Source organism: Frigoribacterium sp. 9N (assembly GCF_902506305.1).
Classification (GTDB): Bacteria; Actinomycetota; Actinomycetes; order Actinomycetales; family Microbacteriaceae; genus Frigoribacterium.
Window position 1 is genome coordinate 2,088,880 of record NZ_LR733392.1, and the last position, 43,781, is coordinate 2,132,660.

The 43,781-nt window shown below is 70.4% G+C and carries 34 protein-coding genes; 10 read left to right on the plus strand and 24 right to left on the minus strand.

Translation table 11 applies throughout. The annotated features are described in order from the left end of the window. Window positions 1-309: MGMT family protein (locus ARTHRO9V_RS12840; RefSeq protein ID WP_201298944.1), on the plus strand; the 309-nt coding region annotated here is incomplete at its 5' end. Window positions 310-427: 118 nt separating this feature from the next. Here ARTHRO9V_RS12840 and ARTHRO9V_RS12845 read toward each other — a convergent pair. From ARTHRO9V_RS12845 to sucC, 8 genes are all read right to left on the minus strand, one after another. Then, entirely contained in the window at window positions 428-1,216 is a 789-nt protein-coding gene (locus ARTHRO9V_RS12845; protein ID WP_159827746.1) for a GNAT family N-acetyltransferase, read from the minus strand. A 57-nt stretch (window positions 1,217-1,273) separates the two neighbouring features. After that, window positions 1,274-3,199 carry an ABC transporter ATP-binding protein gene (locus ARTHRO9V_RS12850; protein WP_082460047.1) on the minus strand — a complete coding sequence of 642 codons (1,926 nt, stop codon included), beginning with the start codon at window positions 3,197-3,199 and terminating at the stop codon, window positions 1,274-1,276. Further along, window positions 3,196-5,031, minus strand: coding sequence for an ABC transporter ATP-binding protein (locus ARTHRO9V_RS12855; protein ID WP_159827749.1), 1,836 nt, complete (start codon window positions 5,029-5,031; stop codon window positions 3,196-3,198). The genes ARTHRO9V_RS12850 and ARTHRO9V_RS12855 overlap by 4 nt, the downstream gene beginning before the upstream one ends. 429 nt (window positions 5,032-5,460) lie before the next feature. Continuing rightward, entirely contained in the window at window positions 5,461-7,125 is a 1,665-nt protein-coding gene (gene purH, locus ARTHRO9V_RS12860; RefSeq protein WP_159827752.1) for a bifunctional phosphoribosylaminoimidazolecarboxamide formyltransferase/IMP cyclohydrolase, read from the minus strand. Next, window positions 7,122-7,715, minus strand: a complete 594-nt coding sequence (gene purN / locus ARTHRO9V_RS12865) for a phosphoribosylglycinamide formyltransferase (protein WP_054147430.1) — start codon at window positions 7,713-7,715, stop codon at window positions 7,122-7,124. The genes purH and purN overlap by 4 nt, the downstream gene beginning before the upstream one ends. Window positions 7,716-7,782: 67 nt before the next feature. Then, entirely contained in the window at window positions 7,783-9,156 is a 1,374-nt protein-coding gene (locus ARTHRO9V_RS12870) for a DUF6350 family protein (protein WP_236557045.1), read from the minus strand. Between the two features lie 177 nt (window positions 9,157-9,333). Beyond that, window positions 9,334-10,221: a succinate--CoA ligase subunit alpha gene (gene sucD / locus ARTHRO9V_RS12875; protein WP_056043398.1), complete on the minus strand. Its 888-nt coding sequence runs from the start codon at window positions 10,219-10,221 to the stop codon at window positions 9,334-9,336. 15 nt (window positions 10,222-10,236) lie between these two features. Continuing rightward, window positions 10,237-11,400 (minus strand): ADP-forming succinate--CoA ligase subunit beta, encoded by a 1,164-nt coding sequence (gene sucC, locus ARTHRO9V_RS12880; RefSeq protein WP_056043401.1) that lies wholly within the window; start codon window positions 11,398-11,400, stop codon window positions 10,237-10,239. 212 nt (window positions 11,401-11,612) lie between these two features. Between sucC and ARTHRO9V_RS12885 the strand changes: the two genes are divergently transcribed. From ARTHRO9V_RS12885 to ARTHRO9V_RS12895, 3 genes are all read left to right on the plus strand, one after another. Continuing rightward, complete coding sequence (locus tag ARTHRO9V_RS12885) at window positions 11,613-12,023, plus strand: ester cyclase (protein ID WP_056043403.1); 411 nt, start codon at window positions 11,613-11,615, stop codon at window positions 12,021-12,023. Between the two features lie 43 nt (window positions 12,024-12,066). After that, complete coding sequence (locus ARTHRO9V_RS12890; protein ID WP_056043406.1) at window positions 12,067-12,300, plus strand: hypothetical protein; 234 nt, start codon at window positions 12,067-12,069, stop codon at window positions 12,298-12,300. Between the two features lie 155 nt (window positions 12,301-12,455). Beyond that, window positions 12,456-14,396, plus strand: a complete 1,941-nt coding sequence (locus tag ARTHRO9V_RS12895) for a thioester domain-containing protein (RefSeq protein WP_159827755.1) — start codon at window positions 12,456-12,458, stop codon at window positions 14,394-14,396. Between the two features lie 35 nt (window positions 14,397-14,431). Here ARTHRO9V_RS12895 and ARTHRO9V_RS12900 read toward each other — a convergent pair whose 3' ends face one another. The 6 genes from ARTHRO9V_RS12900 to ARTHRO9V_RS12925 form a co-directional block, all read right to left on the minus strand. Continuing rightward, window positions 14,432-18,865: an FtsK/SpoIIIE domain-containing protein gene (locus ARTHRO9V_RS12900; protein ID WP_159827758.1), complete on the minus strand. Its 4,434-nt coding sequence runs from the start codon at window positions 18,863-18,865 to the stop codon at window positions 14,432-14,434. Continuing rightward, window positions 18,862-19,470, minus strand: a complete 609-nt coding sequence (locus tag ARTHRO9V_RS12905; RefSeq protein WP_159827761.1) for a hypothetical protein — start codon at window positions 19,468-19,470, stop codon at window positions 18,862-18,864. Before ARTHRO9V_RS12905 ends, ARTHRO9V_RS12900 begins: the two co-directional genes overlap by 4 nt. Window positions 19,471-19,504: 34 nt before the next feature. Beyond that, window positions 19,505-20,248, minus strand: a complete 744-nt coding sequence (locus tag ARTHRO9V_RS12910) for a hypothetical protein (protein ID WP_159827764.1) — start codon at window positions 20,246-20,248, stop codon at window positions 19,505-19,507. A 583-nt stretch (window positions 20,249-20,831) separates the two neighbouring features. Further along, window positions 20,832-22,097 carry a putative T7SS-secreted protein gene (locus ARTHRO9V_RS12915; RefSeq protein ID WP_236557046.1) on the minus strand — a complete coding sequence of 422 codons (1,266 nt, stop codon included), beginning with the start codon at window positions 22,095-22,097 and terminating at the stop codon, window positions 20,832-20,834. Further along, the gene (locus ARTHRO9V_RS12920; protein ID WP_056043422.1) at window positions 22,094-22,390 is read right to left on the minus strand and encodes a hypothetical protein; all 297 of its coding nucleotides are present in this window, start codon (window positions 22,388-22,390) and stop codon (window positions 22,094-22,096) included. Before ARTHRO9V_RS12920 ends, ARTHRO9V_RS12915 begins: the two co-directional genes overlap by 4 nt. An 80-nt stretch (window positions 22,391-22,470) precedes the next feature. Next, complete coding sequence (locus ARTHRO9V_RS12925) at window positions 22,471-22,764, minus strand: WXG100 family type VII secretion target (protein ID WP_043594286.1); 294 nt, start codon at window positions 22,762-22,764, stop codon at window positions 22,471-22,473. A 102-nt stretch (window positions 22,765-22,866) separates the two neighbouring features. Here ARTHRO9V_RS12925 and ARTHRO9V_RS15900 point away from each other — a divergent pair, with 102 nt between their 5' ends. Beyond that, window positions 22,867-23,712: an FHA domain-containing protein gene (locus tag ARTHRO9V_RS15900; protein WP_255477639.1), complete on the plus strand. Its 846-nt coding sequence runs from the start codon at window positions 22,867-22,869 to the stop codon at window positions 23,710-23,712. Here ARTHRO9V_RS15900 and ARTHRO9V_RS12935 read toward each other — a convergent pair. Further along, complete coding sequence (locus tag ARTHRO9V_RS12935) at window positions 23,709-26,129, minus strand: ATP-dependent helicase (protein WP_159827772.1); 2,421 nt, start codon at window positions 26,127-26,129, stop codon at window positions 23,709-23,711. The genes ARTHRO9V_RS15900 and ARTHRO9V_RS12935 overlap by 4 nt on opposite strands. A gap of 80 nt (window positions 26,130-26,209) precedes the next feature. Beyond that, window positions 26,210-27,202, minus strand: a complete 993-nt coding sequence (locus ARTHRO9V_RS12940) for a glycerophosphodiester phosphodiesterase family protein (RefSeq protein ID WP_159827775.1) — start codon at window positions 27,200-27,202, stop codon at window positions 26,210-26,212. Between the two features lie 304 nt (window positions 27,203-27,506). On the opposite strand from ARTHRO9V_RS12940, the gene ARTHRO9V_RS12945 reads away from it, so the two are divergent. Then, entirely contained in the window at window positions 27,507-28,340 is an 834-nt protein-coding gene (locus ARTHRO9V_RS12945; protein ID WP_159827778.1) for a Bax inhibitor-1/YccA family protein, read from the plus strand. A gap of 398 nt (window positions 28,341-28,738) precedes the next feature. Here ARTHRO9V_RS12945 and guaA read toward each other — a convergent pair whose 3' ends face one another. The 8 genes from guaA to guaB all read right to left on the minus strand — a co-directional run bounded on the left by guaA (window position 28,739) and on the right by guaB (window position 38,658). Further along, complete coding sequence (gene guaA, locus ARTHRO9V_RS12950; RefSeq protein WP_200412454.1) at window positions 28,739-30,292, minus strand: glutamine-hydrolyzing GMP synthase; 1,554 nt, start codon at window positions 30,290-30,292, stop codon at window positions 28,739-28,741. A gap of 92 nt (window positions 30,293-30,384) precedes the next feature. Further along, window positions 30,385-30,825 (minus strand): DUF3817 domain-containing protein, encoded by a 441-nt coding sequence (locus ARTHRO9V_RS12955; RefSeq protein ID WP_043595742.1) that lies wholly within the window; start codon window positions 30,823-30,825, stop codon window positions 30,385-30,387. Window positions 30,826-30,901: 76 nt separating this feature from the next. Further along, on the minus strand, window positions 30,902-31,753 hold the full coding sequence (locus ARTHRO9V_RS12960; RefSeq protein ID WP_056043434.1) for an SURF1 family protein: 852 nt from the start codon (window positions 31,751-31,753) through the stop codon (window positions 30,902-30,904). A gap of 55 nt (window positions 31,754-31,808) precedes the next feature. Next, window positions 31,809-33,329 carry a cation:proton antiporter gene (locus ARTHRO9V_RS12965; protein WP_159827784.1) on the minus strand — a complete coding sequence of 507 codons (1,521 nt, stop codon included), beginning with the start codon at window positions 33,327-33,329 and terminating at the stop codon, window positions 31,809-31,811. A gap of 4 nt (window positions 33,330-33,333) precedes the next feature. Then, window positions 33,334-33,864, minus strand: coding sequence for a cation:proton antiporter regulatory subunit (locus tag ARTHRO9V_RS12970; protein ID WP_043595745.1), 531 nt, complete (start codon window positions 33,862-33,864; stop codon window positions 33,334-33,336). Window positions 33,865-34,065: 201 nt separating this feature from the next. Then, window positions 34,066-35,925: a glycerol-3-phosphate dehydrogenase/oxidase gene (locus tag ARTHRO9V_RS12975; protein WP_159827787.1), complete on the minus strand. Its 1,860-nt coding sequence runs from the start codon at window positions 35,923-35,925 to the stop codon at window positions 34,066-34,068. 61 nt (window positions 35,926-35,986) lie between these two features. Next, the gene (locus ARTHRO9V_RS12980) at window positions 35,987-37,108 is read right to left on the minus strand and encodes a GuaB3 family IMP dehydrogenase-related protein (protein ID WP_056043439.1); all 1,122 of its coding nucleotides are present in this window, start codon (window positions 37,106-37,108) and stop codon (window positions 35,987-35,989) included. A 47-nt stretch (window positions 37,109-37,155) separates the two neighbouring features. Then, complete coding sequence (gene guaB / locus ARTHRO9V_RS12985) at window positions 37,156-38,658, minus strand: IMP dehydrogenase (RefSeq protein WP_123571262.1); 1,503 nt, start codon at window positions 38,656-38,658, stop codon at window positions 37,156-37,158. 359 nt (window positions 38,659-39,017) lie between these two features. Here guaB and ARTHRO9V_RS12990 point away from each other — a divergent pair, with 359 nt between their 5' ends. The 4 genes from ARTHRO9V_RS12990 to ARTHRO9V_RS13005 all read left to right on the plus strand — a co-directional run bounded on the left by ARTHRO9V_RS12990 (window position 39,018) and on the right by ARTHRO9V_RS13005 (window position 43,331). Continuing rightward, window positions 39,018-40,373: a branched-chain amino acid ABC transporter permease gene (locus ARTHRO9V_RS12990; RefSeq protein ID WP_056043445.1), complete on the plus strand. Its 1,356-nt coding sequence runs from the start codon at window positions 39,018-39,020 to the stop codon at window positions 40,371-40,373. Between the two features lie 12 nt (window positions 40,374-40,385). Further along, window positions 40,386-41,369, plus strand: a complete 984-nt coding sequence (locus ARTHRO9V_RS12995) for a branched-chain amino acid ABC transporter permease (RefSeq protein WP_056043448.1) — start codon at window positions 40,386-40,388, stop codon at window positions 41,367-41,369. 43 nt (window positions 41,370-41,412) lie between these two features. Further along, the gene (locus tag ARTHRO9V_RS13000; protein WP_123571475.1) at window positions 41,413-42,528 is read left to right on the plus strand and encodes an ABC transporter ATP-binding protein; all 1,116 of its coding nucleotides are present in this window, start codon (window positions 41,413-41,415) and stop codon (window positions 42,526-42,528) included. 80 nt (window positions 42,529-42,608) lie between these two features. Then, a complete protein-coding gene (locus ARTHRO9V_RS13005) occupies window positions 42,609-43,331 on the plus strand; it encodes an ABC transporter ATP-binding protein (protein ID WP_043595993.1) in 723 nt (240 codons plus the stop codon). Window positions 43,332-43,781: the final 450 nt, after the last annotated feature.

Here is a 43,781-nt window from a genome sequence, read left to right on the forward strand (position 1 = left end):
GGCCCCGACCCCGACGACTTCGTCTCGCAGGTCGTCGCCGTCGTCGAGTCGATCCCGCCGGGCCGCGTGATGACCTACGGGTCGGTCGCCGCCGCCCTCGGGTCGCGGGCCTCCCGTGCCGTCGGCCAGGTGATGGCCTACGCCGGGGCCGACCTGCCCTGGTGGCGGGTGATCCGCGCCTCGGGCCACGCCCCGCGCGACCACGAGCAGCGCGCCCTCGAGCAGTACCGGGTCGAGGGCACGCCTCTGCTGTGGAGCCGGTCGGGCACCTTCCGCGTCGATCTGGAGCGCGCCTCCCACCGCCCCTGACCGGGCCGAGACTCAGGGCCGGGCCGACGGCTCGTGGCCGGAACGGGCGAGTTCGACGACGACGGTCGTCCACGACCGCCCGCCTCCCCCGAAGCCGCCCGCCGTCGCCCGGGTCGCCTCAGCGCGTCCGGTCGTAGGGGGTCGTCGTCGACACGGCGACCAGACCCGACCGCTCGAGGATCGGACGCGAGTCGTCGGTCGAGTCGCTGTGCACGAGGGTCTTGCCCTGCGCGAGGGCGGAACGCGCGCGCGCCGCGGTCAACGCCCGGTAGATGCCCCGGTGGCGGTACGCCTCGAGCGTGGCGCCGCCCCAGATGCCGACGAAGTCCGTGCCGGGGACGGGTTCGAGCCGGCCTCCGCTGACCAACCGGCCGTCGACCTCGGCGACCCAGAGCTCCATGCCGTCGCCACGGACCAACCGGGACAGCAGCGCGTCGGCCATCCGCGCGTCGACCGCCTCGCCGAACGCCTCGTCGACCATCGCACTCATCGCCCGCACGTCCGCCTCGGTGGTGACCCGACGCACCGTCACGCCCTCGGGCACCTCGCCGAGGCCCGCGAGTGCGGCGAGCGGCCCGATCATGATCGACTCGGGCTCGCCGGGTTCGAAACCCGAGGCCATGAGTGCGTCGTGCAGCCCGGGGGCACGGTCGTGCCCCCGGGTCTTCCACTCGACCCGGGTGATCTCGTCGTCGGCGTCGAAGTGCTCGACGGCGGCCGCCACCAGCGCGCGCACCGCGTCGGCGTCCGCGTCGCCGAGGTCGCGGTAGGTGACGAACCCGCGACCACCGGCGAAGGTGACGAGCCGCAACGGACCGTGGCGGGTGACCGCGATCGCGCTCGGCGTCTCGGCATCGGTGCGGAGTTGCTCGTCGTAGGCCTGCAGGTAGCTCGTCGCGTCGGTCATCGAGGCCACGCTAGCCGAGCCCGGACGGCGGGCGGGGCCCGCCGTCCGGGCCCCGCCTCACACGAGCGAGTCGCGCCACGCGGCGTGGAGCTGCGCGAAGCGGCCGGTGCCCGCGATCAGGTCGTCGGGGGTGCCGTCCTCGACGATCTTGCCGTGCTCCATCACGAGCACCCGGTCGGCGATCGCGACCGTCGACAGGCGGTGCGCGATGATGACCGCGGTGCGGTCGGCGAGCAGCGTCTGCAGGGCCTCTTGCACCATGCGCTCGGACGGGATGTCGAGCGACGCGGTCGCCTCGTCGAGGATCAGCACGCTCGGGTTCGCGATGAACGCCCGGGCGAACGACAGCAACTGGCGTTGCCCGGCCGACACCCGGCCGCCGCGCTTGTTCACGTCGGTGTCGTACCCGTCGGGCAGGGCCTCGATGAACTCGTGCGCCCCGACCGCCTTCGCCGCCCGCACGATCTCGTCGCGCGTCGCGTCGGGCTTGCCGAGCGAGATGTTGTCGGCCACCGAACCCGAGAAGAGGTACGCCTCCTGCGTCACCATGACGATGGCGCGGCGGAGGTCCTTAGGGTGCAGGTCGCGCAGGTCGACGCCGTCGAGCGTCACGGCACCGCGCGTCGGGTCGTAGAAGCGCGAGATCAGCTTCGCCAACGTCGACTTGCCGGCCCCCGTCGATCCGACGAGGGCGATGGTCTGCCCCGCCGGCACGTGGAGGTCGAAGCCGGGCAGCACGACCGTGTCGGCGTTGTAGGCGAACTCGACGTCGTCGAAGTGCACCTGCCCCTTGGCGTCCCACAGGTCGACCGGGCGCGTCGGGTCGGGCACGCTCGGCTGCTCCTCGAGCACGCCCGAGATCTTCTCGAGCGCGGCGGACGCCGACTGGTAGCCGTTGTAGAACATGGCCATCTCTTCGGCCGGGTCGAAGAACCGCTTCGCGTAGAGCGCCACCGCCAGCAGGGCACCGATCTCGAGCGAGCCGTCGATCACCCGGAAGCCGCCGAACAGCACGACCGCCGCAAGGGTCGCGTTGCCGATGAGCACCAGGCCCGGGTCGAAGGTGCCGAACAACGTGAACACCTTCGAGTTGGCCTGCCGGTAGTCCTCGACGTGACCGGCGTACTCCTTCTCGTTGCGCGCCTCCTTGCGGAAGGCCTGCACGGCACGCATGCCCGTCATCGTCTCGACGAAGTGCACGATGACGCGGGCGCTCGTGACGCGCGTCGCCCGGAACAGCTTCTGCGAGCGCACCTGGAACCACCGGGTCAACGCCACGAGCGGCACGAGGGCGACGGCGAGGACGAGGCCGCTCTGCGGGTCGAGCGCGACCAGGGCGACGGCGGTGAAGACCATGTACAGCAGGCCCGACACGAGCTGGTTGATGCCCGAGTCGAGCAGCTCGCGGATCGAGTCCAGGTCGCTCGTCTGGCGCGAGATGATGCGGCCCGACGTGTACGTCTCGTGGAACTCGAGGCTGAGCCGCTGCGTGTGCAGGAACAGCCGCTTGCGCAGGTCGAACAGGATCGCCTGGCTGATGCGCGCCGACAGCACCGTGTACTGCGCCATCAGCACCGCACCGATCACGCCGGTCACCAGGTAGGCGACCACGACGAGGATCGCCGGTGCCCAGTCCTGGTCGTCCATCAGGGCCGGCAGGGCGGTGTCGATGCCGATCGCGATCAGGGCCGGCCCCGCGACCTGCGAGGCCGTGCTGATCACGACGACGACGCCCATCAACGCGAGTCGCCAGCGCAGCGGGTGCACGAGCGAGCCGAGGAGGCGCAGCGACCGACGGCGGAGCCTCTTGCTCTCGTCCTTGGTGAAGTTCTCGCGCTCCTCGCCGCGGACGCCCTGCGTCGTCGAACCCTGCTCGGCGCGCTTCTCGGCCGGCGTGCGGCCGTCCAACGCCTCGCGCTCGACGGGGCCGTCGGCGACCGCCGGACGATCGGGACGGTCGTCCTCGAGTGTCGTGTCGGTCATGCGAGCACCTCCTCTCGGGTGGTGGTGGAGTCGTCGTCGAGCGACGAGATGACGTAGCGGTAGTGCTCGTTGCTCGCGATGAGGTCGGAGTGCCGGCCCACCGCGGTGACCGTGCCGTTCTGGAGCAGCGCGACCCGGTCGGCCAGGGTGACCGTCGACGGCCGGTGCGCGACGATCAGGGAGGTCGTGGACGCGAGCACGCGTCGCAGACCGGCCTCGACCCGCGCCTCGGTGTCGACGTCGAGGGCCGACAACGGGTCGTCGAGCACCAGCACGGCCGGGCGTGCGGCGATGGCCCGTGCCAGCGCGAGGCGCTGACGCTGGCCGCCGGACAGGCTGAGGCCCTCTTCACCCACGCGGGTGTCGACGCCCTCGGGCAGCCGCTCGACGAAGTCGGCCTGCGCGATGTCGAGTGCCTCGCGCATCACCCGGTCGGCCTCGTCGGCGTCGGCGGCGAGGTCGGGGCGACCGAGCAGGACGTTGTCACGGACGGACGCGCTGAACAGCGTCGCGTCCTCGAACGCCATGCCGATGTGACGGCGGAGCTCTTCACGGCTGAGGTCTCGGACGTCGACACCGTCGATCAGGACCTGCCCGCCGGTGACGTCGTAGAGCCGGGACACGAGCGACAGGAGCGTCGTCTTGCCCGAACCGGTGAGACCGACGAGGGCCATCGTCTCGCCGGGCTCGACGACGAGGTCGACCCCGTTGACGAGGTCGGAGAACTGGGCCGGTGAGTCCTGGTACCGGAAGTGCGTGCCCCTGAACTCGAGTCGACCGTGGGGCTCGGCGATGGTCGCCGGGTCCTCGGGGTCGGTCACCGTGTTCTCGCTGTCCATCACCTCGAAGTAGCGGTCGACGGCCGTGCGGGTGTCGAAGGTCATCGAGAGGAGGAAGCCGATCGACTCGACCGGCCAGCGCAGCACGGTCGCCGTCGCGAAGAAGGCGAACAGCTGGCCGACGGTCAGCTGGCCGTCGGCGGCCAACCAGACGCCGCCGAGCAGACAGAGCGCGAAGGCGACGTCGGGGACGAGCAGCAGCCAGAGCCACAGCTTCGAGATGGCCTTCGCCTTCTCGATCTCGGTCCCGCGGAGGTCCTCGGCCTGCTTGGCGAACTCGCGCAGCGAGTGCTTGCCGCGACCGAAGGCCTTGAGCACGCGGATTCCGTGGACGCTCTCCTCGACGCTGGTCGCCAGGTCGCCGACCTGGTCCTGGCTGCGGCGGGCGACGACCGAGTAGCGCTTCTCGAACGCGAAGCTGACGAAGAACACGGGCAGCGACGCCACGAGGAAGACGAGGCCGAGCACCCAGCTGTACGAGAACAAGACGACGAAGCCGACGACGATCGTGAGCACGTTGACCACGAGCAGCACGACACCGAACGCGAGCCAGCGGCGGATGAGGCTCAGGTCGCTGACCGACCGGCTGAGCAGCTGACCGCTCTGCCAACGGTCGTGGAACGCCACCGGCAGGTCTTGCAGCTTGGCGTAGAGGGCGTTCCGCATGGTCGCCTCGACGTGCGTGCTCGGAGTGAGCACCAGGCGACGGCGGGCACCGATCAGGATCGCCTCGGCCACTCCGAGGCCCAGCACGACGGCGAACGCGGGCCAGACCTGCGATCGGTCACCGCTCGACAGGGGGCCGTCGACGAGCAGTTGCAGGACGAGGGGGATCAGCAGGGCGACGACGGCGGCGAGAAGGGCCGCGACCATGCCCAGCACGATGCGGGGCAGGGCCGGCTTGACGTAGGGGCGGAGCCGCACGAGCGACTGCACCGTCGAGGGGCGCTTCGCCGGGTCGGGCGGGCGTGCGGACGAGGACTTCTGAGACATGGGTGATCCAAGTGTCGTGATCTGGCACGGGCGACCGAACGGAGCGGTGACCCGTGGTGGAGAAGGTGGTGCGGCGACCGTCCGGGGAGGACGCGCGGTCCCGCGGTCGCGCCCGGAGACGTCGGCGGGCGGTGTGTCGGAGGGGTGCCGGTGGGCGGCGGACCGTCTCGTCTAGACGATCGGCGCCGGGCTCGGAGAGGCCGAGGAGGCGCGACCCACGCGAGCACCGTCGGTGGCCGTGCCCACCGTGGTCAGTGTCGTCGTCGTCATCATGTCCTCCTGAGTGTCGTCATCCGTCCGTGCGGTCGTGTCCGACCGGCTGTGAGCAGCCTTACAGGATATGCGTGCCGTCGACTCCGCCGCAAGACGGAACGGTTCGGAATCGTGGACGACGCGACGCGCGCCTCCGGGGCCCCGGCCGACGGCGACCTAGTGGAAGAAGTGGCGCTCGCCCGTGAAGTACATGGTCACGCCGGCAGCCTTCGCCGCGGCCACGACCTCGTCGTCGCGGATCGACCCGCCGGGCTGGACGACCGCTGCCACGCCGGCGTCGAGCAGCACCTGCAGGCCGTCGGCGAAGGGGAAGAACGCGTCGGACGCCGCGACCGACCCGGCGGCACGCGCACCGGCGCGGTCGACCGCGAGGTGGCACGAGTCGACGCGGTTGACCTGGCCCATGCCCACCCCGACGGACGCGCCGCCCGAGGCGAGCAGGATCGCGTTCGATTTGACGGCGCGCGAGGCCTTCCAGGCGAACTCGAGGTCGGCTCTCGTCGAGGCGTCGGCCTCGTCGCCGGCCACCAGCGTCCAGCCGTCGGACGTGAACGCGTCGAACCGGTCGGCGTCCTGGACGAGCAGGCCACCCGAGATCTGCTTGACCTCGCGCGCGTCGCGGGTGAAGTCGGCGGGCAGGGTCAGCAGGCGGATGTTCTTCTTCGCGCTGAGGATCTCGACGGCCTCGGGGTCGAACGCCGGGGCGATGACGACCTCGGTGAAGATGTCCGCGACGGTCTCGGCCATGGCGCGGGTCACCGGGCGGTTGGCCGCGATGACGCCGCCGAACGCGGAGACGGGATCGCAGGCGTGCGCCCGCTGGTGCGCGTCGGCGATGGCGTCGACGGCGTCGGGCGAGGCCACGGCGATGCCGCACGGGTTGGCGTGCTTGATGATCGCGACGGCGGGCTCGTCGAAGTCGTAGGCGGCGCGCAGGGCCGCGTCCGCGTCGACGTAGTTGTTGTACGACATCTCCTTGCCGTGCAGCTGCGTCGCCTGCGCGATGCCGTGCGCGCCGGGCGTCGCGTAGATCGCGGCGGCCTGGTGGGAGTTCTCGCCGTAGCGGAGGGTGTCCTGCAGCTCGGCCGAGACGGTGACCGTGGGCTCGAAGCCGGCCCGCGCCTCCTGCTCGTCGACGACGGACGAGGAGGCGCCGGTCGCCGCGGCGGACGCGTCGGCCTCGGCGCGCACGCCCACGTGTGCGGCGAAGTACGCCGCGACCGCCGTGTCGTACGCGGCCGTGTGGGCGAAGGCCTCGCCGGCCAGGCGCTGACGCTGGGCCAGGGTCGTGCCCCCCAGCGTGAGCGCCTTCTCGATCTGCGGGTAGTTCGTCGGCGAGACGACGATCGCGACGTTGGCGTGGTTCTTCGCGGCGGCCCGGACCATCGCGGGGCCCCCGATGTCGACGTTCTCGATGACGGTCGGCACGTCGGCACCCGAGGCGACGGTCTCGACGAACGGGTAGAGGTTGACGACGACGAGCTCGAACGCGGCGATGTCGAGTTCGGCCAGCTGCGCCTCGTGCGACTCGAGCCGCAGGTCGGCGAGGATGCCGGCGTGCACCGCGGGGTGCAGCGTCTTGACGCGGCCGTCCAGCGACTCGGGGAACCCGGTGACGCTGCTGACCTCGGTGACGGCGTGGCCGGCGTCGCGGATGGTCTGGGCCGTCGAGCCGGTCGACACGATCTCGACGCCGGAGGCCGAGAGGGCGGCGGCCAGGTCGAGCAGGCCGGTCTTGTCGCTGACGCTGATCAGGGCACGACGAACGGTCACGGCGTCACGGTCGCGGTAGAGGCTGGGGTCGATGGCGTGGCCGCTCATGCGGTGGGCTCCTGTTCGAGTGTGGTCGTTCCGTTGGCGATGTCGAGCACGGTCTGGACGAGCAGTTCGCGCTCGACGACCTTGATGCGGTCGTGCAGCGACGACTCGTCGTCGCCGGGCAGGACGGGGATGCGACGCTGGGCGAGGATCGGGCCGCTGTCGACGCCCTCGTCGACGACGATGACGCTCGCGCCCGTCTGCTCGACGCCCGCCGCGAGCGCGTCGCGCACGCCGTGCGCGCCGGGGAACTCGGGCAGGTAGGCGGGGTGCGTGTTGATGAGGTTCGGCGCGAGGGCGGCGACGACCCGTGGCGGCACGAGCCGCATGAAACCGCTGAGCACCACGAGGTCGGGCTGCCACTGCTCGATCTGGGCCAACAGCTCGTCACCCCAGGCGGCACGGTCGGCGAAGTTCGAGAAGGCGACCGAGAAGGTCGGCACCCCGAAGTGCTCGGCGTGCTCGAAGCCGTCGGCCTCGCGGTCGGCGCCGACGGCGACCACCCGGGCGGGGTACTCGGCGTCGCTCGCGGCCTCGAGCAGAGCCCGGAGGTTCGAGCCGCCACCGGAGATGAGCACCACGAGCTTCAGCACCCGGCAAGCCTAGCGGCCCGGGCACGCGCACCGGGGGGGGCGGTCGGCGGTCCGTCGGACGACGGCGTCAGCGCGTGATGCCCTCGATGCGCTCGGTGTCGTCGCCGTCGCGCCGCAGGGTGGTCACGGGCACAGGGCCCGTCGGCGTGGTGTCGTCGACGACCGGGTCGTCGTGCCGCTTCGCACCGGAGCCGTCCGGCGTCGTCTCGGCTCGATCACCCGCGAACCTCGGTGGCGTCACGACCATCGCGAGCACGCCGGCGACGGCGAACTCGAGCGCCGCGAACCCGCCGACCAGCAGCGGGTCGGGTCCGACGTCGGTCAGGCGTCCGGGCCCGGCCGAGCCGGAGGCCGCCCAGGCGAGCAGGCCGAGCAGCGCTCCCCCGACGACCCCGCCGACGACCGCGACGACGATGCGACGGACCAGGTCGTCGACCCCGTACCCGGCGAGCATCCGTTGCAGCCGCGGCCTCAGGAGGGTCGCGCAGACGTACGCGGCGACGACCGGGACCAGCAGCCCGACGAAACCGAACGTCAGGTCGGCGGTGGGCAGCGCGCCGAGGAAGGGGATCGCGGGCATCGGGCCGACGGCGGTGCCCAGGGGCGAGATCGACGACCCGGTGCCGATGGCGAAGCCGGGGCCGACCAGCCACGACGCCGCCCACACGACGACGTCGGGGAGCAGGGCGAGTTGACCGAGCGTCAACGCGAGCCCTCCGAGGAACCCACCGTGCGCGCCTTCGTACAGGGTGATGATCTGGGCGTAGTTCGTCACGATCAGCACCGAGACGATCAGGGCCGACACGGCCAGGACGGCGGATGCGGCCACGGTCCCGAGCCGCAGTCCGGCGGCCGCGATGCCGGTCACCTGTCGGGGCAGTCGCGACAGGAGGCCGATCACGGCACCGGTCACGGGGTCGGCGGCCTCACCCCGACGCCGGCGCGTGACCTCCGCCATGGCCACGACAGGCACGGCGTACACGAGCGCGGGCAGGAGCGTGCCCTGCCACAACGACGGGCGTGCGAGCTCGTGCTGCGCGGAGGCCGCCAGGGCGAGGGACAGCAGGGCGAAGGTGCCGATGGTCACGAGCACGCCCGTCAGGCGGTGCGCGGTCTCGGCCGCGGCGCGGCCGGCGCGGATGCCCATCAGCACCGTGAGCAGGGCGAAGCCGAGCGCGGCCAGCGAGATGACGATGGGGGCGTCCGCCCCGGGGATGCCGGTCGCCGCGGCCGCGTCGGCGCTGAGCTGGACGGTCAGGTCGGCGCCGTGCCCGACGAGCCACGAATCGACGGCTGCGCGCCAGAAGACGACCCAGTCGATCTGCAGGCCGTACTGGAACGCCCAGAGCGAGGTCAGCACGACGAGGGGGATGCCGACGCCGATGGCCACGACGAGCAGGGCTTCGAGCGCGGAGAAGAGAGCGGTGACTGGGCGGTTCATCGCGAGCGACTGTACCGGTGCCGACCGGGGCCGGCCTGCTGCCCCGCCGCCCGCGACGACGACGCCGCTCCGCACCCGACGGCCCGCCCGCACGACGACGGGCGTGTCCGTCGTGGCCGGCGTCCGAGGACGACCAGCCGTGACGAACACGCCCGTCGAGGAGGCGCGGGTCGGCCCCTACAGGGAGGCGTAGACCTCGCGGAGCAGCGCCGCGGTCTCGCTCGGCGTCTTGCCGACCTTGACGCCGGCGGCTTCGAGCGCCTCTTTCTTCGCCTGGGCGGTGCCGGCCGAGCCGGACACGATCGCACCGGCGTGGCCCATCGTCTTGCCCTCGGGGGCGGTGAAGCCCGCGACGTAGCCGACGACGGGTTTGGTGACGTGTGCCTTGATGTAGTCGGCGGCACGCTCTTCGGCGTCGCCGCCGATCTCGCCGATCATGACGATCGCCTTGGTGTCGGGGTCGGCCTCGAACGCCTCGAGGGCGTCGATGTGCGTCGTGCCGATGACCGGGTCGCCACCGATGCCGATGGCGGTCGAGAAGCCGAGGTCGCGCAGCTCGAACATCATCTGGTAGGTCAGGGTGCCCGACTTCGAGACCAGGCCGATGGGCCCCGAGCCCGAGATCGAGGCGGGCGTGATGCCCACCAGCGACTCGCCGGGCGTGATGATGCCGGGGCAGTTCGGGCCGATGATGCGGGTCGTCCCGCCCTTGGCCTTGGCGAGCGCCCAGAACTCGGCGCTGTCCTGCACCGGGATGCCCTCGGTGATGACGACGACGAGCGGCACCTCGGCCTCGATGGCCTCGACGACGGCGTCCTTGGCGAACGCCGGCGGTACGAAGACGATCGAGACGTCCGCGCCGGTCTCGGCGACGGCCTCGGTGACGGTGCCGAAGACGGGGAGCTCGACGTCACCGTGGGTGACGGTCGTGCCGGCCTTGCGGGCGTTGACGCCGCCCACGACCTTCGTGCCCGCCTTGAGCATGAGCGCGGTGTGCTTGGTGCCCTCGCCGCCGGTGATGCCCTGGACGATGACCTTGCTGTCCTTGTTGAGGAAGATCGACATTGTTCTGTGCAGTCCTTACTTCGAAGCCAGCTCGGCGGCCTTGTCGGCAGCCTCGTCCATGGTCGCGACGACGGTGACCAGCGGGTGCGCCGCCTCCGCCAGGATGCGTCGACCCTCGTCGACGTTGTTGCCGTCGAGTCGCACGACGAGCGGCTTGGTGGCCGCGTCGCCGAGGATGCCGAGGGCGGCGACGATGCCGTTGGCGACCGCGTCACAGGCGGTGATGCCACCGAAGACGTTGACGAAGACGCTCTTGACCTGGGCGTCGCCCAGGATCACGTCGAGCCCCGCCGCCATGACCTCGGCGCTCGCTCCGCCGCCGATGTCGAGGAAGTTGGCGGGCTTGACGCCGCCGTGCGCCTCGCCGGCGTACGCGACGACGTCCAGCGTCGACATGACGAGACCTGCACCGTTGCCGATGATGCCGACCTCGCCGTCGAGCTTCACGTAGTTGAGGCCGGCGGCCTTGGCCTTCGCCTCGAGCGGGTCGGCCGCGTCGGCGTCCTCGAGCTCGGCGTGGCCGGGGTGACGGAACTCGGCGTTCTCGTCGATGGAGACCTTGCCGTCGAGGGCGACGATGTCGCCCTGCTCGGTGAGCACGAGCGGGTTGACCTCGACGAGGGTCGCGTCCTCGCCCTCGTAGACGGCGTAGAGCTTCACCAGCACGGGGGCGACCTTCTCGACGAGCTCGTCGGGGAACCCGCCGGCCTTCGCGATCTCGGTGGCCTTCGCGAGGTCGATGCCCGCTCGGGGGTCGACCTCGATGCGCGCCAACGCGTCGGGCTTCTCGACGGCGAGCTGCTCGATCTCCATGCCGCCCTCGACGCTGCAGAGCGACAGGTACGAACGGTTGGCACGGTCGAGCAGCACCGAGAAGTAGAACTCGCGGGCGATCTGGGCGCCGCCGGCGATCATGACGCGCTTGACGACGTGGCCCTTGATGTCGAGCCCGAGGATGTCCTTCGCCGCGGCCTCGGCGTCGTCCGGGGTCTTCGCCACCTTGACGCCGCCGGCCTTGCCTCGGCCGCCGACCTTGACCTGGGCCTTCACGACGGTGACGCCACCCAGCTTCTCGGACGCCGCTCGCGCCTCCTCGGGGGTGTCGGCCACGATGCCCGGCAGCACGGGCACGCCGTACTGCTCGAACAGGTCTCTGGCCTGGTACTCGAAAAGATCCACGCTGTTCTTCCAATCCGCATCGCTGCGTCGTCTCACCATGATCCGTCTCGACATCGAGCCATCTCGACATGAAGACATATGGGCCGCGGTCAGCCTAGCGGGCGACCCCAGGGGTACGCCGAGCGTGGCGTCTGCTGTGAGCATCGGGGGCCAGCTGCCGCCTGGGGAGTAGACGAGAGACACCCCGACAGAACCAGAAGACGGAGACACGCATGTCGAAAGAGAAAAACCTCGCCACGCAGGAGCGCCTCGGCGAGATCCTGACCGCCCGTGAGATCGACCGCCTCGGCGAAGGTTTCCACGCCGACGTCGTCGACCACGACCCGGCCCCCGACGCACCCGCCGGCCTCGCCGGCATCCAGGCCTTCTGGACCGAGTTCTTCGCGGCCTTCCCCGACGCCGACCTCGCGGTCGAGACCCTCGTCGCCGACGACGAGAACGTCACCGCCGTCTTCACGATCTCGGGCACGCACACCGGCACGTTCCAGGGCGCGGAACCCACGGGCAAGTCGTTCACCGTGCGCGGCATCCAGGTCGGCCGGTTCGACGAGGACGGCCTGCTCGTCGAGCGCTGGGGCGCCACCGACGAGGCCGGCATGAAGCAGCAGCTCGGTCTGGCCTGAGCCGCTCCCCCACCACCCCGCACCATTCTCGAGAGGACGCATCATGAGCGACACGAACACCCCCGCAGCATCGGGCGAGCAGCCCTACGACCAGGCCGACGAGTTCGCCGAGTCCGAGCAGATCGCGACGAACGACGCCGTGGCCGGCGAGACGGTCTTCCCCGGCGTCGGCGAGGGCAACGACGGCCCCACCGGTGGCGCGCCCCGCGAGGGCTCGCCCGAGTACGCCTCGAACGACCTCGAGGGCGACGAGATCGACCTCGACGAGACCGAGTGACCTCGGTCACCACCGTCTGACGACGCCCCCGCCGCACCTCGCGGCGGGGGCGTCGTCGCGTCACGGCTCCTCCCCCGGCCTGCGTCAGCGGGAACCGTGCACAGGAGGCGCGGTGCCGGCCTCGGCAGCCGGGGTGGCTGCCCGATCGTCGGTGCATGACATCACCAACGAAGGCCCTCGGGCCCCCCAGACGGCGCCTCGCGCTCGCCCTCGCCCTGTTGTTCTCCGTCGCCGTCGGGCTGCTCGGCCACGCTCCGGCCGCCGCCGTGACCGGCACGGGACTCGGCCCGGGCCACCTCTGGCGTGGCGACGACGTCTCGTGGCTCGGCACCTACCGACTCGACGACGGCACCCAGGCGTTCTGCCTCGAAGCCGGCAAGAGCTCGCCCGTCGGCAACCACTACGACACGACCACGGGTGGTGACGTGATCGGCGTCTCGACCGACGACCACGCGCGGCTCGCGTACATCGCCCGCACCTGGGGCGGCACGACCGACGCCGACACGGCCGCCGCGGGACAGCTCGCGGTCTGGACCATCACCGGCCTGAACGGCCACACGCAGCGGTACTACGCCGGCCGTGCCAACGAGCGGTGGCCGATCGTGCTCGAACGCGCGAACCAGATGCTCGCCGAGGCCTCGTCGGCCGCGTCGAAATCCGTCGCGGCATCGATCACCGTCGAACTCTCGGACGACGGCACCGGGCTGATCCGCCCCGACCTCACAGTCGACCGTGTGGCGGGCGGGCCGACGAGCCTCGAACCGACACATGCAGGCACGGTCACCCTGGACGGCGCCGTGTTCGCGGACGGCTCGACCACGGCCGTCGTCCGCAACGGCGAGAGCGTGTCCGTCGTCGCCACCGGTGACGCTGCCCACGTCACCGTGAACGCCTCGGTCGAGTTCGTCGACCTGCCGTACGGACGGGTGACCACGGTGGGGAACAGTCCCGCGGGCTCACAGATGATCCTCTTCTCGGGCGGGGTCGCGGCCTCCGCCTCCGAAGCCGCGAGTGTCGAGCAGCTGTCGCCCCTGCCGTTCCAGCCCACGGTGTCGACCGTCACCAGCGACACCGTGGCCGAGACGGGGACGGTCGTCACCGACCAGGTGACGCTCGGCGTGCGGCCCGGAGACGGGCTCCTGTCCGAGTGGGGGCGATACGACGACGCGGGTAGCTGGCGTCCCGTACCGGTCACGGTGCGGAGCCGCCTGCTCGGGCCCTTCTTCGCTCCCGTGGTCGAGGCCGCCGCGTGGCCGGACGACGCCCCGCTGGTCTGCGAGGTCGCCCTCGAGGTAGTCGACGGTCCTGGCACCTACTCGACGCCGGGCTGCGAGCTGCCCGCCGGCGGTTACTACACGTGGGTCGAGACCATCGATCCTGCGGACACTCCGGTCGAAGCGGGGCGTGACCGGGTGGGTTCCTGGCGCTCTCCCTTCGGCACGGCGACCGAGACGACGTTCGTGCCCTGGACGCCGACCATCTCGACCGTGGTGTCCGACGCCGAGATCGACCCCGGTGCCTGCGTCAGCGACGAACTCACCGTCGTCGACCTCCACCCCGACGTGCCCGGCGGGGTCGACGTCGAGTCGGTGCTCGTCGGACCGTTCGCCGAGGCCCCCGAGGTGGGAAGCGACCTCGGACAGATCGGCCGCCTCGACCCGGACCTGATCGTGGCCCGCGAGACCGTCGCCACCAGCGAGGACGGCACCTACGCCACGCCCTGCGTCACGCTCGAGCGACCCGGCACGTACGTCTTCCTGTTCTCGTCGGAGGGGTCGGCGGCCGCCGAGGACGGCAGCAGGATCGTGCCGGCCTTCGCCGACACCACCGTCTACCGGAGCGAGATGACGACCGTCCGACAACCGGCGCCGGCCGATGCCCCCGCGCCTCCGGCGAGGCTGGCCTTCACCGGTTCGACCGGTGGAGGGCAACCGTTGCTCGTCGCCCTCGGCATCATGGGTACCGGCTTGGTGCTCGTGACGGCGGCAGGTGCGCTGCACCTTCGGAGGCGCCGCCCGGACCGGGGCTCGGAGACGGCCTGCCGTGCGGTCGAGACCGACGCCCTGTCGTCGTTCGGCCTGGGCGAGGCGCGATGAGCCCCCGGGTGCAGGTGCCCAGAAGCGGCCCGGGCTCAACCGGCCCGGTCGAACGGCACCTGCACCCGGACGGCTCGACCGCTGCCGTCGTCCACGAGGGCGAACCCGGGCGTCGGCCGGTCGGCGAGGTCGGACTTCGTCAGCCGGAGCCCCACCTGGTCACCTTCGTTGGGCAGCTGTGGGCTGAGCACGGCGCCGCACCGGTTGTTCCTCACGTCGACCTGCCAGCCGGCCCACCCGGACAACACCTCGCCGGTCGTCCCGGCCACGACGAGTGCGCGACCGGTGTCGGGGCACGACCTGAGGAACTCCGCGAGCCACTCGCCCGCGGGGCAGTCCTTGAGGTGTTCGCCGTCGTCGATGACGAGCACGCGAGGGCCGTCGGCGTCTGCGAAGAAGGGCGCGAGGAGGGCCTCCTCGACGGTCCGGGTGGTGATCACCGCGACCACGCCGGGCAACCCCTCGAGCGCCCGCAGCGGCGATCGCCGTGGGGCGACGACGACCACTCCGATGCGCTGGGCCGTGAGCGACCGGACGACGGCTACCAGGACGGTGCTGCGCCCGCTCTTCGGGGGGCCCGTCACGACATAGCTGCCCGGGCCGTCGGCGAGGTCGGGACCCCACGGAACGAGGTCGTCGCCACCGACGCCGATCAAGGCGAAGACGCTCGCCCGGTCAGCCGCTCCCCGGCGGGACCAGGCGTCGTCGAACGAGATGGGGCCCGCCAGTTCGTCGACGCGGAAGGGCCGACGGGCGGCAGGAACATCACGGTCACGGTGAGCCGCCGACGCCGCCCGCCGTCTCAGCGCCTCGGCCTGCGCCTGCCCCGTGGCCTCGGCATCGATCAAGGCGACCTGCGTCTCGATCGAGGTCTCGGCGGTGAAGCCCCGCCCTGGGGGCAGGACGTCGGGCAGTGCCCGCGCGTTCAGACCGGCGAGGGCGTAGTCGGCCCGGTCGGTCAGGCGCAGGAGCAGCTTGTCGTCGACCAGGGCGGCGAGCCGGCCCGCGACGAGCTGCCGGTCACCCGTGACGAGCACGTGGAGCCCGACCGCGGCACCCTCACGCAAGAGCACCCCCACCTGGTCGACGAGCTTGCCGTGCTCGATCTCGGCGAAGCTGCCCGTGAACCCTTCCCACCGGTCGATCATGACGACCAGGTGCGGCAGGCGGTCCCCCTCGGGAGAGGCTCGTCGCTGCTCGACCACGCCCGCATGACCTCCCGCTGCGAACACCTGTTGCCGCCGGTAGGTCTCGTCGACGAGCTTCGTCAGCAGGCGCCGGACCCGGTCGAGCTGGGTCCGCTGGACGACGGCTCCGACGTGCGGAAGGCTCTCGAGCGGCAGCAGGGCACCGCTGCCGCAGTCGATGCCGTAGAGGTGCACGTCGGCGCAGCTCGTCCGGTCGGCGAGGGAGGCCGCGACCGTGCGGAGCACCTGCGAGCGTCCCGTCCGCGGGGCGCCGACGACGAAGAGATGCCCCAGGGTCTGCAGGTCGAGCGCGGCCGGGGCCTGGTGCTGTTCGGCCGGGAAGTCCTGCCGACCGAAGGGCAGCACGGCCACGTCGCCGGGGACGCACGCGTCGACATCCGAGCCCGTCCGGGACCCTGCCAGGTCGTCGAGCACGAGCCTGTCGGGCAAGGCGTCGAGCCACGGACGATGCGGGCGAGGAATCCCGAGACGGGTGCAGGCCGCGGCGAGCGCGTCGACGAGCTCGGCCAGGTCGGTGCGACCGGCGGACTCGGTCGTCGTCCGTGGCGGCGGCTCGGCCACGACCCGCCCGAGGTCCCGCCAGTCGAGCGGACTCGACCACACCTCGGGCACGACCTCGGCCACCGCCCCGGGGCGTCGGCCACCGACACGGCCTGCCTGGAACGGGACGAGTGCACTGGCCCCCAATCGGACGAAGGCGCGACCCGGTGTCGACTTGGAGATGCCGGCCGCGTCACCCGCGTCGATGACGTCGCTGCTCTCACCTGCATCGGTCACGCGAAGGGCGATCCTCAGGTTCGTGTTCGCCCTGATGTCGCCGGTGACGACGCCCGTCGGCCGCTGCGTCGCGAGCACGAGGTGGATTCCGAGAGAACGCCCGCGCTGGGCGATGTTGACGAGGCCGGTCACGAAGTCCGGCAACTCGCGGACCATGCTGGCGAACTCGTCGATCACGATCAGGAGGCGCGGCAACGGAGGCCTCGCATCGTCACCGACCGCGCCCTCCACGTAGTCCTCGAGGTCCTTCGCTCCGGCGTCGGCGAGGAGGTGCTCGCGGCGTCGCAGCTCGGCCCCGAGCGAGTGCAACGCCCGCTCCACGAGGTGCGTGTCGAGGTCGGTGACCATCCCGACGGTGTGGGGCAGCGGCGCGAAGTCCCGGAACGCGGCACCACCCTTGTAGTCGACGAGGACGAACGTCATCGACTCGGGGGTGTTCGCGGCGGCGAGCGACGCGACCATGCTCTGCAGCAACTCGGACTTGCCGGAGCCGGTCGTGCCTGCCACGAGACCGTGCGGACCGTCCCTACGGAGGTCGAATGCGAACGGGCCGTCGAGGCTCTCTCCGATGACGACCTCGGTCGTGGGGCCCGTGCGAGCCCATCGGTCGAGTACGGCCTCGGCGGTGGGGGGTTCGAGCTGCAGCACGTCGAGCAGCCGGGAACGCGCCGGGAGCCCGCCCGTTCCGCCGCCGTCGTCGACGTCGACCACCGGGGCGACGGCCCGGGCGACGGCCTCGAACCAGCCGGCGGGCAGCAGGTCGGCCTTGACCTCGCGCACGTCGGCGGTGCGGTGCACATCAAGGGAATGCCGCGCGAGGCCGCAGGTGACGACGGCGACGCACTCCTCGGGAAGGGATCGGCGTTCGGCGTCGACGCACACGGCGTACACGCCGACGGAGGGCCCGTCCCGCAGGACGCGGACGAGCCCGGGCAGTGCCCGCAACCGCCGCGCACCGTCGACGACGAGGACGATGTCGGTGGCCGCACGGAGGGCCCCCTGCGACTCCCGCACCGCCCGCCGGCGAGAGTCGATCTCGGCCCCGAGCTCGGCGATGCGGCGGGCGACGGTCTCGGCGTCGTTGCCGACCCAGGCGGCGGCTGGACGACCGTTCTCGGGACGGGCATGGGGGACATGGGCCAGCCAGGACCAGTCGTCGCCCGCAGCGTGTTCGGTCAGGACGACCAACCGCACGTCGCGGGGGCTCTGTGCGACGGCGAGCTGAGCCAGCATCCACGCGACGAGAGGTCTGGCGTGTTCGGATCGGCCTGCCACCCCGACGACCCCGTGGTCGGCCAGATCGACGGTGACGGGCACGTCGACCGCGGGGCGAGCGACGGTCCGACGGTGCTCGAGTTCGGCCGGGTCCTCGATGGTGACACCCGAGGGCAGATCCGCCGTGCCGATCCTGACGCGCAGGTGGTCCGGATCGTCACGACGGCGTTCCCACAACCGTGAGCGACGCCGGGCGGCGATGTCGAGCACGGTGGCGGCGTCGGGACTGAGGTGTCGCAACTCGCGCTGCAGCTGCCGCACGGCGCTCTCGGCATCCGCCGCCACCGCCTCCTTCGTGGCCTGATGGTCGGCGAGGCGTTGCCGGTGCGAGACCTTCCCGTTGCGCTTGTCGTAGAGGTGGTTGCCCATCATGACCACCGGCGACATGAGCCCGAAGGCGAGGAAGGCGACGTTCCCGAACACGCTGACCATGACGACGGCCATCAGCATCGGCGCCAGCGCCGCGACGATCGGCAGGGGCCGCTTCGCACCCTGTTGGGGTTCGGCGGGGAACCGGAACGTCGTGGTCGGCGGTTCCGGCAGGAGGCGCGGTGGGCGTGCGTGGTCGAGGGTGCCTCCCCCCTCGCTCACGGTGATCGCGGCGGACGGGTGCCCGGCCGGCGCGACGGCGAGGAGGGTGTCGCCGATGGTGATGACGCAGTGTTCGTCCACGGCGGCCGTACCTCGGACGGGAACGCGGTCGACGAGCACGAGTGGCCCGCGAGCCTCGTCGTCGGACTCGGGGAAGGCGTCGACCGTGGGGGTCAGCGTGAAGCGCCCGGCGCCGTCGAGTTCGATCGTCGCGACGATCGGCGGCACCCGCACGTCGTCCAGCCTCACGCCTGCGTCGGGACCGCTTCCGAGGTGGACGAGCCCGACGTCGACGACGTGGATCGTCCCTGCCCCGCGGCCTCCGATGATGCGGATGGTGGGCAGATCGGCAGGCGAACGGAGGTGCGTCGCCGGGCCGCCGAAGCCGACGACGGCGCCGTCGAGCAGGATTCCCGAACTCATGCGCGCGGTCGGGTCGACCGGCACCCCGTCGACCGTGATGCTCCCGGGCTCAGCGGGCGGGGCGTGACCCGAGTGACCCAGTGACGACGCGAGGTGCCGCGCCACGGCGTCGACGGTGGTGTCCGGATCGACCAGGACCGAGCGGTCCGCCCGGTGGCCCGTCGGGACGTGCAGGACGGTGACGCTCAGCCTCACGCGGCGGGCACCACGCTGATGTCGTCCACGAACACGTCGACTTCGTCGATCATGCCGAGGACGCCCTCCGGCCCGCCGACCTGGCAGGTGACGCGGAGATCGTACGGCTCGGCCCGGAAGGCGTAGACGAGCGTGGCGTGGAGGCCGGCGTCGCCGTCGCCGTCGACGGCCGCGTACCGCACGCCTCGGAGCCCCTGCCCGAGACCGCTCGCCTCGACCTGCTCGACGACGGGAGGCTCGACCGCGGCGACGTCGCTGTCGAAGACCATGGCCCGGAGGGCGACATCACGATCGCCTTCGACGAACCCGTACTGGACGCGCAGCAGCGACGGAGGGGTCGCGATGTCCGGCAGGTAGAGGTACCGGCGTTCGTCCTCGGGCGACCAGCGCGCGAGGGCCGAGAGCACCTCCGTCAGCCAGGACCGGGAGGCGCGGGTCGACACCTCGGACCGCTCGGCCACGGTGCGCACGGTCGCCTTGATCCACGATCGCGGCGCGCGGTGACCGTCATGCGGCCAAGAGGTCGGAAGGGCCACCCAGGTCTCGGGTTCGTGCCCGATGAGGATGTCGAAGTCGGTGGTGGCATCGGTGCCGGTTTCGGTCATGGCGCAGGTCGCTTTCTGTGGCAGTCGAGGGGGTTCAGGCGAGGGGCCGGTCGGTGACGAGGCGCCCTTCGGCGTCACGCCAGCGGAAGGTGCTGAGCATGGCGTCGAAGACGTCGGTGACGGCGTCGACGATGCGGGTTCGTGCGTCGATGTCGGACCCGGTGTCGGCGTCGGCGTCGCCCGGCGCGGCCGACGCATCGGTCGCTGAGCCGATGGTGAGGACGAGGGTGAGCAGTCGGTCGTCATGACCGGCGACTCGCGTGAGGACGGTCCGACGGCGGAGGGGCGTCAGGTCGGCGACCTCGTCGGGTGCGGCACGGTCGTCCTGCGCCGGGGCTTCAGCTGCGGGGTCGGTCCAGACCACCGCCGGGTCGCCGGCGAGGACGATCGGAGCCGCCCCGTGGGTGGCGACGCGTCGCAGCAGCAGCCGGTCGAGGTCGGCATGCGGAGTCCGGGTGACGGGCACGGACGCGACGACGATCGAGCACACGATGTCGGTGCCGGGCAGCGGGCCCGCACTGAGGTACGAGTCGAGCACACGGCCGTTGACGTCGGCCGCGAGCGCACGCCCGAGTGCCGACCCGAACCGCATCCGCCAGTCGTCGGGGGCCGTTCCGGTTCCGGGTGCGGGCTGGTCTCCCAGCTGCTCGGCGACGAACGCCGCTGCGTCAGGCGCGTCCATTCCACCCGGCACCCGGACGAACCCCGGAGGCACGACGATCGAATACGACGCCGCCACCGTCCCGGCCGTCCGCCCCACGCGCCCCGGGCCGCTCACGGAATGTCCTTCGGGTTCGTGCTGGCTGAACACGATGGACGATTCTCGGCGAGGGGCACCTCTGCCGGAGCCCGTGTCTTCTCGCGTCCGTGTTTTCTCTTTCGCTGCAGAAAGACGATTCCCAAACCGATGAAGGCGACGAACTCCGCGAGGAATAGACCTACGGCTAAAGTCGAATCGCGCGGCCAGTCTGCGGACCTTCTGAAGAGATCTCCGAAGACCCAGGCGTATCCAGCGCTGAGCCCGCACCAGAACGCCAAAACCCAGGGATGCATGGTGTAGGGGACATCGAAGCCCCCTCGTCGTAGGAGATGGACGGCAACCAGCGCCAGCCCTATTGCCGAAACCCAGAAGGGAAAACTAGGCCAGGGAGCGGGGGGCCAATTCTGTCCCGCTTCGAAAAGGGATTTGCCCGCAGGGTTCACGCGGAGATTACCGCCCTGCGGAATGGCGATGAGACCGAGGGTGAGGCGCATCGCCTGTGAATAGACAGCCGGCGTGATAGCCAAGGCCCCGGCGATGACGGGCAGGAGCCCGTCTAGTCGCTGACGCGGCGACACCACTGCGACTCGTCGGCCCGCCATCAGAGTTGAGTGCCCGGCGACATACGCCACGTGCTCTGCGAGCCCTTGGATTCTTGCATCTGCCTCATGCCCAGCTGCGTCGCGTCGCTCAACCCGCGCAAGTGGTCGAAGGACTGTAACCCCCGCGCCACATTGAGGCGGACCATCACACGTGAGACTTCCGAAGCATCATCAGCCAGCGCACCCGGCCGACTGGCCCTCATGAAATGAAGCATGCGGCCGACGTCGGCGTCACCTAACCCCTTGACGAGCGACCAGTCACCTAACCCGGGGCGGGCGCGCTGCCAACTCCTGCTCACGGACCCGAAGGCGAGCCCCTTCGAGTAGCCCTGCGAAACTAGGTGGTTCGCTCTCGTCCGAGCAAGTCCCGCCATCATGCCGCGAGCCGAACCTACGGCGAGACCTCCGAGCCCCATGGTCACGACTGAGAGGCCAGCAAGGGCGACGTCGGTCCAGATGCCTGTTCCTGCGGTCGCTCGAGCTGCCGTGATGGCAAATGAGGCGAGGACAACTATGGCGGCCAATATGTTGACTCCTGGTATGAGGAGAGCAATGGCTGCCAGCCCCACCCCGACGACAGTCAAGACGTCCAGCAGCGTGCTGATCCACGAGTCGTTCTCCTCCATCCACTTCTGGAAGGCGGCGAAGCCCGCGTCCCACGCGCCTCCGAGGTCGTCCCAGAGGGTGTCGGCGAGGCCGTCGTCGGTGGCGTCGTCGATCCTCGCGATGGCAGCCGTCGCGGCGGTCTCGACGGACGTGTGCGCATCGGTGAGGCGGCGCGCGTAGAGGGTGACCCGGCCCCGCGCCTCCTCGGCTTTCGTGCGCTGCGCCGCGGCCTGGTCGAGGTGCTCCTGCTTCGTCACCTCGTCGGTGGCCACCAGCGCGAAGTGCTCGTACCGCTCGACCAGCTTCTCGGCTGCGGCGAGGTCGTCGACGGCGTCTCGGTGGTTCGCCAGGGCCGGCGCAGCTGCCTCTTGGGCCAGCGACAATTCGGACGCGTACGCCTTGAGCGCAGCCCCCGTTTCTCCGTATCGTCCCTCGGCCTTGCCGAGACTCGCGGAGACCTCCTCGGCCTTGACCACGAACGCGTCCAGGGCGTCGCTGGACGACGACCCCGTCTCGAGCGATCGCAGCTTCGCTGCCGCACCTCGGATCGAGGCCGCCACCGACTCGTAATGGCTCGCCATGGAGTTCAACAGCACCGGGTCGCCCGACACCCCCACCAGCGAATCGGCCGCCACACCGGCGAGCGTGCCGGCCGTCATCTGTCGCCCCCGACCAAGACGCCCTCGAGTTCTCCGTCGACCTCGGTGAAGGTCTCGTCGATGGTCGACAACGCCGTGCCCAGCTCGGTGATCTGCTCGGCGAGCTTCGCCCGCCGGTCGTTCCAGTTCGTCGCGAACGACGTGACCTTCGCCGCCAGCCGGACGTGCCCGCAAGCCTCGGCCGTGGCCGACACCGAGGAGTCGTTCGACTCGAACTCGGTCTTCACGGTGGCCAGGTCGGCGAGCAACGCCTCGAGACCCGCACCGTCGATGTTGAGGCTCGTTCGAGCCATGAGGTCCTCCCCTCGTGCCGGAAGCCGGAGCGCGTCGCGTCTCACCGCGACCCGCCCCGGCCGTCCCCGTGTGTGGTCGGTCAGCCCAGGCTGCTGGCGAGCTGCTGGTCGGCGCCCTCGAGGGTGCTTGCCGCGTTCTCGAGGAACGTCGCCATGCTCTCGACCGCCGAGATCGTCTTCGACGCCCCGGTCGTGAACTCGGTGTACGTCGCGTCGAATGCCTTCGACGACTTGTCGGTCACGTAGCCCGAGCCGACGAGGTTGTCGATCTGCGACTTCATCTGACCCAGCTGGTCTTCGATCGCACGCTGCCCGTTGCGCAGCTGGGTGGCCTGCGTGCGCAGGTCGTCGTAGGTGACGGTGACATTGGCCATGAGGTGGTCCCTCTCGTTGGTGGTGCCGACCGGTCGGTCGGACTCGACCAATATGTCATGCCTGATAGTTTGCGTAACGGTTCTCCACAGATCGGAGTCGACATGCGTCGCAAGAAGGACAAGCCCAGGAGGCGCGAGCAACACCCGACGCCACCTCCGGTGATCACCGCCGAGACGATTCGTGAGCAACGTGCCGAAGGGCTGCTCTCGCGCGTCACCACCCTGCCCCTCCAGCCGCCCGCGCCGATCGTGACGTCCCCTCCCCCGCCGACCCGCGCCTCCTCTGGGTTCGTCGTCGAGGAGCGCCTAAGCGGGCCGGCACAGCAGGCTCCCGTCATCCCGGAGAGCACGCCACCGTCCGCCGCCGCACCCTCCGCGCCCCTCGCGACCTTCGCACCCCGCGCTGCCCCGATCCCTCACGCGCCGCGATTTGCCGCCACCACCCCGAGGCGGTCAGCCCCCGATCAGCCGGCCGGCGGTGACGCGGTGCCACCCGTTCCCGATCTCGAGGCGACGACGCTTCGCCCTCGGCACTACGGCCTGCGGCTGCCGGACGAGAGCGTCGTCCCCGTCACACGGCGCGCGATCGTGGTCGGGCGTCGAACCGACCGCCCCCTGCCCCCGCCGCCCGACGCCGATGTCGTGCCCCTCGACGACGCCGGCCGGTCGCTGTCTCGCCATCACGTCTCGATCGTGATCGGTACCGACGCGGCCGTCTGGGTCACCGATCTCGGCTCGGGAAACGGCACGACCCTCGTGGCGACCACCGGCGAGGTCACCGAACTCGAGGCTCACACCCCGGCGCGCGCCCGGGTCGGATCGCTGCTGTCGATCGGCGACCACAGCGTGACGGTCGTCCGGCACCGACCCGAGAGCGACACGACCGCGGCCCTCCTGCCTTCCAGGACACACGACACGACCTCTCGCGAGAACGCGGAGGGGATCTAGATCTTCTCGATCGGCGCGACCTTGATCAGCAGCTTCTTGCGCCCGGCTCCGTCGAAGAGCACCTCGGCGATGCGACGGGCGCCGATGCCGGTGACGGCCATGACACGGCCCTCGCCGAAGTCGACGTGCGAGATGCGGTCGCCGGCCTCAAGCTGCATGTCGCCGTTGTCGCGCACGGTACCCGTGACCCGGTTGGCCCACTCGGTCTTGGGCTTCGTCTTGGCCGCCGCCGTGGCCCGGTCGTAACTGCCCGAGCCGTAGCCGCCCGACGCCCGCGGTGTCGCTCCGCGGTTGCCGTCGCCCCCCTCGCGACGGGCGTTGAGCGCCCGCGGCTGCGTACCCCCACGGCTGGTGGCCATGCCGGGCGACTGCTTCCAGTCGATGAGCTCGACGGGGATCTCTTGCAGGTACCGCGACGGCATCGCCACGTTGACCTCGCCGAACTGCGCCCGGGTCATCGCGAGAGACAGGAACAGCCGCTGCCGAGCACGCGTGATGCCGACGTAGAACAGTCGTCGCTCTTCGGACGGACCGCCGGGCTCGTTCGCCGACATGCGGTGCGGCAACAGGTCTTCTTCGACGCCGGTGAGGAACACCGCCTCGTACTCGAGCCCCTTGGCGGTGTGCAGGGTCATCAGCGACACCGTGCCGCTCGTGTCGTCGAGGTCGTCGGCGGCCGCGACCAGCGTGACCTCGGTGAGGAAGTCGAGCAGCGTGCCGTCGGGGTTGTTCTTCTGGAACTCTTTCGTCACCGCGACGAGTTCGTCGATGTTCTCGGCGCGGGCCTCGTCTTGCGGGTCACGCGACGCCCGCAGCACCTCGACCAGGCCGCTGCCCGCGATCAGGGCCGACAGGATCTCGTGGACGGGCGCGGTCGCCGCCGTGGCCTGCACGTCGTCGAGCAGCTTCGCCAAGCCCGTGATCGCGCCGGTGACCTTCGGCCCGAGGCCGAGCTGGTCGGCGTTGCGCATCGCGTCACGCAGCGGCGCCTCGTTGGTGTCGGCCCAGCGCTGCATCGCGGTCTCGGTCGCCGGACCGATGCCGCGCTTGGGCACGTTCATGATGCGTCGCAGGGCGAGCGGGTCGGCCGGGTTGGCGACGGTGATCAGGTACGCCATGGCGTCCTTGATCTCGGCACGCTCGTAGAACTTGGTGCCACCGAGCACGCGGTAGGGGATGGCTGAGCGGATGAAGATCTCTTCGAGCGCCCGCGTCTGCGAGTTGGTGCGGTAGAAGACGGCCATGTCTTTGTAGTCGGTGCCGGACTCGTGCAACGCCGCGATCTCGTCCGCGACGAACTGGGCCTCGTCGTGACCGGTGTAGCCGGTGAACCCGACGATCTTCTGGCCGGCGCCGACCGTGGTGAACAGGTTCTTGGCCTGTCGGTCGAAGTTGTTCGAGATGACCGCGTTGGCGGCGTCGAGGATGTTCTGGGTCGAGCGGTAGTTCTGCTCGAGCAGGATGACCTTCGAGTTCGGGAAGTCGCGCTCGAACTCGACGATGTTGCGGATGTCGGCGCCCCGGAACGCGTAGATCGACTGGTCGGAGTCACCCACCACGGTGAGCGACGCCCCGGGGATGCCGCCACTGCCGTCGCGCATCGACTGGACGAACTGGCCTCCCCTCTCGAGCTCGTCGACGAGGTCGGCCTGCACCGGCCGGGTCAGCTCGCGGATGAGCGAGTACTGCGCGTGGTTGGTGTCTTGGTACTCGTCGACCAGGATGTGCCGGAACCGCCGCTGGTACTGGGCGGCCACGTGCGGGAACGCGCGGAACAGGTAGACGGTCTGGGCGATGAGGTCGTCGAAGTCGAAGGCGTTGGCCCGCTGCAGCTCGCGGGTGTACTGCCGGAAGATCTCGAGGAACATGACCTCTTGCGGGTCGTTCATGTTGATCTGGCGCGAGTACGACTCGACATCGCTGAGCTCGTTTTTGAGCTTGGAGATCTTGCCCGAGGCCATGCTGACCGTCAGCCCGAGCTGGTCGGCGTCGAGCTCTTTCAGGATGCGCTTGAGCAGGGCCCTCGAGTCGGCGGAGTCGTAGATCGTGAAGCTCTTGGTGAAGCCGAACTGCTCGGCCTCGCGCCGGAGGATTCGCACGCACGCCGAGTGGAACGTGCTGATCCACATGCCCTCGCCTGCTTGACCGACGAGGTGCGCCACGCGCTCGCGCATCTCGGCCGCGGCCTTGTTGGTGAAGGTGATGGCGAGGATCTGGCTGGGCCACGCCTCACGCGTCGCCAGCAGGCCCGCGATGCGGCGGGTCAGCACGCTGGTCTTGCCCGAGCCGGCACCGGCCACGATCAGCAGCGACTGCCCGCGGTACTCGACCGCCTCTTTCTGCTGGGGGTTGAGACCGGCGGTCAGGGGGTCGCCGGAACCGCCGGCAGCGTCAGAGGGCTCGAGCACGATCGTCATGGCCCGTCGAGTCTAAGCGCGACCACCGACATGGCGAGAGGGTGCGGGGCGACCACGGTCGCAGGCGGCGTCGCGCGGGGTCAGGGGGACGCGAAGGCGACCCGCGCCTCCTCGGCGAGCTCGGGCTGGTCGGCGAAGACTCCGTCGACGCCGAGCGCCATGAGGGAGGTGAACTCGGCCTGCCAGTCGCCGAAGGCCGCCTTGCCACCGGGGCCGCGGTGGGCCTTGGCCAGGAAGGCGTTCTCGGCGCGGAGCGTCCAGGTGAAGACGTCGAGGCCGGCCGCGTGCGCCCGGTCGACGACCCGACCGTCGGTCGCCCCCTGCGCGTCGACGAGCGTGTGCTTGTCGAGGCTGACGCCGTGCAGGCCTGCGTCGACGAACGACTCGAGCGACTCGGCGTGCAGCTGGTCGCGGTAGCCCACCGAGGTCCGCCCCGCCGCGACCAGGTCGGCTGCAACGCCCGCCTTCTCGAGCAGGTAGACGAGCCGGGCACCGAGCCGCTGGTCGGCCAGACGACCGAGCACCGTCTGCTCGAACGACTCGATGGTCAGCCGCGGGTCGTCGACCCAGCGCCGCTGCCGCAGCTCGTCGGCGAGCAGCTCGCCGAGCGGCAGGCCGATGGAGTCGAAGTAGGTGGCGTGCTTGACCTCGGCGACGAGCCCGACGGGCCGATCCGCCGCGTCGAGCAGGTCGAGCAGGTCGCCCAGCCGCTGGATGCGCCCCTCGCCGTCGTGCGCCGCGCTCTCGGGCCGCAGCTCGGGCAGCCGTTCGCGGATGCGCAGCGTGCTGAGCTCGTCCCAGGTGAAGTCCTCGGTGAACCAGCCCGTGACCTTCGTGCCGTCGATGGTCTTGGTCGTGCGCCGGTGTCGGAACTCGTCGTGGTCGGCGACGTCGGTCGTGCCCGAGATCTCGTTCTCGTGCCGCAGGACGAGCACGCCGTCGCTCGACGCGACCAGGTCGGGCTCGATGGCGTCGGCCCCGAGTTCGATCGCGAGACGGTAGGCGTCCTCGCCGTGCTCGGGTCGGTGACCGCTGGCGCCGCGATGGGCGATGACGAGAGGCGAGGTGGACACCCGGTCACGCTAACCGGCGTCCCCGTGCGCAGCCCGAGCCGCCCGACCTCCCGGCGAGAGGCCGTCGGCGGAAAGAGCGTCTGTGGAGAGACGAGGAGGGGCGGCCCCTGGGGACGAGGCGTCTCGCCCCCCACAGACGCAAAAGATGCACGGCACGCACGTTCGCCCTGCGAGAATGCGGCTCTCATCAGGCAGATCTTCAGCCATTCGTTGCACGACAGGCGTTAGCCTCATCTGTACGGAAACGCCTTCGTGAACCTGCGCGGGCGATCCACACATCCCTAGCGATCAGAAGAGGAACCCCTTGGCATTCTCGAATCCCGGCTTCAGTCAGTCGCCGGCCTTCTCGAAGAACGGCGGGCCCGTCATCCGTCAGCAGCAGGGCGCAGCCCAGCCGGTCGAGTACAACGGCATGACCGCCGAACAGCTGCAGCAGCTCTACTCGCAGCCCGCCGCCGGCCCCACGCAGACCGACCGCATGACCTACGAAGACACCATCACCAAGACGCTGCTCGCGTTCGGTGTCGTGCTCGTCGGTGCGGCCATCGGATGGTTCATCCCGGCCCTCGCCTTCGTCGGGGCCATCGCCGGCTTCGTGCTGGCGCTCGTCAACATCTTCAAGAAGAAGCCCTCCCCCGGGCTCGTGCTCGCCTACTCGGCGGCACAGGGTCTCTTCGTCGGTGGCATCTCGTCGATCTTCGAGAGCCAGTGGGACGGCATCGTCACCCAGGCCCTGATCGGCACCGTCGCGGTGTTCGCCACGACCCTGCTGCTCTTCAAGAGTGGCAAGATCCGCGCCTCGGCCAAGGCCACCAAGGTCTTCATAATCGCGATGATCGGCTACGGCGTCTTCTCGCTGATCAACTTCGGTCTGATGATCTTCGGCGCGAACAGCAACCCCTGGGGCCTCCGCGGCATGGAGATCTTCGGCATCCCGCTCGGCTTCATCCTGGGCATCCTCGTCGTGATCATGGCCGCGTACTCGCTGGTCCTCGACTTCGACCAGGTCAAGACCGGCGTCGAGCGCGGCGCACCCCGCATCTACGCCTGGTCGGCCGCCTTCGGCATCGTCATGACCGTGATCTGGCTCTACGTCGAGATCCTGCGCATGCTCGCCATCCTGCGCGGCAGCGACTAGGCAGCGCGGCGCCACCCGCACCACCCCGAAGCGGGGCTCGTTCCGACAGGGACGGGCCCCGCTTCTGTGTGGGTGGGGGTCGACGGCCGAGTGGGATGGCCGAGTGGGTGGGGGTCGATGGCCGAGTGGGCAGAAGGTGCTGTTCGTGGGCGGGTGAAGAGCGGGTTCTGCCCGCTCGTTCGCGCCCTGGCCCGAGAGCACCCCGAGATCCAGGGACGACGACATCCCGCGGAGACGACGAAACCCCCTCGGGCAGGTGTCTGCCGGAGGGGGTTTCGTCGTCACTGCGCTTCGCGGGAGGTCTCCCTCACTCCACGTTCGCGGCTACTGGTGGGCACCGGGGTCGCAGGCTCCCCCGGAATGACCGGGCTCGATGCTTCGCATCGAAAACAGCCCGGTCATTCCCATTCGATCGTTCCCGGGGGCTTGGAGGTGACGTCGAGCACGACGCGGTTGACGCCGTCCACCTCGTTCGTGATGCGGTTCGAGATGCGGGCCAGCACGTCGTAGGGCAGACGCGTCCAGTCGGCCGTCATCGCGTCCTCGGACGACACCGGACGCAGCACGATCGGGTGACCGTACGTACGACCGTCGCCCTGCACACCCACCGAGCGGACGTCGGCGAGCAGCACCACGGGGCACTGCCAGATCTCGTCGTCCAGGCCGGCCGCGGTCAGCTCGGCCCGCGCGATCGCGTCGGCCGCACGCAGCAACTCGAGTCGCTCGTGCGTCACCTCGCCCACGATGCGGATGCCGAGACCCGGGCCGGGGAACGGCTGACGCCCGACGATGACCTCGGGCAGACCGAGCTCGCGCCCGATCGCCCGCACCTCGTCCTTGAAGAGGGTGCGGAGCGGCTCGACGAGCTCGAACTGCAGGTCTTCGGGCAGGCCGCCCACGTTGTGGTGGCTCTTGATGTTCGCCGTGCCCGTACCGCCACCGCTCTCGACGACGTCGGGGTAGAGGGTGCCCTGCACGAGGAACTTCACGGCCGAGTCGCCCTCGGCCGCGGCCTCGAGCACCAGCGCCTCGGCGGCGGCCTCGAAGCTGCGGATGAACTCGCGGCCGATGATCTTGCGCTTCTGCTCGGGGTCGGTCACCCCGGCGAGGGCGTCGAGGAACTGCTGCTCGGCGTCGATCGTGACGAGTCGCACACCGGTCGAGGCGACGTAGTCCTCTTCGACCTGACGGCGCTCGTCGGCGCGCAGCAGACCGTGGTCGACGAAGACGCAGATCAGCTGGTCGCCGACGGCCTCGTGCACGATGGCGGCCGCGACGGCCGAGTCGACCCCGCCCGAGAGGCCGCAGATGACGCGAGAGTCACCGACCTGCTCGCGGATGCGGGCGACCTGCTCGGCGATGACGTTGCCGCTGTTCCAGTCGGCGGGGATGCCGGCGGCGCGGTGCAGGAAGTTCTCGAGCACGGCCTGGCCGTACGACGAGTGCTTGACCTCGGGGTGCCACTGGACGCCGTAGAGCTTGCGGGCGTCGCTCGAGAACGCGGCGACGGGGGTCGAGGCACTCGAGGCCAGCACGTCGAAGCCCTCGGGGGCCTTCGACACCGAGTCGCCGTGGCTCATCCACGTCGTCTGCGAGGCCGGCTGGCCCGACAACAGCGTGCTGTCGCCCTCGGCGAGCGTGACGTCGGTGGCGCCGTACTCACGTTGGCCGGTCTGCGAGACCTCGCCGCCGAGCGCCTTGGCCATCGCCTGGAAGCCGTAGCAGATGCCCAGCACGGGGATGTCGAGGTCGAAGATGCCCGCGTCGATGCTCGGCGCGCCTTCTTCGTAGACGCTCGACGGGCCGCCGCTGAGCACGATGCCCACGGGGTTCTTCTCGGCGATCTCGGCCGCGGTGATCGTGTGGGGCACGATCTCGCTGTAGACGTTTGCCTCGCGCACGCGCCGGGCGATCAGCTGCGCGTACTGGGCGCCGAAGTCGACCACGAGCACGGGGCTCTGCGCGGTCTCGGGCGCGCGGTCGGCCGGTGCAGGGGCCGTGGCGGCGGTCGTCGCCGACGCCTCGGCGGTCTCGGGTGCGTCGGTCACGCGGGGGCTCCCTCGGTCGTGGGGGTGGTCTCGGCGGTCAGAGCTTCGTACTGCCGCGTCGCGAGCTTGGTCATGTGGCTCTCGACGAAGAACGAGAGCAGGGGCACGACGCCGCCGAGCGCGATGAGGAAGAACCGCGAGAACGGCCACCGCATCAGGCTCCAGAGACGGAAGTCGGCGAAGAGGTAGACGACGTAGAGCCAACCGTGCGCGATGAGGATCGCGGTCGACAGGTTGAAGCCCGTGGTCGAGTCGACCGGCACGAGGAACCCGCCCTGACCGCCGAGCTGCATCTCGAGCTGCAGGGGCGTGTACTTGAACAGCATCTCGAAGATGAGCAGCAGCAGCATCACGCCGGTGACGTACGCCGAGATCTTGTAGAACCTGACGGCACCCGGGATCTTCGGGATGTCGCGTTGCCGGGGCTTCAGAGGCATGGGGACGATTCTAGCCGCGCCCACCCCTGCGCCAGGACGGCACCTGTCGACGTCGAAAGGTCGGGGAGGCGCGGGGTCAGGAGGCGCGGGTCGGCTGGGTCGCGCCGCGCGCGTCCGCCTCGGCCCGCGCCTCCTCGGCTTCTTCGTGCTCGCGCTCGAACGCGTCGCGGACGAGCCGGAACCAGAGGAAGACCGCGAAGCCGGCGAAGACGACCCATTCGATCGCGTAGAAGACGTTGAGCCAGTTGAACTGCACGTCGGACGCCGGAGGCGCGGAGTCGATCTCGCTCAGCGACGCGGGCGCGGAGTCGGAGACGACGTAGCCGCCGTAGACCTGGCCGTCGAAGCCGGGCCACTCGTTGATCAGGGCGGCCACGGACACGACGGTCTGCGCACCGCTCTCGAAGTCGCTCTCGGTCGGCGACTCGGACGGGAAGTAGCGGCCCTCGACCGTCACCGTCGAGGTGGCGGCCACGGACGGCTCGGCGGCCTCGGCGCCCTCGCGGGTCGCGGACCAGCCGAGCCCCACGGGCAGCGAGGCGCCGTTGGCGTCGTCGACGAAGCGGCCGATCAGCCAGTAGCCTGTCTCGCCGCCGTTGACGCGGTCACCGATGACGGCGAAGTCGTCGGGGTCGAACTCACCGGTGACGGACACGCGCTGGGCGCCGAGCGAGTCGGCGAAGGGCGTCTGCGGGGTGGCGACGGACGACAGCACCTTGCTCGTCTCGGTCTCGGGGTTGACGACTTGCACGCTCTCGACGCTGCGCTCGATCTGCCAGTGACCGAGCCAGGCGAAGATCGCCGCCACGACCAGGGCGAGGCCCAGCAGGGCGATCCACCGGGGCCGACGGGCGACGTGCCACATGGTCGCGGGCAGCGGCTCGCCGTCGACGCCGAGGAGGGCGGGGCGCTGCTCGGTCTGGGTCACGGAGGCGATCGTACCTCCCGTCGCCCACGAACCCGCTGGGACGGCGGGGCTCGGGTCAGTACTCGGGATCGCGTCGGCGCGTGGCCCGCTGGTCGCTCTGCTGACCGGCCTGCTCGGCCCAGATCCGGGCCTCGTCGGCGTCCATCGCGTCGAGGTCGTCCAGGTCGTCGTCGTCCGTGCCGTCGACGTCGTCGCCCTCGGCACCGAGACGGCCCGCGGCGCCCCGCCCTGCGGCAGCTCGCGCCGCGCCGGCCCGGACCCGCTCGGTCTCGCGCTCGTCGTCGTCTTCCGTGACCTCGGTCTGCTCGAGGTCGTCGCCGGCGAGCGCGGCCTCCATCAGGGCGATCTCGTCACCGCTGCGCGCCTCGCGTTCGAGGCGACGGGCCTCGGCCTCGGCGCGCTCGGCCTTCTTGCGCGACCGCAGCAGCACCGAGCCGATGCGCTCGCTGTTCGAGGCGAGGACCGGCCCGAGCACCGCCATGATCAGCACGTACAGACCGGCGAAGGGCTGCAACCGCTCGTCGAGACCCGCACCCGCGGACAAGGTCGCCAGGATCAACGCGAACTCGCCCCGGTTGACCAGGATGACCGTGGTGTTGATGCCCGCCTGCGGCCCCAGCTTGTTGAGCCACGCGACGAACTGCCCGGCACCCACGTTGAGCAGCACGGTCATGCCCACGGCGATGGCCACGGGGCCGAGCACGCTCGGGAACAGGGCCGGGTTGAGCCCGAGGCCGAAGTTCAGGAAGAAGAACGCCCCGAAGACGTCGCGCATGGGCAGGGCGAACTGCTCGACCCGGTTGCGGAACTTCGTGGCCCCGATGATCAGGCCGATGAGGAACGCGCCGATCGCGTCGGTCACCCCGAGCACCTCGCCGAGGCCGGCGAAGAGCACGGCCAGTCCGAAGAACAGCACGGTGAAGAGTTCGTCGTCACGTGTGCGCATGAGCCGGGAGACGACGCGACCACCCCATCGGGCCACGCCGAACATCACGACGAGGAACGCGAAGGCGATGCCGAGCTTCAGGATCACCGGCCCGGGGTCGGTCTCGCCGCTGAGCACGACGGACACGATCGCGAGATAGATGGCGATGAAGATGTCTTCGACGACCGTGACGCCGAGGATCATCGGCGTCTCGCGGTTCGCCAGGCGGTTCAACTCGATCAGCAGCTTGGTGACGATCGCACTCGAGGACGTCGCCGTCATGCCCGCGATGATCAGCGCCTCGCGCGTGCCCCACCCGAGCATGAAGCCGAAGATCAGCCCGACGCCCATGTTGATGGCGATGTAGCTGCCGCCCGAGACGATGAGCCGCCCCGCGTTCGAGAAGAATTCGTCTTGGTCGAACTCGAGGCCGAGGTTGAACAGCAACAGGATCAACCCGAAGATGGCGATCAACTCGATGTTGTCGGACTCGAAGCTGAGCGGGAACCACCCCGTGTTCGTGCTGGCGAGCAGGCCGACGATCATGTAGATCGGGATCGACGGCAGGCCGATCAGCTTGCCGGCGCGGCCGAGCACGTACGCGATCAGCAGCAGGATGCCGAGGACGATCAGCTCTTCACCCAGGTGCATCGGCCTAGCCCCCGGGCGGGGCGTCGACCGGCGAGCGGTGCTTGAGCTCGCCCGTGCGGTAGAACGAGAACGCCTTGGCGACCTTCTCGGGTGAACCGGCCACGACGAGCGTGTCACCGGGGAACACCTTGAAGTCGCCCGACGGCGCCGGGTTGGCCGCGTCGCCCCGGACGACCGCAACGACGGTCAGGCCGACGACGCCCTTGGCGCCGAGGTCGCCGAGCGGCTGACCGGCGATGTGGTCGTCGTAGTCGACCGTGAACCAGTCGATGCTGAGGCCGGGGATCTGGTCGAGGGCCGAGAGCGACTCGGTGATGCGCGTGCCGCCGAGCAGTTCGGCGAGCGTGTGCGCCTCGTCTTCGCTGAGGCGCAGCGAGACCTTCTTGACGTGGTCGCCGTCGACGTCGTCGCTGAACGTGATGAGGTCGCTGTGACCCGAGCGGTGCGTGATGACACCGCACTTGCCGCCGTCGTCGGTGATGAAGGTGTGCAGCACACCCACGCCGGGGAGCTTGACTCGACGCACGTCAACCATGGTTCGTCTCCAGTGGACTCGGGGGCAGTCGTCTCAGCCTAGCGGCGGGTTCGGCCGCGGCAGCCGGGCTGCTCACGGTGGGGACAACCCGTCACCCTCCACAGGTGTTCCCGCGTCCGCGGACGGAGGAACCGCGGGAGGCGCGGTGCCCGACGAACGGGCACCGCGCCTCCTGCAGGTGGCCTCGCGAGCGACCGAGCGTCAGCCCTGGCGACCGCCCGGGCTGCCCGCCGAGGTGTCGTCGCCCGGCGTGCCCGCGGGCTCGGTGACCTCTTCTCCCGGCTTGGGCGCGCCTCCTTGGTCGGCACCGGCGACGACCATGTCGTCCTCGTCGAAGCCGAAGGTGATGTCGGGCGCCTCGAGGCGGACGCGGTCCGCCGACTCGTCGTCGGGCTCGAGCTGGCTCGCCCGCTCGGCGGCGACCCGCTTGAGGTAGTTGGCCACCTCGGCCTCGGCCTCGTCGTCGCTCCAGCCGAGCACGCCCGCCATCAGCTTGGCGGCGACGGGAGCGGCGGACTCGCCCCGGTCCCACGCCTCGATCGAGATGCGGGTGCGGCGGGCGAGGACGTCCTCGAGGTGCAGGGCGCTCTCGTGGCTCGCGGCGTAGACGACCTCGGCGCGGATGTAGTCGTCGGCCCCGGGGAGGGGCTCGGCGAGCGAGGGGTCGTCGCGGATGAGGTCGAGGATCTCGTCCGTCGTGGTGCCGTACCGGTTGAGCAGGTGCTCGATGCGCACCTTGTGGACGCCGAACGCCGTCGCGATCTTGCCGCGCTTGTTCCACGCCGCGTGGTACCCCTCGGCGCCGATCAGCGGGATCTCCATCGTGGTGCTCGACGGGATGCGGCCGTCGAGGGCCGCGACGGCCTCGTCGATGGCGTCCTCGGCCATGACCCGGTAGGTCGTCCACTTGCCGCCGGCCACGACGACGAGGCCCGGCACGGTGTGGGCGACGATGTGCTCGCGAGAGAGCTTCGACGTCTGGTCGGACTCGCCCGCCAGCAGCGGACGAAGACCGGCGTAGACGCCCTCGACGTCGGCCCGGGTGAGCGGCACGGCCATGACCTTGTTGACGTGCTCGAGGATGTAGTCGATGTCGGCCGCCGTCGCCGCGGGGTGGGCCTTGTCGAGGTCCCAGTCGGTGTCGGTCGTGCCCACGAGCCAGTGGCGGCCCCACGGGATGACGAACAGGACGCTCTTCTCGGTGCGGAAGATCATGCCCATGTCGGAGTGGATGCGGTCGCGCGGCACCACGAGGTGCACGCCCTTCGACGCCCGCACCTTGAACTGTCCCCGCTCGCCGACCATGGCCTGCGTGTCGTCCGTCCAGACGCCGGTCGCGTTGACGACCTGCTTGGCGCGGATCTCGAAGTGCTCGCCGGTCTGGTAGTCGTGGGCCTTCACGCCGACGACCCGCTCGCCCACCTTGACGAAGCCCTCGACCCGGATGCGGCTCGCCGCGTGGGCGCCGTAGCTCGACGCGGTGCGCACCAGCGACGAGACGTACCGGGCGTCGTCGACCTGGGCGTCGTAGTAGGTGAGGCCGCCGACGACCGCGTCCTTCGACAGGCTCGGGATGGCGCGGAGCACCTGCGTCTTGGTGAGGTGACGGTGGTGGGGGACGCCGGGCGGGCGGCCACCGGTCCAGCTGAAGATGTCGTAGAGCGCCATGCCGGCACCGATGTAGAACCGCTCGTAGACCGGTTTGCTGAGCGGGTAGAGGAACCGCACGGGCTTCACCAGGTGCGGTGCCAGGCGCTGCAACAGCAGGCCACGCTCGATCAGCGCCTCGCGCACGAGACGGAAGTTCAGTTGCTCGAGGTAGCGGATGCCACCGTGCACGAGCTTCGACGAGCGACTCGACGTGCCGGAGCCCCAGTCACGGGCCTCGACGATGCCGACGCTCAACCCACGCGTCACGGCGTCGAGCGCGGAACCCGCACCGACGATGCCACCCCCGATCACGAGGATGTCGAGTTCTTTCGTCTTCAACGCCTCGACGGCTGCGGCCCGTTCGTCGGGGCCGAGCTTCGTGGAGAGCGAAACGGACGCGGACTTGGCCATGCGAGCCTCCATCGTTGGATTCGGTCGGCCCGGTCTCTCGACCGGACCACCCCATCAAACGCTAGTGAGGCTGGTAGGGGGCCACAACCACCTCGACGCGCTGGAACTCCTTCAGGTCGCTGTAGCCGGTGGTCGCCATCGAACGACGCAGCGCGCCCATGATGTTCGACGTGCCGTCGACCGTCGTGGCGGGACCGTAGAGGATCTTCTCGAGCGAGCCGATGGTGCCCACGTGCATGCGTCGGCCGCGGGGCAGTTCGGGGTGGTGCGCCTCGGCGCCCCAGTGGTAGCCACCGCCGGGCACGTCGTCGGCCCGGGCCAGCGCGGCGCCCAGCATGACGGCGTCCGCGCCGCAGGCGATGGCCTTGACCAGGTCGCCCGAGGTGCCCAGGCCCCCGTCGGCGATGACGTGCACGTAGCGCCCGCCCGACTCGTCGAGGTAGTCGCGGCGCGCGCCCGCCACGTCGGCCACGGCGCTCGCCATGGGAGCGTGGATGCCCAAGGAGGCGCGGGTCGTGCTGGCTGCGCCGCCCCCGAACCCGACGAGGACGCCGGCGGCACCGGTGCGCATCAGGTGCAGGGCGGCCGTGTAGGTCGAGGCGCCACCGACGATGACGGGGACGTCGAGCTCGTAGATGAACTTCTTGAGGTTCAGCGGCTCGCTGTTCTTCGCGACGTGCTCGGCGCTGACCGTCGTGCCCCGGATGACGAAGAGGTCGACGCCGGCGTCGACGACCGTCTGGTACAGGTCTTGGGTGCGCTGCGGGCTGAGGGCGCCGGCCACGGTGACCCCGGCGGCGCGGATCTCGGCGAGGCGGTCGCGGACGAGCTCGGGCTTGATCGGCTCGCTGTAGATCTCTTGCATGCGGGCGACCGAGTCGTCGTCGGAGAGCTCGCGGATCTCGGCCAGCACCTGCTCGGGGTCGTCGTAGCGCGTCCAGACGCCCTCGAGGTCGAGGACGCCGAGGCCGCCGAGCTGGCCGATGCGGATGGCCGTGGCCGGACTGACCACCGAGTCCATGGGCGCGGCGATGACCGGCGACTCGAACTGGAACGCGTCGATCGACCACCCGACCGAGACGTCGCGCGGGTCGCGCGTACGCCGGCTCGGAACGATGGCGATGTCGTCGAACGCGTACGCGCGGCGGGCTCGCTTGGAGACGCCGATCTCTACCTCAGTCACCGTGCCACCCTACCGGAGCCGGGGGTCGCGCCCCCGGCCCGGCGGCATCACCGGCGGTAGTTGGGGGCCTCGACGACCATCTGCAGGTCGTGCGGGTGGCTCTCCTTCAGGCCTGCGGCGGTGATCCGGACGAACTTGCCGTTCGCCTTGAGCTCGGCCACGGTGCGGCCTCCGACGTAGAACATCGACTGACGGAGACCACCGCTGAGCTGGTACACGACGTTGTTGAGCGCGCCGCGGTAGGGCACCTGACCCTCGACGCCCTCGGGGATGAGCTTGTCGTCGCTCGGCACGTCGGCCTGGAAGTAGCGGTCCTTCGAGTACGACGTGTTCTTGCCACGCGTCTGCATCGCACCCAGCGAGCCCATGCCGCGGTAGTTCTTGAACTGCTTGCCGTTGACGAACACCAGGTCGCCCGGGCTCTCGTCGCAGCCGGCGAGCAGCGAACCGAGCATGACCGTGTCGGCGCCGGCCACCAGGGCCTTGGCGATGTCGCCCGAGTACTGCAGCCCACCGTCGGCGATGACCGGGACGCCGGCCTCGCGAGCGGCGAGGGACGCCTCGTAGACGGCCGTGACCTGGGGCACGCCGACGCCCGCGACGACGCGGGTGGTGCAGATGGAACCCGGGCCCACGCCGACCTTGATGGCGTCGGCGCCGGCCTCGATCAGGGCCTGGGCGCCGCTGCGCGTGGCGACGTTGCCGCCGATGACGTCGATGTGCGCGAAGCTCGGGTCGGCCTTGATGCGACGGATCATGTCGAGCTCGCCCGAACTCTCGCCGTTGGCGGTGTCGACCACGAGCACGTCGACCCCCGCGTCGCGCAGGGCGCTGGCGCGCTCCCACGCGTCGCCGAAGAAGCCGATCGCGGCGCCGACCCGCAGGCGGCCCTCGTCGTCCTTCGTGGCGTCGGGGTACTTCTCGCTCTTGTCGAAGTCCTTGACGGTGATGAGGCCGCGCAGGTGCCCGGCCTCGTCGACCAGGGGCAGCTTCTCGATCTTGTGCTGCGCGAAGATGGCGATCGCCGAGTCGGGGTCGACGCCCTCGGGCGCGGTGATCAGCGGGGCCTTCGTCATGACGTCGCGGACCAGCGTCGTCGACATCTCGAACGGCGAGACGAATCGCATGTCTCGGTTGGTGATGATGCCGACCAGCGTGCCGTCGCCCTCGACGACCGGCAGGCCCGAGACGCGGAACTGCCCGCAGAGCGCGTCGACCTCGGCCACCGTGGCGTCGGGCGTCGTCGTGACGGGGTTGGTGATCATGCCCGACTCGCTGCGCTTGACCTTGTCGACGTGCGCGGCCTGGTCGGCGATCGAGAGGTTGCGATGGATGATGCCGATGCCGCCCTGGCGCGCCATGGCGATGGCCATGCGCGACTCGGTCACGGTGTCCATCGCGGCCGAGAGCAGCGGCACCGCGACCCGGATGCGCTTGGTGAGCTGCGACGAGGTGTCGGTCTCGCTCGGGATGACGTCGGTGCGGCCCGGAAGCAGCATGACGTCGTCGTAGGTGAGTCCGATGAATCCGAACGGGTCCGGCTGGTCCATGAGTCCCCTTCGAAGGAGCGAGATGAGGGTGGGTGGGTTGGCACCGGATCGCCGTCGAGCCCGGTAGTCGATATTAACCCAGCCCGCGCCTCCTGCATTCCTCTCGGCGGCGCACCCGCCGCATCGCCGAGGAGGCGCGCGCGGCCCCCCGGGACGCAACGGAACGGCACCGTTACCGATCCGACACACGGAAGATTCGTGATTCTCGCTCGACATGGGGGATTCTGTACCGACTCCACTCCGTCGCGCACCTGAAACATGCTCGACACACAGCGGAGTTACTGTCAGCGACGACGACGCCCCGGGAGCAGAACGAGACCGCCCGAATCTCGACGGGGCGCTTCCCACCAGGAGGTTTTGTGAGACTCTCGACGACCATCGCGTCGCGGCCACGGCTGCGGCAGTCCCTGATCGTGACGGCCTCCGCCGTACTGCTCGGACTCCTGGCGACCTTCATGGGGGCCTTCGCCCCGACTGCCGCCCACGCCGCGGCCGCCGCCTGCACCACCGACGCGACGACCGGCTGCATCCAGGGAACGATCAACGACAGCGAGCGGGAACCCGCCTCGGGCGTCGACGTGACCGCGACGAACGCGACCGGCGACGAGCAGACCGCGACCACCGACGACACCGGTCGGTGGAGCATCGCGGTGACCGAGGCCGGCAGCTACACCGTGACGGTCGACCAGGACACCCTGCCCGACGGCCAGTTCCTGGTGAACGCCGACAACGCCGAGCGCACCGTGACCGTGAACCTCGGCGCCACGGCGAGCGCCCTGTTCGCCCTCACCGCCGAGGAAGGCGCCACGAGCGGCGCCGCGACCGCGTCGAGCTTCAACTGGGACCGCTTCGCGCAGCAGTTCGCCTCGGGCATCCGGCTCGGCCTGCTGCTCGCCCTCGCCGCCATCGGCCTGTCGCTGATCTACGGCACGACGGGCCTCAGCAGCTTCTCGCACGGCGAGCAGGTGACCCTCGGCGGTCTGCTGGCCTACTCGTTCACCTCGATCGGGGTGCCGCTGATCCTGGCCGCGGTGCTCAGCACGGTGATCTGTGCGGCGACGGGCTACCTGCAGGACCTCGCGATCTGGAAACCGCTGCGGAAGCGCCGACTCAGCCTCACCCAGCTGATGATCGTGACCATCGGCCTCTCGATCGCCCTGCAGTATGCCTTCCAGTACTTCTACGGCGCCGGCACCGTGCGCATCGACCGCGACAACCCGACCACCGTCGACTTCCTCGGCGTGACCCTCACCGTCCAGTCGTACGTCGCCATGGCGATCTCGGTGGTCGTGCTGGTCGGCACGGGACTGTTCCTGCTGAAGACCCGCACCGGCCGCGCCACCCGCGCCGTGTCGGACAACCCGGCCCTCGCCGCGGCCTCGGGCATCGACGTCGACCGCATCATCCGCCTGGTCTGGACGCTGGCCGCCGGCCTGGCCGGCCTCTCGGGCGTCATGCTCGGCCTCGTGCTCAACGGCGTCAACTGGATGACCGGCCTGCAGATCCTGCTGCTGATCTTCGCCGCCGTCACCCTCGGCGGCCTCGGCACGGCCTTCGGGGCCCTGGTCGGTTCGCTGATCATCGGCATCATCGTCGAGCTGACCAACATCTGGCTGCCCGGCGACTTCAAGTACGCAACGGCGCTGCTGATCCTGATCCTGATCCTCGTGTTCAGACCACAGGGCATCTTCGGGCGAAAAGAACGAGTGGGCTAAGGGGACACGACCATGTACTTCATCGAACTCCTGCGGGCGCTGAGCGCCGAGGCCCTCGCGCCCACGACGGCCGCCTTCGCCATCGCGGCGATCGGCCTGAACATCCACTTCGGCTTCACCGGCCTGATCAACATGGGCCAGGCGGCGTTCCTGCTGCTCGGTGCCTACGGTTTCGCCATCTCGATCAGCAACGGCCTGCCCCTCGGCCTCGCCGTCATCATCGCCCTGCTCTGCTCGTTGGTCTTCGCGCTCATCCTCGGCGTGCCGACGCTGAAGCTGAGGGGCGACTACCTGGCCATCGTCACCATCTGTTCGGCCGAGATCATCCGGTACGTGGGACGGTCGAGCATCCTGACGACCACGACGGGTGGCTCGAACGGCATCCCCGGGGCCTCGTACCGCGAGGCCTTCACCGCCCTCTCGCCGCTGCCCGACGGCCAGACGACGATCCTGTGGTTCACCTACGAGAACAACGGCGTCAACGGCTGGTGGATCCGCATCGCCGGCTGGAGCATCGTCGCCCTCCTCAGCCTCCTGGTCTTCCTGCTCAGCCGCAGCCCGTGGGGCCGCGTGCTCAAGGGCATCCGTGAGGACGAGGACGCCGTGCGCAGCCTCGGCAAGAACGTCTACTCGTACAAGATGCAGGCGCTCGTGCTCGGTGCGCTGATGGGGTCGCTCGCCGGCATCATCTACGTGCTGCCGAGCTCGGTGCAGCCCGACAGCATGGGACGGTCGATGACCTTCTTCATCTGGACGGCCCTGCTGCTCGGTGGTGCCGCCACCGTCTTCGGCCCGGTGCTCGGAGCGATCCTGTTCTTCGTCACCCGCCTGCTGGTGCGCACCCTCGCCGGCGACTTCATCCCGTCGAGCATCATGAACGGCCAGCAGGCCGAGCAGTTCTCGTACATCCTCGTCGGCATCGCCCTCATGCTGCTGATCATCTTCAGGCCACAGGGCATCCTCGGAAAGAAGAAGGAGTTGGCGTTCAGTGTCTGACACCTCGAGCACCACCAACGGACCGGCCTCGAGCGGCAGCACGCTGCCCCGCCGCGAGGGCTACGACTACGACCGCAGCGTCCTGCGTTCGAAGCTCACCACGGTCGAGCGGACCCCCGGGTCGGCCAAGCCCGACCCGATCCTCACGGTCGACAACGTCGTCCGACGCTTCGGCGGCATGACCGCCGTCGACGTCGGCCACGTCGAGGTGCAGCGCGGTGCCATCACGGCGCTGATCGGCCCCAACGGCGCCGGCAAGACGACCTTCTTCAACCTGCTGACCGGCTTCGACAAGGCCTCGTCCGCGCCTACGGCGTTCAAGCGCAGCGGCCCGGGCGTCGCGAAGTGGGTGTTCGAGGGCAAGGCCATGGGCAACGTCGGCGCCGCCAAGGTCGCCCGCTCGGGCATGGTGCGCACGTTCCAGCTCACCAAGGCGCTCTCGCGGCTCACGGTGATGCAGAACATGCTCCTGGGCGCGAAGGACCAGCCCGGGGAGAACTTCTTCGTCGCGATCGTCGCGCCGCTCTGGCGCAAGCGCGAGCGCGAGATCGAGGCCAAGGCCGAGGACCTCCTCGCCCGGTTCAAGCTGCTCGAGAAGAAGGACGACTTCGCCGGCAGCCTCTCGGGCGGCCAGCGCAAGCTGCTCGAGATGGCCCGTGCCCTGATGAGCGACCCGGCCATGATCATGCTCGACGAGCCGATGGCCGGCGTGAACCCGGCACTGACGCAGTCGCTGCTGGGGCACATCCAGAGCCTGCGCGACGACGGCACCACGGTGCTCTTCGTCGAGCACGACATGCACATGGTCCGCCACATCTCGGACTGGGTGATCGTCATGGCCGAGGGACGCATCGTGGCCGAGGGCCCGGCCGACACGGTCATGGACGACCAGGCCGTCATCGACGCCTACCTGGGTGCACACCACGACACCGACCTGGGCGACGACTCGCTGCTCGACGACGCCACGCTCGAACAGCTCGAAGAAGAGGTGGCACGCGAGGACGCGGCCCGCGCGGCCGAGGCGACCAGCGCCTCCTCGTCGACGGGCGGCGTCGCCGGACGCGACCTGCCCGGCCACCCCGACCCCTCGACCCCGCAGGCCACGAACGCGGCCGACGACCAGCTGTCCGACGGACGGCAGAGCGGAGACAAGCGATGAGCACGGCACAGGACGGCGCGGGCGCCACCACCGCGGCCAAGCACCCGGGCACCGAGAAGTTCGCGGGCGTCGAGCCGGTGATGAACGCCACGGACCTCGTCGCGGGCTACCTGCCCGGCGTCAACATCCTCAACGGGTGCGACCTCGTCTGCTACCCGGGCGAACTGATCGGCATCATCGGCCCGAACGGCGCCGGCAAGTCCACGCTGCTCAAGGCGCTCTTCGGCCAGGTCAAGATCCACTCGGGATCGGTCACGCTCGGCGGCACCGACATCACGAACCTCAAGGCCAACAAGCTGGTCGAGGCGGGCGTCGGCTTCGTCCCGCAGACCAACAACGTGTTCCCCTCGCTCACCATCGAGGAGAACCTGCAGATGGGCATGTTCCTGCGGCCCAAGAAGTTCGCCGAACGCCTCGAGGTCATCTACGACCTGTTCCCGGTGCTCGCCGACCGTCGCGGCCAGCGTGCCGGCTCGCTCTCGGGCGGCGAACGGCAGTCCGTCGCCATGGCCAGGGCCCTGATGATGGACCCGAAGGTGCTGCTGCTCGACGAGCCGTCCGCCGGCCTGTCGCCCGTGCGCCAGGACGAGACGTTCATCCGCACCCGCCGCATCAACAAGGCCGGCGTCTCGGTGATCATGGTCGAACAGAACGCCCGCCGCTGCCTGCAGATCTGTGACCGCGGCTACGTCCTCGACCAGGGCCGCAACGCCTACTCGGGCACCGGCCGCGAGCTGGCCGACGACCCCAAGGTCATCGAGCTCTACCTCGGCACCCTGGCGAAGGACGTCGACGCGTCCTGACGCCCCCGGTGGCGCCCTGAGGCCCCGATCACGCCCCGGCGTGGTCGGGGCCTCGTGCGTGCGTCCGGCGTCGGGGGCCGGGCGCCGGGCGCCGGCGTCTGGCGCCGGGCGCTGGCGTCGGGCGCTGGCGTCGGGGACGCGGGTGCTGCGCGCCGCGTTTCGTGCAGCGCACCCGGTCTCGACGCGGTGCAGTGCACGAAACGCGGTGCGGAGGGAGTGCGACGCCACGCCCGGTGGGGCCAGGGGACGAGGAGGCGCGGCCCCGGTGGGCGCGGACGTCGCGACCGTCCTGCGGCCCGCCTCCGCGCCTCCCTGGCACGCAGAAGGGCCTTGGCGCCGGGACGTGCCGTCGTGCACACCGCGTTTCGTGCACCGCACCCGGTCTCGACGCGGTGCGGTGCACGAAACGCGGTGTGACGAGGTGTGGGGCGGGGCGGACAGGTGCTGGGC

What these genes read in the sequence shown, in the direction of transcription:
- ARTHRO9V_RS12955 (WP_043595742.1), bottom strand. Translation starts at nt 30,825, where the DNA reads ATGCCTCTGAAGCCCCGGCAACGCGACATCCCGAAGATCCCGGGTGCC.
- ARTHRO9V_RS12890 (WP_056043406.1), top strand. Translation starts at nt 12,067, where the DNA reads ATGAGCGACACGAACACCCCCGCAGCATCGGGCGAGCAGCCCTACGAC.
- ARTHRO9V_RS12975 (WP_159827787.1), bottom strand. Translation starts at nt 35,925, where the DNA reads ATGGCCAAGTCCGCGTCCGTTTCGCTCTCCACGAAGCTCGGCCCCGAC.
- ARTHRO9V_RS12850 (WP_082460047.1), bottom strand. Translation starts at nt 3,199, where the DNA reads ATGACCGACACGACACTCGAGGACGACCGTCCCGATCGTCCGGCGGTC.
- ARTHRO9V_RS12915 (WP_236557046.1), bottom strand. Translation starts at nt 22,097, where the DNA reads ATGACGGCCGGCACGCTCGCCGGTGTGGCGGCCGATTCGCTGGTGGGG.
- ARTHRO9V_RS15900 (WP_255477639.1), top strand. Translation starts at nt 22,867, where the DNA reads ATGCGTCGCAAGAAGGACAAGCCCAGGAGGCGCGAGCAACACCCGACG.
- ARTHRO9V_RS12895 (WP_159827755.1), top strand. Translation starts at nt 12,456, where the DNA reads ATGACATCACCAACGAAGGCCCTCGGGCCCCCCAGACGGCGCCTCGCG.
- ARTHRO9V_RS12870 (WP_236557045.1), bottom strand. Translation starts at nt 9,156, where the DNA reads ATGAACCGCCCAGTCACCGCTCTCTTCTCCGCGCTCGAAGCCCTGCTC.
- ARTHRO9V_RS13005 (WP_043595993.1), top strand. Translation starts at nt 42,609, where the DNA reads ATGAACGCCACGGACCTCGTCGCGGGCTACCTGCCCGGCGTCAACATC.
- purH (WP_159827752.1), bottom strand. Translation starts at nt 7,125, where the DNA reads ATGAGCGGCCACGCCATCGACCCCAGCCTCTACCGCGACCGTGACGCC.
- ARTHRO9V_RS12855 (WP_159827749.1), bottom strand. Translation starts at nt 5,031, where the DNA reads ATGTCTCAGAAGTCCTCGTCCGCACGCCCGCCCGACCCGGCGAAGCGC.
- ARTHRO9V_RS12970 (WP_043595745.1), bottom strand. Translation starts at nt 33,864, where the DNA reads ATGGTTGACGTGCGTCGAGTCAAGCTCCCCGGCGTGGGTGTGCTGCAC.
- guaB (WP_123571262.1), bottom strand. Translation starts at nt 38,658, where the DNA reads ATGGACCAGCCGGACCCGTTCGGATTCATCGGACTCACCTACGACGAC.
- sucD (WP_056043398.1), bottom strand. Translation starts at nt 10,221, where the DNA reads ATGTCGATCTTCCTCAACAAGGACAGCAAGGTCATCGTCCAGGGCATC.
- ARTHRO9V_RS12935 (WP_159827772.1), bottom strand. Translation starts at nt 26,129, where the DNA reads ATGACGATCGTGCTCGAGCCCTCTGACGCTGCCGGCGGTTCCGGCGAC.
- ARTHRO9V_RS12905 (WP_159827761.1), bottom strand. Translation starts at nt 19,470, where the DNA reads ATGACCGAAACCGGCACCGATGCCACCACCGACTTCGACATCCTCATC.
- ARTHRO9V_RS12885 (WP_056043403.1), top strand. Translation starts at nt 11,613, where the DNA reads ATGTCGAAAGAGAAAAACCTCGCCACGCAGGAGCGCCTCGGCGAGATC.
- ARTHRO9V_RS12845 (WP_159827746.1), bottom strand. Translation starts at nt 1,216, where the DNA reads ATGACCGACGCGACGAGCTACCTGCAGGCCTACGACGAGCAACTCCGC.
- ARTHRO9V_RS12995 (WP_056043448.1), top strand. Translation starts at nt 40,386, where the DNA reads ATGTACTTCATCGAACTCCTGCGGGCGCTGAGCGCCGAGGCCCTCGCG.
- ARTHRO9V_RS12965 (WP_159827784.1), bottom strand. Translation starts at nt 33,329, where the DNA reads ATGCACCTGGGTGAAGAGCTGATCGTCCTCGGCATCCTGCTGCTGATC.
- ARTHRO9V_RS12920 (WP_056043422.1), bottom strand. Translation starts at nt 22,390, where the DNA reads ATGGCTCGAACGAGCCTCAACATCGACGGTGCGGGTCTCGAGGCGTTG.
- ARTHRO9V_RS12925 (WP_043594286.1), bottom strand. Translation starts at nt 22,764, where the DNA reads ATGGCCAATGTCACCGTCACCTACGACGACCTGCGCACGCAGGCCACC.